Here is a 52,984-nt window from a genome sequence, read left to right on the forward strand (position 1 = left end):
CGCAGCAAGCGTTCTTCGCCGTCCTGCGCCTGCAGGGTGTATTCCTTGTGGCCAATGGTGAAGGTCACATCCATCTGTCAGCCCTCGCGTTGATCGAATGCCACGATATCGGCAGGTTCCGGGGATACATCTTCGGCATAGGGCGCATCAGAGGCACGCGGCGCACGGGCGATCAGCCCTTCCAGGCCGGTCATGATCTCATCCAGTGCCGCGATTTCGGCCTGCCGCGCGGCCTTGAGCGCATCGAGTTCTGCCCGCAACGCAGATTCGGTGTCTGCGCCGCCCTTTGTCAGGTCGGTATTTGCCTGCGCCAAAGCCTCATTCGCGCGGGCGAGGCGCGCGGCTTCTTCATGCGCTTCGGCAAGGCGGCGCTTCAGGGCCGCGATTTCTGCGCGCAGGGCGTCCAGTTGCTGGTTGTCGGCGGCTTCTGTGCTGTGCGCCTTTGCCTCAGATGCGGGCTGTTCAGCCGCGCGATCCAGTGCAGCGTCGATACGGCCGAAAGCTGCGATCAGGCGCTTCTCACTGTCCGCAAAGCTGGTCATGGGTGATCCCGATAAGAATTTGCATGAAGAATCTTCTTACAGGACCACGCCCGAAAAACAAGAACGGGCGAGGGAATCCCCGCCCGTCCGGTAACAATCGGCACGAGTCCGCAGTTATTTCAGTTCTTGCCGTTCGGCCATCAGGCCCTTCACGATGGCCCAGCAAGCACCAAGCAGAACGATCGTGAACGGGAAGCCCGTGGAAACGGCCATAGCCTGAAGCGCGTCCAGACCACCGGCCAGCAGCAGGGCGATGGCAACCAGACCTTCGACCGTGCACCAGAACACGCGCTGCGGCGCGGGCGAGTTCACCTTGCCGCCCGAGGAGATCGTATCAATCACCAGCGAGCCCGAATCGGACGAGGTGATGAAGAACACGATAACCAGCACGATACCGATGAAGCTGGTGATCTGCGTCCACGGCAGTTGCGACAGCATAACGAACAGCTTCAGTTCAAGCGCCGCATCTGAGATACCGGCAAAGCCTGCCTGCGTGATCGAGATGGCGGTGCCACCGAAGGTGGTCATCCACAGGACCGACACGATGGCCGGAACCAGCAGAACTGCCACCAGGAACTGACGGACCGTCCGGCCACGCGAAACACGCGCGATGAACATGCCGACGAACGGTGACCAGCTGATCCACCATGCCCAGTAGAAGGCCGTCCAGCCGTGGCGGAAGTTGTCATCATCGCGGCCGAAGGGGTTCGACAGCGGGATAAGTTCCTGCGCATAGGCCTTGAGATTGGCGAAGAAAGCGCTGAACACAGCCAGTTTCGGGCCGACAATGATGACGAACAAAAGCAGCAGGAAAGCCAGCACCATGTTCGTTTCGGACAGACGCTTGACGCCTTTTTCAACACCGGTGATGACCGAGATCATCGCCACGGCGGTGATCGCCACAATCAGCAGCACCATCGTGGTGTTTGATGCCGGGATGTCGAACAGGAAGTTCAGACCCGCCGTTGCCTGCTGCGCACCGAAACCGAGCGAGGTTGCCAGACCGAAAATCGTCGCGAAAACCGCGAGGATGTCGATGATGTGACCCGGCCAGCCCCAGATACGGTCGCCAAGGATCGGGTAGAAAACCGAACGCATGGTCAGCGGCAGGCCCTTGTTGAACGAGAACAGCGCCAGTGCCAGTGCAACAATCGCATAGATCGCCCAGGGGTGCAGACCCCAGTGGAAGATGGTCGCAGCCATGCCCAGACGGCGCGCTGCCATTTCGTCACCAGCGGCACCTTGCAGCGGTGCCCAGTCGGTGCGCACGCCATCCTCGACCACCGGACCGGCAAGCGAGGTGTCAAAATGGCTCATCGGTTCTGACACGCCGTAGAACATCAGACCGATGCCCATACCGGCGGCGAACAGCATGGCGAACCAGCTTGCCAGAGAGAAGTCCGGCGTCGCGTCGGGCCCGCCAAGGCGCACGTTGCCAAGCGGCGACACGATCAGCCCGATGCAGAGCAGAACGAAGACGTTCGCAGCGAGCAGGAAGAACCACGCAAGGTTGCCGGTCAGCCAGTCACGCATCCCCTGGAAGAAGGGGTCGAGCTGGTGCTGGAAGATCAGCGATGCCAGTGTGATTGCGATGATGCAAAGTGCCGAGATGGTGAAAACCGGCTTGTGGATATCGAACTCCAGCGTGAAGGAGTGAGCAAGGTTATCCTGTCCGATCTCATAATCGGTTTCGATAACCTCAGTCGCTCCTTCCGGGGCGGGCAGCGGTTCAGCCTCTGGCGTGTCTTCGGGACGCCCGTCCAGAATGGGTTCTTCATAGGCAGGATCACCCGGTCTTCCGGGATGATTCTGATGTGGGTCGGTGGGATCTGTCATTGATACCCTTTCAATTTTTTTCTTATTTCCGGTGCTGTTTTTGAGGGCGCTGCTTATGTCACGAACACGTTATGAATTCCACCCCATCGCAGGATTCTTCGGGAAACCGTGACATTTGCGGATGAATTCTCACCTGTTGACGGCCCGTGAAAGCGGTGCTCAAACCATCAGGAGCAACAGGAAGGCGGGCATCTCATGGGCAGAAAACGGCGCAGTTTTGTCGTCCTCGGGCTGGGCAGTTTCGGCAGCGTTGTCGCCAAGGCTTTGGCAGGCTTCGATAATCAGGTTCTTGGGATCGACATCAGCGAAAAGCGCGTCGGCGATCTGGCCGATATGCTGAGCAATGTCGCGATCCTTGATGCAACCGATGAAGCCGCCCTGCGCGAGGCCGGCGCGGCGAGTTATGACGTTGCGTTAGTTTCGATGGGTGACAATCTTGAGGCCAGCATTTTGACCGTGATGAACCTGCGCCTGATCGGAGTGGGAGAGATCTGGGTCAAGGCCGACAACCGCACCCATCACCGTATCCTGTCGAAGATGGGCGTTGACCGGGTTCTGCTGCCCGATATCGAGATGGGGCGGCATACGGCACAGATGCTGAACAACCCGGCGGTGCAGGATTATGTGGCGCTTGGAAATGGCTACAACGTGGTCAATCTGCGGGTGCCGGAAGGGCTGGCCGGTACGCAGATGGCGCAGCTGGATCTTGGCCCAGAGGTGCGCAATCTGGGCATGATGCGCGGCACGGAATACCATGAGGTGCGGCCCGATACTGTGCTGGACGCGGGGGACCGGCTGCTGCTGCTGGGTCAGAAGCCCGAACTGACGGCGTTCAGCGGCAAGCTGTGAGCAGCTCTTCCCCATCGCTGGGCCAGTTGATCGCACGGCGGGCAAGGCGGACCCCGCCGCCTGCTGTGCTGGCGGGGCTGTATCTGGCGCTTGTCCTTGTGGGCACGGCCCTGCTGTCGATGCCATTTGCCACGACGCAGCCTGTCAGTCTGATGGATGCGCTTTTCACCTCGACCTCTGCCGTGACGGTGACGGGCTTGTCAGTGGTGGATGTCGCGACGGGGCTGACCTTTTGGGGGCAGGTCGTGCTGATCGTGCTGGTCCAGCTTGGCGGGTTGGGGCTGATGAGCTTTGCGGTGCTGGTGCTGTCAGCGCTTGGCCTGCCGATCGGCATCCGCCAGCAGACCTATCTGCGAGAGGATCTGAACCAGACATCTTTCAGCAGCCTGACGAAGATGGTGGGTATCATCCTGCGCGTGGTGCTGCTGGCCGAGGGGATCGGGGCGATTGTGCTAACGGCGATATTCGTGCCCTATCACGGCTTCGCAGCGGGGTTGTGGCATGGCGTCTTCCATTCGGTTTCCGCCTTTAACAATGCTGGTTTTTCAACCTTTCCAGATGGGCTGGTGCCCTATGCAACCCATCCGGTCATCAACCTTGTCGTGCCGGCGTTGTTTATCACCGGGGGGCTTGGCTATGTCGTTCTGTCTGATATTCGACGCCGCAAGTTCTGGACGGGCTGGGGGCTGCATACACGGCTGATGGTCGTAGGCAGTCTTGCCCTGATCGCAATCAGCGTAAGTCTGGTCGCCATCATGGAATGGAACAACGCGGCGACGCTGGCGCAATATCCCTCTGCCGCCGAGCGGATGGCGGTTGCGTGGTTTCAGGGCGTGACCCCGCGGACGGCGGGCTTTGCGACTACGGATATGGCGGGCCTGCACGATTCCACGGCGCTGCTGTTCATGGCGCTGATGGTGATCGGGGGCGGGCCGACTTCTACCGCCGGGGGGATCAAGGTCACGACAGTGATGGTCATGTTCCTTGCGACACTGGCCTTTTTCCGGCGGCGGACAGAAATCTGGGCCTTTGGCCGGTCCATCGGGCTGGATGAGGTTTTGAAGGTCATGGCGCTGATTGCGATTGCCGCGGTACTGAATTTTGCTGGAATTTTTCTGCTGACCGCCACGCATGATGGGGACTTCCTGAACGCCAGCTTCGAAATCGCCAGTGCCTTCGGCAATGCCGGGCTGACGCGGGATTATACCGACGATCTCAGCGGTTTCGGGCGGATCACGGTCATGGTGATGATGTTCCTTGGCCGCGTCGGGCCGCTGACGCTTGGCTTTTTCCTTGCTACGCGTACCACGCCGCGCGTTCGCTACCCTGAAGGGCAGGTCCATCTTGGCTGATCCGAAAGCGCGGCCTATAAGCGGCTGGCAATGAAGGGATATGCGATGCGCAAGGCAGAGATCAGCCGCAAGACAGCCGAGACAGAGATAGAGGTCAGCGTGAACCTTGACGGGACGGGTGTCTATGACAACCAGACCGGCGTCGGCTTTTTCGATCATATGCTGGACCAGCTTTCGCGTCATTCGCTGATCGACCTGACGGTCAGGGCGAAGGGCGACCTGCATATCGACGATCACCACACGGTTGAAGATTGTGGCATTGCCATCGGGCAGGCTCTGGTGAAGGCGCTTGGCGACAAGAAGGGCATCCGGCGCTACGGGTCGTTCCTTCTGGCGATGGACGATGCGCTTGTGCGGTCGGCACTGGATCTGTCGGGGCGACCTTACCTGGTGTGGAATGTTGAATTTCCGACGCAGAAGATCGGCTCGTTTGATACCGAACTGGTGCGAGAGTTCTTCCAGGCGCTGTCCACGCATGGCGGCATCACACTGCATGTCGACGCGCTGCACGGGATCAACAGCCACCACATTGCAGAGGCCGCATTCAAATCCGTCGCCCGCGCGCTGCGTGAAGCGGTGGAGGCCGATCCGCGCAGTGACGCCCTGCCCTCGACCAAGGGTGCGCTGTGATGCGGGTTGCGCTTGTCGATTACGACAGCGGGAACCTTCATTCGGCTGAGAAAGCCTTTGCGGTGATGGGGCGGCAGATAGGGGCAGAGGTTGTCGTGACCTCGGACCCTGATCTGGTGTCGAACGCCGACCGGATCGTGCTGCCGGGTGATGGTGCCTTTCCGGCCTGCAAGGCGGCGCTTGAAGCCGTGCCGGGCATGGTCGAGGCGCTGCGCGAAGCGGTCGAGGTTCGCGCCGTCCCCTTCATGGGGATCTGCGTGGGGATGCAGATGCTGGCCGATATCGGGCATGAGTACCGCGATACAGCGGGGCTTGGCTGGATCGGCGGTCAGATTGATGCGATCCGGCCTGCAGATACCTCGCTGAAGGTGCCGCATATGGGCTGGAACGATCTGCGGCTGCGCGCGCCTCATCCGGTGCTGGAGGGGATTAGCGACGGCGATCACGCCTATTTCGTTCATAGCTGGCAGTTCCATCCGTCCGATCCCACGCATCTGTTGGCGGATGTCGATTATGGCGGGCCGGTCACGGCGATTGTGGGTCGCGACAATATCGTCGGCACCCAATTCCACCCCGAAAAATCGCAGGCGGTGGGGCTGCGCATCATCGCGAATTTCCTGAACTGGAAACCTTGAACCAAGAAGGACGGCCCAATGGGCCGCCCTTTTCGATTTATTTGCAAGTCAGCTTACTGCAGCCGCGCCCAGTTCTGCTTCTTGCAGATCAGGCCGCCGGCGACACAGCCCGACAGCGCCATCGAGTTGCCGCTGACGGTTGCCTTGCCGCTGTAGATCTTGTTGTCGGCGGGGCGCAGGACCTGGCCTTTGTAGCTGCCGCCACCCTGCGGGACCATGTCGATCACGATCTGCTTGCCCTTGTTGGGCGAATCGAATTCAGCCTTATCCTTGAAGGTGCGTGTGATGGTGCCGCAATAGGCGTTGCCGCAGGGACCGATCTGGACATAAGCGAAGGCGCCCTCATCCGGCTGTGTCTGCCAGAGTCCCTCGATCGGGTCGGCGGATGCTGCTGTGGCGATCAGGCCGAATGCGGCGGCGAGTGCGAATTTCTTCATGGTCTCCTCCCAAAAAGATCAATTGGCGGAATGAGAGGGCAGCGAGGTGATTCACGCAAGAATGACGTGGGGTCGCAAGCGCGCTTGACGCTGCTTCCGCTTTGCCAAACCCTCGCCGTCTTGCCCAAGGACCGCCCCTGTGGCAAAGCCGGTCAGAAGCCAGCCGGAGCAAGACATGATCCTTTATCCCGCCATCGACCTGAAGGACGGCAACTGCGTGCGCCTGCTGCGCGGCGATATGGATGCGGCGACGGTTTTCGGCTCTGACCCCGCAGCGCAGGCCAGGGCGTTTCAGGAAGCGGGCGCGGAATGGCTGCATCTGGTCGATCTGAACGGCGCATTCGCAGGCCAGCCGGTCAATGCAGAGGCGGTGGAAGCCATCCTTGCCGCGACAACCATACCTGCGCAGCTTGGCGGCGGTATCCGCGACATGGCCACGATTGAGATGTGGCTGTCCAAGGGGCTGAAACGGGTGATCCTCGGGACGGTCGCGGTCGAAAACCCCGATCTGGTCCGGCAGGCCGCAAAGGCATTTCCGGACCGCGTGGCGGTGGGTATCGACGCGCGCAAGGGTTATGTTGCAACCAAGGGCTGGGCCGAGGAAACAGAAGTTCAGGCCACCGAACTTGCCCGCAGCTTCGAAGATGCCGGCGTTGCGGCCATCATCTATACCGACATTGACCGCGACGGCGCGATGGGCGGCCCGAATATCGAGGCGACCGAGGCCCTGGCGCGGTCGGTTTCGATTCCCGTGATTGCATCGGGCGGGGTCTCGTCCATGGCGGACCTGACGGCGCTGCGCGATACCGGGGTGATCGCCGGTGCGATTTCTGGTCGGGCGCTTTATGATGGTGCGCTTGATCTGCAGGCGGCGCTTTATGCGCTGAAGGGCTGAGCGAGGGGGCATATGCTGGTCGATCCGAACCATCCGTTCTTTCGCAAGGCTTGGGTGCGTATCCTTTGCGTGGTCTTTCCCTTCGCTTGGGCCATTGTGGAGCTGATGGGCGACAATCTGTTATGGGCGCTGCTGTTCGCGGCGGCAGGCGCAGTCCTGCTTCACGCGCTGATCATACGCGGGCCCGACAAGCACTAGCCCTTCCCACCTGCCATGACCGAGGCTATCTGTAACTCATGCTGAAGACGCGCATCATTCCCTGTCTGGACGTTGCCGATGGCCGTGTGGTCAAGGGTGTGAACTTTGTCGACCTGATCGACGCAGGCGATCCGGTTGAGGCTGCAAAGGCCTATGACGCCGCTGGCGCGGATGAGATCTGCTTTCTGGATATTCACGCCACGCATGAAAATCGCGGCACGATGTTCGACGTTGTGACCCGAACGGCAGAGCAATGCTTTGTTCCGCTGACAGTCGGTGGCGGCGTCCGGACGCATCAGGATGTACGGGCGCTGCTGCTTGCGGGGGCGGACAAGGTGTCGTTCAACTCTGCCGCAGTGGCCAACCCGGATGTGATCGCAGAGGCGGCGGATCGTTTTGGTTCACAATGCATCGTCTGCGCGATTGACGCGAAGACCGTCGCGCCCGGCAAGTGGGAGATATTCACGCATGGCGGGCGGCGGGAAACCGGGATCGACGCCGTGGAATTTGCCCGAACGGTCGCAGCGAAGGGCGCGGGTGAAATCCTGCTGACATCGATGGATCGTGACGGAACGAAATCGGGATTTAACGTGGCCCTGACGCGCGCGGTGGCCGATGCGGTGGATGTACCCGTCATCGCCTCGGGCGGGGTCGGAAGGCTGGAACATCTGGTCGAAGGCGTGACAGAGGGCCATGCGAGCGCGTTGCTGGCTGCCTCTATCTTCCATTTCGGCACCTTCACCGTGGGAGAGGCGAAGGCGCATCTGTCGGCCGCCGGCATTCCAGTGAGGTTGACATGAGTTATGACGCATTCGCACGGCTGGATGAAACCATCGCCAGCCGCAAAGACGCCGATCCGCAGACAAGCTGGACGGCAAAGCTGCTGTCCAAGGGCCCAGAAAAATGCGCCGAAAAATTCGGTGAAGAAGCGGTTGAGGCGATTATCGAGGCCGTGAAGGGCGACCGCGATAAACTGACGTCCGAAGCGGCGGATGCCCTCTATCACCTTGCAGTCATGCTTGCGGCGCGTGGCCTTACGCTGGCCGATGTCGGCACAGAACTGGCCCGGCGAGAGCATCAGTCCGGCATTGATGAAAAGGCCAGCCGCGGCTGATTGCCTGTCCCTGCGCCCTAGCCTGACGCTTCAGCATTTATCCGCCGTACATACGCACCAGTGCCGCCGCCGCATCGCCTTTGCATTCCTCATATGTCCCCAACATGGAACTGGCGACATCACTCGCCGAGCCGACTGGATAAATATCGACTGTCCCGGCACCGTTACGGGCGTTGGGTTGATATTCCAGTGCAAGCAGTTCGAAATCCGGCACCGCGACATCGCTGATGCATGACACGGCAACCATTGAGGTCTGCACGCCTTCGCTGCCGCGCCCATACATATTCGGGCTGACGATGCTGTCGATCGAACAGGTGCCGGGATAGTTGAACAAAAACTCCCTGCGGCCCCGGTCGCCTGTCAGTATTATCGCATCGGGAAGGGCGCTGACGCTGTCTGAAACAGCCGCGTCACACACCCCCGCCGATCCGAAATAGCGGCTGTCGAGATAAGCAAGCTCATCCGCAAAGGCAGGAAGGGCTGCAAGTAAGACGGGCGAAGCGCAGGCGAAAAGTCGCAAAAACCTACTCATTAACACAACTCCTTGTATAAAGACGGCGTTTGCCGTCATATTGTTGAGATAAGCGGTGACGAAATCATCACGGAAATAACAGGCAAAGTGGCCAATTTACTTTTCCTTACCCTGCGTTCCTTGGTATAAGCCGCCCAAATCGCGCCGTGCGCAAGACGCGGGTTACACAAGGCAGAGGATTCTCATGACCGCATTCGGCAAATCCGGCAAGAACCACGAGAGCGACGTCGCTTTCATTGAGTCGCTGGCCGAACTTTTGAACAGCAGCGAACTGGCAGAACTGTCGGTAAAACGCGAATATGGCGAACATGACCGGCTGACAATCAGCCTGTCCAAACACGGCAAGCAGGTTGTGGCCGCCGCCCCCGCCCCCGCCTATACGGCGCAGCCGGCACCACAGGCTGCAGCAGCAGCCCCGCAAAGCCCGGCCACCCCGACCACGGCACCGGGTGCAACGGGCGGCGATCCGGCTGATCTGCCGGGTGCCATCACCTCACCCATGGTGGGCACGGCCTATCTGTCGGCGGAACCCGGCGCGGCACCCTTTGTCACGATCGGCCAGCAGGTCAGCGAGGGGGACACCCTGCTGATCGTCGAGGCAATGAAGACGATGAACCACATTCCCTCGCCGAAATCCGGCACGGTGAAGCGCATCCTCGTCGATGACGGAACGCCGGTCGAATATGGCGCGCCCCTCATGGTCGTGGAATGAGGCCGGGATGTTCGACAAGATCCTGATTGCCAATCGCGGCGAGATCGCGCTGCGCGTGATCCGCGCGGCGCGGGAGATGGGCATTCAGTCCGTCGCCGTCCACTCGGCCGCCGATACCAACGCAATGCATGTGCGCATGGCGGACGAATCGGTCTGTATCGGGCCGAACCAGTCATCGGAAAGCTATCTGAACCCGGCAGCGATTATTGCGGCATGCGAAATCACCGGGGCACAGGCGGTTCATCCCGGCTATGGTTTTCTGTCGGAAAACGCCGCTTTCGCGCAGATGCTGGACGATCACGACATCACCTTTATCGGCCCGAAGGCGGAACATATTCGCATCATGGGCGACAAGATCACCGCCAAGGAAACCGCGAAGGAGCTGGGCATCCCGGTCGTTCCCGGCTCTGAAGGTGGGGTGAACGACGTCGATGACGCCAAGCGGGTCGCGGCAGAAATCGGCTATCCGGTCATCATCAAGGCCACAGCCGGTGGCGGCGGTCGCGGCATGAAGGTTGCGTCTGACGAAAAGGGGCTGGAGGTCGCTTTCCGCACCGCCCGTTCCGAAGCCAAGGCCGCATTCGGCAACCCGGACGTCTATATCGAAAAGTATCTGCAAAAGCCGCGTCATATCGAGATTCAGGTCTTCGGCGACGGCAAGGGCAATGCGGTTTATCTGGGCGAGCGTGACTGTTCGCTGCAGCGGCGTCACCAGAAGGTGCTGGAAGAGGCGCCCGGCCCTTCGATCTCTGCCGAAGAGCGGGAGAGGATCGGCACGATCTGCGCGGATGCGATGAAGAAGCTGGGATATATCGGCGCGGGCACCATCGAGTTCCTCTATGAAGACGGTGAGTTCTATTTCATCGAGATGAACACACGCCTTCAGGTCGAGCATCCGGTAACAGAGGCGATTTACGGCGTTGACCTGGTCCGGGAACAGATCCGCGTCGCGGCAGGTGAACCGATGGAGCTGGTGCAGGACGATCTGGCCATCAACGGCCATTCGATCGAGGTTCGCATCAACGCCGAGAAGCTGCCGAATTTCAGCCCCTCGCCCGGCAAGATCACCCAGTTTCACGCGCCGGGCGGTCTGGGTGTGCGGATGGATAGTGCGATCTATGACGGCTATGTCATACCGCCCTATTACGACAGCCTGATCGGTAAGCTGATCGTGCATGGCCGCGACCGGCCAGAGGCGCTTGCGCGCCTGAACCGGGCGCTGTCGGAATTGATCATTGACGGTGTCGACAACACGACCCCGCTGTTCCACGCACTTTTGCAAGAGCCTGATATCCAGACCGGCAATTACTCGATCCACTGGCTGGAACGCTGGCTGAGCGAGAACGCGCCAGCTTGATCACGCCAAGCGACATGCTGTGGGGATATGCAAATGGCATCTTCCCCATGGCATCCTCGGCAGACGACCCTGCACTTCATTGGTGCGAACCGTCAGAGCGGGGCATATTGCCGATCGGGGGTGTGCATATCTCACGCTCCATGCGACGGCATCTGCGGCAGAGCGGGTGGCGGGCGAAGCTGAACGGCGAATTTTCTGCCGTGGTCAGCGCCTGCGCCAATCGCGACGAAACATGGATCAATGGCGAGTTGTTCAGACTTTACGGGGCACTGCACGATATGGGTCGTGCGCATTCCCTTGAAGTCCGGCTCGGTCGGGAACTTGTCGGTGGGGTTTTCGGCCTGACCATCGGCGGGGCATTTTTCGGCGAAAGCATGTTTTCCGCGCAGAAGAACGGCTCCAAGGCTGCGCTGATCTGGTTGTCAGCACATCTGGAGGCCTGCGGCTTTACCCTGTTCGACACCCAATACCCTACGCCGCACCTTACCAGCATGGGCGGCAAGGTCATTCCCCGTGTGGTCTATCTTCGGCGGCTATCCCGGGCGATCCGGGTGGACGCGGATATCAGGTCGCGCCCCCTTCCGCCTGCTCACGCGCTCTGGCAGCCCAGAACCCAAACGTCGTAGCGCGCATCGTCCAGCGATGACAAAGCCGGTGAGGATGCGACCATCCAGCCGTCAAACAGTGTCGCGCCGCTGTTGCGGTCGGTGATGACCATCTGCGCATAGGCGTCAGAGTTCGGGTCATCGGTCGGATAGCGGCATTCGCCAAGCCGCACGGTCAGCCTGCCAACCTCTGCCGCCTCTCCGGGTGCGAGTTGGAGGTCACGGATATCGCTTGAGACCTTATCAAGGGCGCGCAGAATCGCGCCATTCCCACGGGTCGTCTGGATACCGTCCTGCGACAGAGCAGGAAAGCTGATGCTGACAGCCATCAGTGCGGCCGCGATAGTCGGTTTCATTCTGTGTCACTCGCTTGCGAATCGACGAATTTCATCATCAGCGACAAAAGGCTGACAGCGCCCTGCACATCCTCGATCTCGTCGCCGGGCGCAAGGTTATCGGGGCTGCCGCCCGGCTGAAGTTCAAGATAAGCGCCTCCCAGCAGGCCATCCGATTGAATGATCGCGGCGGAATCAGCGGGCAGGACGACACCGTCACGAAGGCGAAGTTGCGCTTCTGCCAGATAGGTTTCCGGGTTCAGCGAAATCTCCGTGACCCGTCCGACCGGCACGCCAGCCATTCGGATCTCTGATCCCTTCTCGATCCCTTCGACATTGGGAAATGCGGCCATCAGATCATAGCCGCCGCCCGGCATCAGCCGCGGACCGGCTGCGAGGATCAGGAAACCTGCCGCAACCGCCAGCACCAGACCGCCGGCGATGAACTCTGCCCGGCTGTCATCGCTCATGTCAGGCTCATTGATCGGGTTGCCACGCGTCGTAATCGCTGCGCGGCGCAGGGTCGGCGCGGTAGACAGAAGATTGCGGCCGGTAAGCCTGCGGCGTGCCGGTCATGTTCATCTGGCTGGGCAATTCCCATGCGCGACGCTGGAACGGTTCCTTGGTTGGCGGTTCCTTGAAGGTGTGATGCAGCCAGCCATGCCATTCGACGGGCACGCGACTTGCTTCGGATTCGCCGTTATAGATCACCCAGCGGCGATTACCCTTCTTGGATTGGTAATAGACATTACCCTGATCGTCTTCCCCGACCTTCTCGCCATAAAGCGCAGTCCAGACCTGCGTGTTCAGGGTCTGCCCCCGCCACCAGGTCAGAATACGATCAACGATCCACATGGGCGAACTCCTTCGGGTCTCTTGCCTTGTCTATGCCGCAAACCGAGGGATTGGTCCAGTAGCGGCGGAACTGTGATAAGATTGATGCGTTGCGACTCGGGGGTTGACGATGCGTTATTATCAAGGCCGTCTGCTGGACCATATCCATTTGCGAGTGCGCAATTTCAATGCGTCGCGCGAATTCTATCAGGCCGTTCTGGATGCTCTGGGCCGCACCGACTGCACCGGCTTTGGCCGCGACTGGATGGAATGTGACGAGCTTTTTATCGAAGAAGTTACGCCCGGTGAGCAGGTAAGCCAGGTCCATTTGGCCTTTCAGGCGCCGGACAAAGCCAGCGTCGAACGCTTCCACGAAGCCGCCATTGCGGCTGGCGGGCGCGACAATGGTCCGCCCGGCGGACGCGACTATCACCCAGGCTATTTCGCCGCCTATGTGCTGGATCCAGATGGCAACAATATCGAGGCCAAGTTTGATGAGCGCGTTTCGCGCCGGTCAGCCCAAGGTATCGAAATTGACATAAATTAGTTCTAGCTCAGGTCGGCGCCCAGTCCGGTCATCAGTGCGACGAAATCCGGAAAAGAGGTGGCGATGGCGGATGCGTCATCAATCGTGACGGCCGACTCGGCTGCAAGACCGGCAATCAGGAACGACATGGCGATCCGGTGATCCAGATGGGTTTCCACCGCTGCACCGCCCCCCTGAATGCCGCCCGTGCCGTGCACGGTCATGCTGTCCGGGGTTTCAGACACGTCAACGCCATTGGCGCGCAGCCCCTTTGCCATCGCGTCGATACGGTCGGATTCCTTCACGCGCAGCTCTGCCACGCCATTCATCACCGTATCGCCCGTGGCCATTGCAGCGACCACCGACAGAATCGGGAACTCATCGATCATGGATGCCGCGCGTTCCGCAGGCACGCTTACCCCGGTCAGAGTGGAATGCCGCACGATCAGGTCAGCGACGGGCTCTCCACCCTCTTCACGGTCATTCTCCCATGTCAGATCGGCACCCATCTCTGCCAGCGTCACATACAACCCGTCGCGCGTCGGATTGCGGCTGATACCGTCCACCCGGATCTCCGAGCCCGGTACGATCAAGGCCGCTGCCACCGGGAAAGCGGCAGACGAGGGGTCACGCGGAACGGCGACCTGTTGCGCCTTCAACTCTGGCTGTCCGGTCAGGGTGATAACCCGGCCTTCCTGCGTGTTTTCGGTCGTGATCGTCGCGCCGAAACCCGCCAGCATCCGTTCAGAGTGATCGCGCGTTGGCTCCGCCTCGATCACAACGGTCTGTCCCGGTGCGTTCAGCCCGGCCAGCAGCACGGCCGATTTAATCTGCGCGGATGCAACAGGGGTGCGATAGGTGACAGGAACGGCGTCCTCTGCCCCCTTGATCGTCACGGGCAACAAGCCACCTTCACGCGCCGTGATCTCTGCCCCGAACAGGCTTATCGGATCGGTGATGCGCCCCATTGGCCGCTTCGAAAGGCTGGCATCGCCGGTAAATGTCGCGGTGATGGGTGTGGTGGCCATCGCGCCCATGATCAGCCGCACACCCGTACCGGAATTGCCGCAATCAATCACGCCCGCAGGCTCGGCAAAGCCGCCCACGCCGACGCCGTCAACGGTCCACTCACCCGGGCCGAGCCGCTCGACAGTCGCGCCGAAAGCCTGCATGGCTTTCGCCGTGTCCAGCACGTCCTGCCCTTCAAGCAAGCCCGTGATATGAGTTCGCCCGACGGCCAACGCACCAAGGATCAGCGCACGATGGCTGATCGACTTGTCACCCGGTATCGCCGCCGCGCCCCTCAACGGGTTTCCGGGACGCGAACTCATGGGCGTGGCGGGACCGTGGGACATTGTGGTTTCCTTCAGAAAAGCGACTTGCGCAGCATATTCAGGGCAACAAGCATCAGGAAGAAGGCAAAGAACTTCTTCAGCATCTTCGCATCCAGCCTGTGAGCAAGGCTCGCGCCGAGTGGTGCCGTAATGGTTGTCATCACAATGACAATCAGGAAGGCCGGAATATTAACGGCACCGATGGTGCCGGGCGGCGCATTCTCGGTTGGGGTCAGGAGGAACAGCAGGGCCGAGGGCAAGGCAATCAGCCCGCCAAACCCCGCCGCTGTCGCCACGGCACGGTGTATGGGCCGCCCGTGCAGCGTCATGATCGGCACCCCGATAGAGCCGCCGCCAATGCCCAGCAGAACCGAGACGAAACCGGTCAGCACAGCCATCACATATTTGACCGGGCCCTGCGGCATCTCATCAGCCAAGCGCCAGCTGGCGCGGCCAAACATCATATACACAGCGATCACAACGACCAGAACGCCGAAGATCACCTGCAAGGTCTGCGTTCGCAATGCAGAGACCATAAGCACGCCAATCGCGGCGCCGATGGCAATACCGGGCGCCCATGCTTTCAGGATGGGCCAGTCGACGGCGCCTTTGCGGTTATGGGCCATGACCGAGCGGGCCGATGTGACAATGATCGTCGCAAGTGACGTCGCCAGGCAGATCTGCATAAGATCGTCGGAACCATAGCCCGCCGCGCTGAACAGATAAAAAAAGGCGGGCACCAGCACGATGCCGCCACCGACACCCAGCAAACCCGCCAGAACTCCGGCGAACGCACCCACCAGGGCAAGGGTCAGTGCGGGTAGGATCAGATCGGTCATGCGGCCTCCATCGCGTTGCGGACCTGATCCAATGCCGCGTCGTAAAGTGCAAGTCCCTGCGCAGGGGTTGTTGCCTTCGATGCGCCCTCACTGAGGGCCCTGCGCCACAGTCTTGCGCCGGGACGGGCGTGGAACAGCCCCAACATGTGGCGGCTGATCTGATGGATCCGTGCACCCTCATCCAACCAGACAGCGACGCGCGCGCGCATCGCCAACGCAGCATCCACAGGATCGGCGAAAGGCGGGCGCTCGTTCCAGAACCTGTCGGCGGCACCAAGGGAATCCCAAGGCTGGTGATAGGCAGCACGACCGATCATGACACCATCCATGAGTTTCAGCTGCGCTTCGGCCGTGTCAGGCGTCACACCGCCGTTGATGGACAGGTGCATGTCCGGAAACTGCGCCTTCATCCGATGAACGAGTGGATAGTCCAGAGGCGGAATTTCGCGGTTATCCTTGGGGCTCAGCCCTTCAAGCCACGCCTTGCGGGCATGAATGGTCACACGGCGCACACCGGCATCCCGCATCCGGGCAAGAAAGTCGGGCAAGACAACTTCAGGGTCCTGATCGTCAACGCCGATACGGCATTTCACCGTTACCTCTACCGGGCTTTCAGCGATCATGGCGCGAACGCAATCCGCCACAAGGCCGGGTGTTTTCATCAGAATGGCACCAAAGCAGCCGGACTGCACCCGGTCCGATGGGCAGCCGACATTCAGGTTGATCTCGTCATAGCCGAACGGCGCGGCCAAAGCCGTGGCCTGCCGCAACTCCTCCGGGTCAGAGCCGCCGATCTGAAGTGCAACCGGATGTTCCGCACCATCCTTGCGCAACAGCCGCGCGCGCGGACCGTGAATGATCGCCGGTGCGGTGACCATCTCTGTATACAGTAGCGCCCGCCGCGTCAGGCAGCGGTGAAAGCCACGGCAATAACGATCCGTCCAATCCATCATCGGCGCCACACTTAGCATAGCATGTTGATTTATTTGCATTTTTAACGTATCATCAATTTGTTAGCAGACCTCGCTCTACGCCGGACTACGCCCTGATATCCCCTAATTCGCCCCTTTACGACGACTCATTGCACACAGAGCGCACACGAACATGGCCTCCATCACCAAACTTCCCTCTGGCGCATACCGGGTCCAGATCAGACGAAAGGGCCGCTACGCAAGCGAGACCTTTCTTCGCCGTGACGACGCCCATCGTTGGGCACGCCAAGCGGAGACCCGCGTCGATCAGGGACTGGCACCGAACACTTCCTCGATTGCTCGCGTACAGACCTTCGGTGACCTGATCAATCTGCATATAGCCGATATGTGCGAGGTAGGGAAATCTCCGCGCCGAAGCAAGGCTGCAACACTTGCGGCTCTCAAACGCGATCTGGGCAATGAGAAGATCGGTCGACTCGACCGGCAAATGCTGATCGAGTACGGTCGTAAGCGAGCAGATCAGGGTGCAGGGCCAGTCACGCTTGGGATCGACATCGGCGTCATCAAGATGATCCTGACCCATGCGGCGGCGGTTCATGGCCTCGAAACCTCGCCCGAGCCTGTCGACCTCGCGCGGGTCGCACTAAAACGCTTGGGGCTGATTGGAAAGGGAATCGAGCGGGATCGGCGCCCAAGTCATGCTGAGTTGAAGCGTCTCTTCGATTGCTTCGACGCAAATGAGCGCCTCACCTTGCCAATGACGCGATTGGTTCAATTCGCTATCGCCACGGCCATGCGGCTCGACGAAATCTGCCGGGTCGAATGGGCAGACCTCGATGTTGACCGGCATATGCTTTTTATCAAGGACCGAAAGGACCCGCGCAATAAGTCGGGCAACGACCAGCGGATTCCGCTCTTTGCAGCAACAGGGTTTGATGCCTGGGCTCTTGTGATGGCGCAGGCCAAGCAGTCAGGGCGAGTAAAGGGGCCGATCTTTCCTTATAATTCTCGCTCTGTCGGAACCGCGTTCCGTCGCGCCTGTACTGAAGCCGACATCAAGGACCTCCATTTCCACGACCTGCGGCATGAAGCAACAAGTCGGCTTTTCGAGATGGGTCTCGCCATCGAGCAGGTCGCGCTGGTGACCGGGCACAAAGACTGGAAGATGCTTCGCCGCTACACGCATATTCGTCCCGAAACTCTGCACCAAATCATCGCGGTACGTGCGCCCAACCCCTTGCGTAACTTCGCTGCAGAATAAATTCACTTGGACAAGACCATAACTGCATAAGCCGGGACTGGCCCGGATATTGAGTGCGGGGGCAGGATTTGAACCTGCGACCTTCAGGTTATGAGCCGATCAGAGGGAAAATTGCGAAATCTAGCGATTTCAGCGCCTTAGGTGACAACCGTTTGATTTATTGCGATTTCCATGTCGACGCTCAACTGCATTGAGCGACATCCGACGGAACAACCTGCACGAAAACTGCAGCCAAGGGTTGAGGTGGCGTTGAGGTAGATGATTTTTCCAGCATCGTAAGTCCGCCAACAAAAGTGCGACCCATGCGTTGCCAGCAAGAGAGGGCTCGCTGAGAAAAAACTCACATTGACAACGGTCGTCTTAATGTCGTCGCCCTGATGGAAAGCCGCGTCATCTGTTTTGGACTACCCTGATCGGGCTGAAACCGAAATTTCAAACCCACACGCCGCTTCCTCAACCCTATAGCTTCACCCGTTTCAGCCGCAGCGCATTGGCGATGACCGAGACCGAGGACAGCGACATGGCCGCCGCCGCGATCATCGGCGATAGCAGCAGGCCAAAGACCGGATAGAGCAGCCCGGCCGCCACCGGGATGCCCGCGGCGTTGTAGATGAAAGCAAAGAACAGGTTCTGTCGGATATTGCGCATGGTGGCCACGGCGAGCTTGCGGGCGCGGACGATGCCGGTCAGGTCGCCGCCCAAGAGGGTCAACCCGGCGCTTTCCACCGCCACATCCGCCCCGGTGCCCATGGCAATGCCCACATCCGCAGCCGCAAGCGCAGGGGCATCATTCACCCCGTCGCCGGCCATGGCGACCTTGCTCCCCTTGCTGCGCAGCCCATCGATCAGGTCCTTCTTGCCCTCAGGCAGCATTCCGGCGCGGACCTCGTCGATGCCCAACCGGTTGGCCACGGCCTGCGCCGTGCGTTCATTGTCGCCGGTTGCCATGATCACCTTGATGCCCAGATCGTGCAACTCGCGGATCGCCGCCTCGGCGGTGGGCTTGATCGGATCTGCCACGGCGACCAGACCCGCCAGCCTGCCATCCAGCGCGACGAACATCGCAGTCTTGCCCTCACCGCGCAGGCGGTCGGCAGTGTCCTCGCCCGTGTCGCAGTCGATGCCAAGCGACGTCATCAGCGCGTTATTGCCAAGCGCCACATCGCGTCCATCAACCTTGCCAATCACCCCCTTGCCGGTGATGGCCTCGAATTCCTCGCCATTGCCAAGCCTCAGCCCACGCGCCTTGGCACCCTCGACGATCGCCTCGGCCAGCGGGTGTTCGGATGCGCGTTCCAGCGCGGCGGCGGCGGCCAGCAACTCATCCTCGGGCACATCGCCGAAGCTGGTCACATCGGTCAGCGCGGGCTTGCCTTCGGTCAGCGTGCCGGTCTTGTCGACGATCAGGGTGTCGACCTCGGCCATCAGTTCCAGCGCCTCGGCATTCTTGACCAGCACGCCGGCCTGCGCACCGCGCCCCGCCGCCGTGGTGATGGAAATCGGCGTTGCCAGCCCAAGCGCACAGGGACAGGCGATGATCAGCACAGAAACCGCCGAGGCGATGGCGAAGACATAGGACGGGCTGGGGCCGAAGATCAGCCAGACGAAAAAGGCCGCGATGGCGATGACCACCACCACAGGCACGAAGATCGCCGAGACCCGGTCGGCCAGCCCCTGAATCGGCGCCTTGGACCGCCGCGCCCCGGCGACCATCTGGACGATCTGCGACAGCACCGTATCGGCGCCGACATCGGTGGCGCGGATCGCCAGCGTGCCGTTCTTGTTGATCGTGCCGCCGGTCACGCGGTCGCCCTGCACCTTTTCGACCGGGACCGGCTCGCCCGTGATCATGCTTTCATCGACGGAAGACCGCCCCTCGGCCACCTCGCCATCGACCGGCACGCTGTCGCCGGGGCGCACGCGCAAGAGGTCCCCCGCCACGATGTTTTCCAGCGGCGCATCGTATTCCGTGCCATCGGGCAGGATGCGCCGGGCGGTCTTGGGCGCGAGATCCATCAGCGCCCGGATCGCATCGCCGGTGCGTTCCCGCGCCCGCAATTCCAGCACCTGCCCGACAAAGACCAGGGCCACGATGACCACGGCGGCCTCGTAATAGGTGCCGACGGTTTCGCCAATGCGGTATTCCTCGGGGAAGATGCCGGGCAGAAAGGTCGCGAACAGCGAATAGGTATAGGCCGCCCCCACCCCCAGCGATATCAGCGTCCACATGTTCGGCGAGCGGTTTTTGAAGGAATCCAGCCCGCGCTGAAAGAAGGGCCGCGCCGCCCAGAGCACGATGGGCGTGGCCAGCAGGAATTCCAGCCAGACGGCGGTGCGGTGCCCGATCCAGTCGCGGACCGGAATGCCCACCATCTCGCCCATGGTCAGGATCAACAGCGGCACGGCGGCAGCCACGCTGACCCAGAGCCTGCGGGTGAAATCGGTCAGTTCGTGGCTGGGTTCGTCCGAGGGAATCATCGGCTCCAAGGCCATGCCGCAGATCGGGCAGGCGCCAGGTTCGTCTCGGACGATCTCGGGATGCATCGGGCAGGTCCACTGCGTGCCTGCCGGGGCGGATTTTTCGACCTTGACCGCCGCGCCCGAGGCGTAGAACCACGGATCGCCGTCGAACTTCGACTGGCAACCGTCCGAGCAGAAATAGAAGGTCTGTCCCTCATAGTCGCGCTGACGGGCCTCTGGCTTGATCGTCACCTGCATGCCGCAAACCGGGTCGATGGCCTTGCCGGGATCAGCCTGTGCCGGTGCGCCGCCGTGTGTCCCGTGATCGTGATGCCCGTGCGAATGATCGTGCTTGTGGTCCATGACTCTCTCCCGGTAGATACCTGTAGGGGGTATATCAGACTTGCTCTATACCCCTTGAGGGTATAGCACAAGCCGCAGTTGTTGAAGATCGGAGCCCTCCTTGGCGCATGACAAGCAGAACCGAGACGCGATCCTGAAGCGGCTTTCCCGCCTGAACGGTCAGGTGCAGGGCGTGTCGCGCATGGTCGAGGACGGGCGCTATTGCGTCGATATCCTGAACCAGACCGCCGCCATCCGATCCGCACTGCGCGGGGTCGAACGCCTGCTGATCGAGGATCACGCGCGCAGCTGCATGGAGGACGCGATCCAATCCGGCGATCAGGACCGACAGCGGGTGATGTTCCGCGAGGTCGTCGAGCTGATGGAAAAGGTGCGCGACTGATGCGGTTGCTGCTGTCGGCCCTGCTTGCCGTCATGCTGGCGGTGACGATGCCATTGGCGCTGACCGGCGCAGCCTCGGCGGAAGCATCGCCGACGACCTCGAAGGTCGAAACATCCCTCTCGCCAGCCGCGCATGAATGCTGCACCCCGCAGCCGGATTCTCCGCATGGCGACTGTGCGGCCTGTGCCGCCATCGGCCATTCCGAAGTCACGCCGAACGCGGCCCGCTTGCCACGCCGAATCCGGCACATTCCCCCGCTGCATGACATGAAGTCCGCCAGGCCGCGCTTGCCGCTGCCCCCTCCGCGATCCGCTGCTCTCTGACGCCACCTGGCCCGATGGGCCTGCAAGCTGATCAATTGCGCCAGGAGAGGGGCGAATGCCCCTACGGCGCGCAATATACTGAAGGACATCAGATATGAGCAATCCCAATTTCTCGCGTCGCGGGGCGATCCTGGCGGTCGCGGCGATGCTGTCGACAACCTCTACCCTTGCCTTTGCCGCCACCGGCTCGGACGAAAAGCCGAACCTGCTGAGCATCACCAAGGACCCCGGCTGCGGCTGCTGCGGCGCCTGGGCCGATCTGGCCATCGAGGCGGGGTTCGAGGTCGAGACGACCGAAACCAGCGATTATGTCGGCATGAAGCGTGACGCCGCTGTGCCCGAAAACCTGTGGTCCTGCCACACGACCCGGATTGGCGGCTATATCGTCGAGGGCCATGTGCCCTTCGCGGCCATCAGGCAGCTTCTGGAACAGCGCCCCGATATTACCGGTATCGCCGTGCCGGGGATGCCCGCCGGATCGCCGGGAATGGGCGGCGAGGTCGAGGCCACCGCCGAGGTCATCGCCTGGGGCGGCATTGCCGGCGATGGGCGCGCCTTTCCGCTGGACGGGTAGCAGATGACGCGCTACGCACTCATCCTCGTCGCAGCGGCCGGTCTGGCCGCTGCGATCCTGATACTATGGCGCGGCAGCGGGGCCACTGAACCATCCACGCATGATCAGGCCGTCATCGCGCTCGGCCAGCGGCTCTACGCCGACAACTGCGCCACATGCCACGGCGCCGATCTGGAGGGCCAGCCGGACTGGAAGATTCCGCTGGACAATGGCCGCTATCCGGCGCCACCGCATGACGAGACCGGCCACACATGGCATCATGCCGACGCGCTTCTGGAACGCATCATCCGCGACGGCACCGCCGCCGTGGTCGGCGATGGCTATGAAAGCGACATGCCCGGCTTTTCTGATTTCATGAGCGATGCCGAGATTACCGCCGTTCTGGCTTTTATCAAATCCACCTGGCCGGAACGCGAGCGCGCGATCCAGAGCCGCATCACCAACGACAGCGCGCCATGACCTCCCGGCGCGTCACCACCATAGCCGAGGAGTTTCCCAATGCAGATAAGAACCGCCGCAATCGCCCTGACGCTTCTCATCCTCGCCGGATGCGCAGCCCAGAGGCCCGATATCGCCGCCGAGGAAGCCTCGCCCTATCCGATCCCGAACGAGGTCGTCGCCATTGCCGGCCCTAACCAGGACCTGACCACGGCGCGCCTCGACCCGGCGGATGACTGCTATTGGTACTACCACGCAGGTCCGGTCGAAACGACGCTGGTGCCGCTGCGGGCCGCGAATGGCAACCAAATCTGCAACGCAAAACCGGTCTGACCCATCAGGATCGCCGGAGGGCAGCAGACTAGCTTATCGCTGTCACGCTGCCCTCCGGTGAATAGAGATAGGCGGTCGAACCGATCTGGACCCGCGGGTAGAGCCCGTTGATATGGGCCATGACCATGCGGACGCAGCCGGAACTGGCGCGGCTGCCGATCGAGGTCGGAAACGGCGTACCGTGAATGCGCAGATAGGTATCGCGGTCGCCGAGGTAGAGGTAAAGCGCGCGCGAACCCAGCGCGTTCTGGGGGCCGGGCTCGACGCCACCCTCAAATTGCGCATAGATCTCGGGCTCGCGCTCGATCATGTTCCGTGTCGGGGTCCAGTGCGGCCATTCGACCTTGCGCTTGATCGTATAGGTGCCCGGCTCATACAGATCGCCCCGGCCGATAGCGACGCCGTAGCGCATCGCCGTGCCACCCTCTTCGATGTGGTAAAGGTATCTTGCCACGGCATCGACATGAATATCGCCCGGCACCAGACCAGCATTCGCGACGATCCGCTGCGGCAGGAAGCGCGGATGCAGACCCCAGGGATTGGGGCCACCGGCTTCCACCTCGGCATCCCAGGCGGCCTTCTGCGTCGCGTCGGGCCAGGTCGATGCCATTAGCGGATTGGCAGCGGCAGCCGAGAACAGGGCGGTTGTCGTCCGAATGAAATGTCTGCGTGTCAGCATGTGATTGCTCCTGATTTATTTCTAACTTGAGAGAAAGTGGTAAATGAAGCGAGTTCAGCGCCCATCTACCTCTGGCGTCGCCGCAGGTCCGCCTTCCAGATCGGCGATCAGCGCCTTCATCTCGGCGATTTCCAGCGTCTGGGCCTCGATGATGCTGTCCGCCAGCGCCCGCACGCGAGGATCCGAGATATTGGCGCGGGTGGATGTCAGAATGGCGATCGAATGATGCGGGATCATTGCCTTCATCCACGCGGTGTCGTCGACCGTCGCCTGACTCCGGACCAGAAACAGGCCAAAGGCAAATGCCAGAATTGACAGGCCCGCGACGATCATGTTGGCGCGTTGGTTGCGATACATGCCCAGCATGAAGGCCAGCATGATCAGCGCCATGGCGCCGCCCATATACAGCGCCATCCACATCCGGGTCTGACTGAAAAAGACATGGTCCATCGCCCAGGTATTCAGATACATCAGCCCGAACATAATCACCGTGGAGGTGACGATCATCGCGGCAAAGCGGCCATAGCTTCCACCGCTCATGCTTCCGTGGCTCTTGTCTCGATCAGAATGATTCATCGCATTATCCTTTCGTGAAATTTGTCAGTTCCGGCGCGAGGCCGCGACCAGTTCGGCCAGATCCGACGATGAAATCGCTCCAAAGCGCGAATCTGATCCGGCTATAAAGGTTGGTGTGCCGGCCAAACCCATCGCCTCGGCCAGCCCATTGGACTGCTGGATATGCTGAGCAATCTCCGGGCTGTCCATGTCGCGCTGTAATTGCTGGGTGTTCAGCCCTATAGATCGCGCAACACGCAGGACACCGGCCTTTTCAGCCCGGGGTTTCTGCCCCATCAGGGCGCGATGAAAGTCGGCGTAGCGGTCCTGCTTGCGCGACGCCAGCGCCGCGCGGGCCGCGAAAACCGAACCATCGCCGAAGACCGGCCATTCCCGCATCACCATCCGCAAGCCGGAATCGGCTCCTAACACGGCATCCACCACCGGCATCATCGCTCGGCAGAATTGGCAGTTATAGTCGAAGAACTCGATCAGAGATGCGTCGCCGTCTGGATTACCGAAGATCGGTGCATTCGCGTCGTGCTCAAGCTGCCTGCGGAATTCGGGTGGAAGCGAATGACCAGCCCAAGATAGGCGCGGTGCGATGGCCATCGCCGGTGCGGTAAGGGCCAGGGTCAGGATCATGCGTCGCTGAAACATCATGTCACTCCCTTCACGCCGAGACCGCGAACGTCGTCATCATGCCGCTGGCAAGATGCGGCATGTGGTGACAATGCAGCATCCATTCCGCCGCCTCGCCCGCATTCAGCGCCACCGTGACCATCGACATGGGCGGCACATAGACCGTGTCGCGCAATGCACCGGAAAACCGCCTGCCATTGATCGCGACGACTTGGAAATGATGGCCATGCAGATGCATGGGATGACCCATCATCGACATGTTGTGGAACATGATCTCGACCCGCTGACCCGACTTAGCCGCGACGGGCACGCGTTCCTCGAACACGCGGTCATTGATGGTCCAGCGATAGGGCTGCATCTGCCCACCCAGCATCACCATGGGTGATGCATCGGCAACTCGTTCCGTCAGCGGAGCAACGGCCCGCAAGGCGGCTTCCTGCGCAAGGTCAATATCGAATGCAGGTGCCGCATCGTCGGCCATTCCGAGAATGACCGGCACGATGGCGCCAGCGGTCGCAAGGATCAGGCCGGTTCGTTCATGCGCCCCCTCGCGCAGCGCAAGGATTGGCCACGCGCCGCCGCCTGCGGGCAGGTCAATTTCGATATCCAGGCGCTGCCCCATGGCCAGACCAAAGCGCGTTCCTGGCAAGGGCTGCACCGGCTGGCCATCCACAGCGACAAGCCGACCCGAAACCTCGCCGCTATCGAGCCAGAACACCGTGGCAGCAGCCCCGTTGATGACCCGCAGCAGGACCCGGCCACCCTTTTCTACCCGCACAACTTCCGGGTCGCCCAAGGTGCGGTCATTCACCAGATAGGCATCGAAATCGAAGTCGTTCAGGTCCATCTGCATCCCGGCCATACCGGGCATGGACATGCCGCTCATTTCCGACATCCCATTCATGGCCATACCGCTCCCCATGTCATGACCGGCTGGTTGCGATATTTCGGCTTCGGCGGCCTCGTCATGCCCCTTTCCCGAGCGGATTTCGTCCAGCACCTCTTCCGGCGGGCGGAAGGAAAAATCATGCAGGAACATGGTGACCTCTTGCCGATCAACTCGCAGATCCTCAGGGCGGCGGACGATCAGGGGTGCGGCCAGCAACTGCATCTCCTGAATGGGCACATGGCTGTGCATCCAGTGCGTGCCTGCTGCGGCCTCAAAATCATAGGCACGCGTCTCTCCTGGCTTCAGCAGCGGCATCGGCATATCGGGAACGCCGTCCTGCGCGTTCGGCGGGATCTGTCCATGCCAATGAATGATCGTCGGCTCGGTCAGATCATTGGTCAGGTCCAGCAGGAAACGCTGGCCCGGATCCAGAATAAGCCCGGGTGTTCCGTTGCCGTTGATCAGCCCGAAAACCGTGGCGGCGCGGCCATCGATGTCAAGCGTGCGCGTAGTTGCCTGCAATGCCAGCGCGGCTGGCTGAGCAAAGCCCGCGCGCGGGATGGCAAAAGCTGCGGCCATGGCAGCGGATGCGGTCAGAAAGCCGCGGCGATTCAGTGTGCAAGTCATATGAATAATCCATCAGGCCCCGTAGGGCGAACCATGTTCGGCACCATGAAAGGTGCGGCAAGCAAGTGTTCAGATGGATTTCGGAGGGCGGTATCCGGGGCCGACCAGAAGGCCCTCACGTGTCACCGATATAGAGTGCCATTTCAGCGAATGCTCTGTCTCAACAGGCGCAAGTTGCGCGGCAGCAAGCCAGGGCGTAGGTGTGCCGACACATACAATCGCACAGGCATCGGTCATATCGTGCCGAGAGGTTTCCCCCGGAGAGCCGTGCTCATGCCCGCCTTTGTCACCGGGATGGCTGATCGAAGCGACAACGTGATCGGCCGACAGTCCGGCTGTGCCAGCACTTTGCCCATGCTGCGTCACGCCCGCGAACACGAGCAGGACAACAAGCAGAGAATATATCGCGCGGCACATCATGTGGTTGAGTTGGAACCGATGAAACTAGCTTGACAATAAGCAGGACAGGCTCTCGTTGCAATTCACGGTTTAATCAACAGAGGGTGTAGGTTTCTCCCTTCAAAGCCATTGACCGGCAGCCCTCCCCCGAGGTTCTGCCACCTTCCGCCTCCCTGCCGGTCCGACCGGCGATGTATGACTTGCCATGCGCGTGAGGCTGAGCCTCATGTGGGATGCAAGAAGGAGGCGCTGGGCATGGTGAAGCGATTGAGACTGAACGAAAAATCGGTGCGGGAGGCGGTGCCGGAACCGGGCCGGGACTACCAGATCTTCGACAGCGAGGTGCGGGGATTTGCCATCTGCATCTATCGCTCCGGCAACCGCGCCTTCACGCTGGATTATCGCCATGCAGGGCGACAGCGGCGGATGACGCTGGGGCGCTGGCCGGAATGGTCGACGGCAGCGGCGCGGGAACGGGCGAAGGATCTGCGGCGCGACATCGATGCCGGTGGCGATCCGCTGGGCGCGAAAGAGGACGGACGGGACGCGCCCCGGTTCAGGGATCTGGTCGACCGCTATGCCGAAGTGCATCTGCCCAATCTGGCGAAGACCAATGCCTCGGATCAGCGCTCCATGCTGTCAAAGCTGGTTGGACCCGAGTGGAACAACCGGCTGGTGACCGAGATCACACCCTATGACGTGGAAAAGCTGCTGAACCGCATCGCCGAGGGTCGTTCCCGACCGCACAAGGCCAAGCCCAACAACCGCGTCCGCAAGCTGCAGGGATCGAAGCCCACGCCGGTGCGCGCCAACCGCGTCGGCGAGGTGCTCCGCAAGATGTTCACCTATGCGCAAAGCTGGGGTTGGCGCGAGGATAACCCGGCCTCGGGATTTCGCCGCCGGATCGAGAACCCGCGCGAACGGTTTCTGAGCCAAGAGGAAATCCGAAAACTTGCCGCCGCGCTGGACGCGGCCGAGGATCGGCGGGCTGCCGATATCATCCGGCTCTGCATGCTGACAGGGGCGCGCGTCGGCGAAGTCCGGCAGGCAAGGTTCGAGCATTTCAATCTCGAACATCTCAGCTGGTCGAAGCCTGCCAGCATGACCAAGCAGCGGAAGATTCATCGTCTGCCGATCTCGGACGAGGCAGCCGCAATCGTCCGCCAGCGCCAGTTGCTGGTGCCGCGCGGCTGTCCGTTCCTGTTTCCCGGCGATGTGCCGGGCCAGCCTGTGAAGGAAATCCGCCGCTTCTGGCATCAGATCCAGAAGCAGGTGAACATTCCCGATGTCCGCATTCACGACTTGCGCCACACCTTCGCCTCGCTACTGGTCAGTGGCGGTGCGTCACTGGAAATGATCGGAAAGCTCTTGGGTCACAGCCAGACGCAGACCACTGCACGCTATGCCCATTTGATGGATTCACCCCTGCGTGCTGGCGTCGATGCCGTGGCCAGCGCCTTCCGGCCGAAGCCGGTGCTGGTGCATGATGCCGGGGCGCAAGATGATCAGGCGCGCAAAAGCGCCTGACCAATAGTCGGCTTCTCGCAAGGGGCGCTATCGGGTTTCCCGCAGCGCCCGCCAGATCGGGGTCAGTCGCCTTCGGATCGTACTCTCATCAGGTATCTCGCGACCCGGAGAGGTCTTTGCGAACCAGTCCTGAACTTCCGCAACCCATTCACCCTGCGTTGCTGGCAAACCATCTTCGTGCAAACGGACCATCTGGGAAATATACAGCCCTTCCCAGTCATAGCGCGATGGCGCTCCGCCGGGGTCTGTTGCGCGCTTGGCGAGACCATGGGCAATCTCGAATTCATAAACCTCGCTGACAAGGATCAGCAGGTCGGACAGTTCGACAGTAATGTAATCCTCGGGATCCGCGATCATTATCCAATCCTTCGTGCCAACCGGCCGAAACCGTCGGATCACGCGGCGTTGCGGCCCGCTGGCCCAGCGCCGGAACATGCTGAGGATATCGACCACGGGCACCACGACCAGCCCTGACAGGATCGTTCCGTTCTGCTGGATCGGCTCGATCGCCATGACGATTTCCGGCTTTCCTGCGACAGCCCACCCCGCCAGATCATCGAGGCTGCAATCCCATCTGATCGCGACCTCCTGAACCGTGAAAAACGTGCGTTGCGGCAATCCCATCTTCTTTCCTCTCCCTGCTCTTAGGCGCTGGGCTGTCCTTCTTCCGGCCGCAAAGCGCCTTGCCTCAGTCCTCTCGCGCGCAGACACAGCTTTCCCGAGCACGGGCCTTGAAAAGGCTCGCGTCGCTCGACCGCATCCGGCGTGATTGGCCGACTTCTTCACCACCAGAGCGAGACTTGTCCAGACGATTTCACTGGGGATAACCGAGTCTTTGTTCTTGACATGTTCCAGCCCCAACAAAGGCTGAATCTGTCACCGGCAACCGGCAGAACCGGTTCTGCCGGTCGCCGGATTTTGCCTCTTGACAGCCTGTCTCGCAATGCATCCGCATCGCCAAACCCAGCAAAACATGGGGTGGCATAACCTCCGGGAGGTTACGCCACCTTCCGCCTCCCTGCCGGGCCTTTTTATGTGATTGTTCTTCTCCCCGTCAGCGGCCCGGTCCGGGCGATGCAAGATGGAGGCAAGAGCATGACACAACCCATGAGTGCGGAACCGGCAATTGAACCGCGCCTGCTGCGCGGCTGGATCAGCCGATACGATCTTGCGCAGGAACTTGGCCTGACGGTCGATACGCTGGGGCGCTGGGAGCGCCGCCGGAAAGGCCCGGCCTGTGTCCGTGCCGGTCGCAAGATCTTTTACCGAATGAGCGTTGTGCAGGACTGGTTGCAGTCGCAGGAAATGCCGCGGGTCGCAGAGAAGTCCGCCAGCAAGGTGCGGGGGCGGAAATGAACGCTATGACCCAGATTCCCGATGCCGCTATCGATCATAGCTCTGCGACCGATACTGCCTGCCCGCCGGACTGGCCCGCCCAGCGCCTCTCTGAGGCCCGGGGCATTGTCGCCGATTTCGTCCATCACCCGGACAGCCTGATCATCCTGGCCTGCCGCGCCATCGCCGCGCACAGCCCCGAAGATCAGGAACGCCGCGAGGCCTTGGCCCTTGCCGGTCTGCTGATCGCCGTGTCGAACCGCAAAGCGAAACGTGGTGACGCATGACCCGCCGCACGCCAGAGGCCGATATCCAGCGCGCCATTGTCCACACATTGCGGATCGTCCTGCCCCGCGATGCCATCATCCACCATTCCGCCAATGAGGTCGGATCGGGCAGCAAACCCGCACGCCAGCGCCAGGCGATCCTGACCGGCATGGGCGTATTCCCGGGCTTCGCCGACCTGATCGTCCTGACCGGCGGTCAGGTGTTGTTTCTCGAAGTGAAGAGCCCCTCTGGCCGTCTTAGCCCCGCCCAGAAGGCGTTCCGCGACATGGCGAAGGCCCAAAGCTTCGGCTGGGCGCTTGTCCGCTCGGTCGAGGACGCGCTGGGCGCCTTGGCCGATCACGGCATCACAACCAGGGTGCAGGCGCTGAACAAACGTCAACGGCCGAGCGCCTCGGCGTCCCGGAGGGCCTGCGCATGAGCCATTTCGCGACCAACTGGGCGATCCTGCAGCGTGGCCTGAAGCCCGCCACCAAGATCGTGCTCTGGCATCTCTGCGACCGCCACAATCCCGATTTCGGCTGCTTCCCGACGCAAGTGCGATTGGCCGCAGACTGCGAGATGTCGGTGTCATCGCTGAACGATCATCTCCGGACGCTGGAAGAGGCGCGGCTGATCCACCGGGTTCGATGCCACGATCCACAGACGCATCGGCGTCAGGCAACCCGATACATCCTCGGCTTCGAGGACCGGTTTCCGGATCCTTCAGGCGATGGCGACAACAGCGATTCCGAGCCCGAGGATGGTGATGGCAGCGACGATCCATGTCCGGATTCCAGAGATGGAGCCATCTCCGAAAAATCGCCAAAGCCATCTCCGAATTTGGCCGGTTTCCATCTCCGAAATTCGGAGACTAACCCTGTAAGAGAACCTTTAAGGGAACCAGTAAAGGAGGAGGAGGACGCGCGGGCGCGCGATGATCGATTTGAAGAGCTTTTCGCAAACTTGCTCGACGCCCTCGGTTTCGACACCGATGCCGGCCTTCCGGGCTGGTGGCAGGGCTGGCCACCTCGCGAACATGTCCGCCGCTGGATCACCGATCTCGGGCTGACCGAGGATCGGATCGTCGCCGTGGCCCGGGACAGCCGCAGCGCCCATCCCAATCCGCCGGACGGGCCGAGGGCGCTGGACAGGGCGATGGAACGGGCGGCAAGGAGCGCCGAGGCCGGGAAGCTCGCTGACGGCGACAAGCGCCGGAAGCGCGGCGGCAAGCCAGCCGACGCACCTCGCGCCAGTATGGACGAGATCGCGGGTTTCTATGCCAGCATGGTCAACGGCGACGGCTACCTGCCCTCCAACGCAATCTCGAACACGGTGCGCAATGCCATGCTGGAGCGAGGGCTGGTCACGCCGGAACGGCTGAGAATGCGGGGTGTGCTTTGACGGTTCATCCCAGCTTCCCGACCAAAGGTGGTCAATCCACCCGCACCCGCCGCGCGCTGGGCGCCCAGCAGGCCTTGGAATGGGCTTTTCGCATCGAGAAAGCCCGGCTGGACCTGCCAGAGCCTCCCGACCCCGAACGCGGCGAAGGTCTGGGCTTCGGCCTCGAATACGTGCTGATGCAGCGCGCCGCACTGGGCTGTCGCATCGACGGCGGGCGGTACAAGCCGGACAGTTCGACGCACGAGGATGCCGAGGTCGTCGCGGCCTGTGTCGCAGGCTTGCCGACCTCGCTCGGTGGCTTGCGCATGGCGATCCGCATCGCCGAACTGGCCCGCGCCGGCTTGACCCCTGACTGGATGCCCGGCGCCGTTCCACGCTGTGTCCCGGTCGAGATGAAGCGCAACCAGCACGGCGAACGCTCGATCACCATCCCAGTCGGCACGACCCGGGTGCTGTCGCGCGGCAAATGGCGGACGGTCGAACTCCGCGCCTGCCCAGTTACCTTCTCGCCGCATCCGGACCAGATCGCCGCCGCGCGTCGCCACTACGCGCAGTGGTGGCGGGCCCTGCGCTGGGTGCGGGACGGGCTGATCGCGGGCGGCATGCTGCGCAATATCGAAGTAACGGATACCCTCCCAAAACGAGAGCCCTGGCAAGCCAGCGGCCGTGTATGATGACCCTGAACCATCACGGCGTTGGCGAAGGATCAGGTTTGAAGGCCCAGTATCGCGACAGGAAAAATGTGAACACCGCAGCGAGCAAGGTCGAGAAGAGCAGAGCCAGCTCCGCCGGTGTCGTTGCAAGCTTCAACAACAGCGCAAGGCCCGACTCATTGGCGATGAACCCAAGGACTGCAACAATAGCAAAGCGGGATAGCGAGTTTTGCGCATCCACACCATGCCCGGCGAAGGTGAACAGGTGATGCCCCCAGAAGCTGACCATGAATGCGGTAGCGAAGGCTGCAGAATTGCCGATCAGCGGTGCAACGCCAAGCCGGATCAGCATGATCGCGACGGCCAGATGCACCAGCGTCGCCGCCCCTCCGGTAAGGACGAAACGCGCGGCGGCGCCTAACATTCGGGCATCCCGGCAATGGTGACATCTTCGGCAATCAAATAGCCGGGGCGACCTTTGACTTCGCTGAAAACGCGCGCCAGATATTCGCCCAGCACACCGATGGACATCAGCTGGATGCCGCTGAAAAAGAAGATTGCCACCGCCAGTGTCGACCAGCCCGGCACGTCATGGCCCAGAAACAGGGTGCGACTGGCCAGGAATAGCCCATATAGGATCGACAGCGAGGCCAGGACCATGCCGATCCCGGTCCACATGCGCAGAGGCCAGTCGGTGAAGGCGGTCAGCCCGGTCATCCCAAGTTTCAGCAAACGGCGGAAGCCGAATTTGGTGCTGCCCCCACCGCGCGGCTGCAATTCGACCGGGATCGCAAGCGAGCGGAAGCCGACCCAGGCATAAAGCCCCTTCATGAAGCGGTTGCTCTCTGGCAGGGCACAAAGTGCATCGACGACCTTGCGGTCCATCAGCCGGAAATCGCGTGCACCGGCGGGCATGGGCACCTCGCTGCCGATGTTCAGGAAGCGGTAGAAGGCGGCGGTGCAGCGGCGTTTCAGCCAGCTTTCGTCGTCGCGATGGGCGCGGACCGCATAGACGATCTCATAGCCTTCGCGGTATTTTTCCAGCATCGTGTCGACATAGCGCAGGGGCTCTTGCAGGTCGGCATCGAGGATCACAACAGCCCTGCCCGCCGCATGCCGCAGCCCGGCCATGATCGCCTGCTCTTTTCCGAAATTGCGCGACAGGCGCAACACGCGGACCGGCACGCCCCAATGGCCAGACTGAACCAGTTCAAGGGTGGCATCGGTACTGCCATCATCGACCACCAGAATTTCAGACTGCGGAGCAAGCCTGCGCGCCTTGCGCGACACCCGGTTCAGTGTTTCCGCAATATTCTCCGCCTCGTTGAAGGCGGGTATGACGAAGGACAGATCCGGCGCCGTCGGTCCGAGGTCGATTGCCCGTGGCATGGTGTTTGCCGTTTCGCGGGTGATATTCTGCATGCGACTCATCATTTCACCTCGCCTGCGGCAGGGGTTACGAACAGGACGTGCCGTCCATATTCACCCAGGTTTTCAAGTCCCAATGCCGTGGCCTCTGGCGCCAAGCCCGGTGGTACAGAGAACGCGGCCGGTGTGCTGTCGGCGGACAGTCGGGCCAGGTCGTCGATCTCAATCGCCTGCGCCTTACCCTCCGAATAAAACTCGGCCGAGTAGCTGCGCCCGCCAACGGTATAAAGCGGTGCGCCGGACAACGCCGTATTGGCGGCGGCGACCAGTCCCCTGTCCGTTTTCAGCCGGATCTGTTGCGGTGCAAAAATGGCGGCCGAAGTCAGCAAGAGGAAAACCGCGAAGATCGCCGATGTCGCGATGGCAAACACTGCGCGCGCCACACGGCTCGGCTGAGGCCCGATTACTTTTGCGAACAGCGTGACCAGCAGAACGGCGGCGGCAGGCAGGCCCGGTAGAACATAGGCGGCAAGGATGTTGGATGCCGGTGTGAACAGCAAAAGCGGCGACACAGCCCAAAGCAGCAGATAGATCAGCCAGCCAGAGCGATCTTGTCGGACGGTCGTGAGGGTCTCGCCGGGACGGGTCAGCAACAAGGCCGGAACCAAGCTCCAAGGCAAAGCCGCCATCAGCCAGAACAGCCAGATCATTCCCTTTGCTTCCTTATGCCCGGACCCGTAAAGATCGCCTTGCCAGCCGGGGGTCAGGAAGCGCTGAATGTGCTCGCCAATCAGGAAATAGTGCAGGAAACCGGGCGTGGCAATTTCGGCGGCGACATACCAAGGCACCACCAGCACCATCAGCATCGTTATGCGCCGTTTCCACAGAAGCTGACGCAACAGGTGCCAGTTCCGCGTCAATGCCAGCCAAAGCGTCAGCGGGATGGCACAAAGGACCACGGCCACCGGACCCTTGGCAAGCATTCCGATCGCCAGCCCCAGGAAAACGGCATAGCCCCAGCGGCTGCCTGCCCCGCTGACCGCCTGCCAGAACCCGACCATGACCAGTGTCGTGCCAAGGACCATCGGCATGTCGGTCATCACAAAGGCGGATGCGCCAAAGAACATCGCCATCGTTGCCAGTACGACAGTCGCGACCAGTGCGGTGTTTCGCCCAACGTTATCGCGCACCCAGAGCCAGACGAGAAACAGCACAGCCAGCGCCGTCAGCAGGATTGGCAGGCGCGCGGCGGCTTCATTCACGCCAAACAACTGCATCCCGCTCGCCGACAGCCAGGTATGTAGCGGCGGCTTACCCCAAAAGGGCACGCCATAGTCGAATTGCGGCGTCAGCCAGTTTCCGGTCTCGACCATCTTGCGCGCGATTTCTGCATAGCGCGCTTCGGTCGTGTCGGTGAAAGGCACGGCAAACATCGCCCAAATGCGCAAAAGCCCGGATCCCGTCAGAACAGCGAGCAGGAACCGACGTGCGGTGTTGTCCAGCTGCATATCCTGCAGCGTCGGGCGCAGAATTTGCCGGGCGTGCGTCGCGGCCGGCCGCTGGGCCGAATAGGCCTCGGTTATTGTCATTATCTGGTCCTGCTTGATAGGCGGAGAGCTTGTGTTCGCCGCCATTTACCAAGCGAGACCTGTCCGCGCCGTTGCCGGAACTATAACAATCCGTAATGTCCCGCAGGCTTGACCAAGACACAGGGTGGGTTATCCCAGCGAAGGGAGCAACTGAAAGCAACACAAATGCGCGTTCTTGTGGTAGAGGATCATACCGAAACGGCGGAATATATCTCTTCCAGCCTGCGCGCGCAGGGGCATCTGGTCGATCACTGCGATAATGGCCGCGAAGGCTTCCTGTCAGCGCTGGACAACAATTACGATGTGATGATTTTCGACCGTATGCTGCCGGGACTGGACGGGCTGACACTGATCAAATCGGTGCGCGGCGCAGGGGTAGAGACACCGATCCTGATCCTGTCAGCGATGGACGGCATCGACGACCGGGTCGAGGGGCTTGAGGCCGGATCGGACGATTATCTGGTCAAGCCGTTCTCGTTTCAGGAATTGTCGGCGCGGCTGGCGGCCCTGACCCGCAGACCCCCCCTGAAGACCGAGGAAACCGTCCTGCAGGTGGCCGATCTGGAAATGAACCTGATCCGTCGCACGGTCACGCGGGCGGGCCTGTCGCTGGACCTCCAACCCCGCGAATTCAGCCTGCTGGAATATCTGATGCGCAACGCCGGACGTGTGTTAACCCGCACCATGTTGCTGGAATCGGTCTGGGACTTTCACTTCGACCCCAAGACCAATGTCGTCGAGACCCATATCAGCCGCTTGCGTAACAAGGTCGACAAACCTTTCGACACCGAATTGATCCACACCGTCCGCGGCGCGGGCTACAGCCTGCATGGCTAGGCACACTGGCATATCGCGCTTCCTGCGCTCGACCTCGGCGCGCCTGTCACTACGGTTCGCGGCGCTTTACGCAATCATTACCGCCTTGGTATTCGGGCTAAGCTATCATTTCGCGGATCGCGAGATCAGTGAATGGGTATCAGATCAACTGGCCGATGATGCGGCCGGTTTCGCAAGTCTCTATGAAAGCGATGGGCTGGAGGCGGTTCAGGCAAAGCTAGGAGGTTTTGCCGGGTTCAATTTCGAAGACTATCGGATCTACCTGCTTGAGGACGCCAATGGCACCGTTCTGGCCGGAAATGTCGATGCCATCGACGGACAGGGCAGCGGCTATGTCCCCATCGATGCAATTCACGCCGAAAAGCCACGCTATGAGGATGTTACCGGCTATCTGCTACATTCGGTGCAACTCGGCCCGAACCGGCTGACCTTGGGCACAAGCACCTATTTTCTTGAAGAGCTGCGCGAGGTTCTCGAGCGCGGTTTCGTTGCAGGCTTCATCCTCTTGCTGCTTGCTGGTTTGCTTGCGGGGATCATTGTAGGTCGCAGAACCGAACAGCGGCTGACCCAGATTTCAGCGACATTGAAGTCGGTGGCGATGGGCCAGTTGGAACGTCGCGTCCCCACGACTGGCTCCGACAGCGATGATCTTGTCCGCATGGCAGAAGAAATCAACCGGACCATCGCCCAGCTTCAGAAGATGGTCGACAGCCAGAAGCAGATATCAGCAGATATTGCCCATGATCTTCGCACCCCGATGCAGCGTCTGAGGCAGCGGTTGGATGTGCTGCTGAATGCGCCCGATCTGACGCGTGAGAACAGGGAGGTCGCGGAACAGGCCGTCGAGATTGCCGACGATCTGATCGAGATATTCCATGCTCTGCTGCGGATCGCGCAGATCGAGGCCGGTCAGCGTTCAGTTCGGTTCGCCGCGACCCCGCTTGCCCCGATCCTCGCCCGGATTGAGGATGCTTATGGTCCCGTTGCCGAAGAAAACGATCAGACGCTGGTGTTTGACATTGAGGATCAGGACGCGACGGTTCAAGGCGATCAGCAGCTGCTAACCCAGATGATTGCAAACCTCGTTGAAAACGCCCTGCGCCACAGTCCCTCGGGAACGCGGATCGAGGTGACACTGGCAAGGGCAGAAAACAACGTTCTGCTTCAGGTTTCAGACGATGGACCAGGCATCCCAGCGGAGGAGTGGGATAAGGTCTTCCGCCGCTTTTATCGCCTTGAGAAAAGCCGAACCACTCCTGGCAACGGCTTGGGCCTTAGCATGGTCAGAGCGATCGCGGAGCTACACACCGCAGCAGTGACAATGAACGATAACAATCCGGGCCTGAGCGTTCTGCTGCGTTTCAGCGAGGCAGCGCCGCGAGGAGCTTAACCTGGACAATACAGCGTGCGAGACCTTGAAAGCGCCACACGAACAAACCCGCAACAAAACAGTTTGACATTCGTGCCCGGGTTGACTCATAACCCAAGGATCGAAGACGAGCGCCCGGAGAACAGACGCCTCTCAGGTGCTCATCAGGTCAGACCCTCCACACCTCCCCCTTGCCATGGTTCCTCCCCGACGCGATCTGTATTCGGGGGGGCGCAGCGCAGAAGATTGCCAGCGTCAGGCGACTTCACCGGGGAATCCAGGCGGAATCCACCTGAGCCACAAAAGATCTTTTTCGATCAATAAAACAAGGCCTTAAGAATCTTCGCAGGGTGGATTCCTTGTGGATTCCGGGTGGATTCCGAGGATCCACTTGGCGGAAGCCAGCGACGGGATCCAGCGAGGCGGAAGCCACCGGGATCCACCCGCTGAGAAACCACCCAAAACCACAGGACGACCCTGCCCCATGGACCTCACCTTCGCGCCGCGCCAGATCGAGTTCTGGCCGATCGAGCGCCTGCGCCCCTATGCCCGAAACGCCAAGATGCATGGGCCCGATCAGGTCGCCCGGATCGCGGCGAGCATGGCCCGCTTCGGCTGGAACGTGCCCTGCATGGTCGGGGACGATGGCGAGCTGATCGCGGGTCATGGCCGCGTGCTGGCGGCAACGGAACTGGGGCTTCATGAGGTGCCGGTGATCCGGCTCAGCCATCTCGACGAGGCCGAACGCCGGGCCTACCGGATCGCCGACAACAAGCTGACGGAACTCGGCGACTGGGACGAGGAAATGCTGCGCGACGAGGTGGCCGGGCTGCTGGCCGACGATTTCGACCTCTCGCTGCTGGGCCTTGCCGAGGACGAGCTGGAGGCGCTGCTACAGGATCCGGATCTGGCAGATGACGGCGCGACCGAGGGCGAGGACGAGGTTCCAGAACCACCCGCCGATCCGGTCTCGGTGCCGGGCGATCTCTGGCAACTCGGGCCGCACCGGCTGATCTGCGGCGACAGCACCAGCGCCGATGTGGTCGCAAAGCTGCTGGGTGATGTCCGGCCGCTGAACCCGCTATTCGTCGAGGCTCTGATGGGCTGGCCCACCGGGTAGACAGGCTCCGCCTCTGTGGCAATGGCGTGGTCCCACTGGTTGCGGCGCATGCGCTTAGAACTCTGGCGTATCAGCTGCTGGAGGACGAGTGATCCGGTCGGCTAACAAGCTCAAAGGCAGCTTTGAGCCCAAAGTACCAGTTACTGCACTATGCGCGAATGTCGGCCATCAATGATACTACGCCTACACACGCGCAATCTCACGGATCAGATCATTTGTCTCTGGTCTCGTCGTTTGGTGCCGATAACGAAGAGCAGAAACAGTTCGCGAAATTTCAAGGCCGTCGATGGGTATCGAAACGAGGCCCCTGTCTGCTGGAATTGCCGTGGTTGGCAAAATCACCGCGCCTAATCCCTGCCGCGCGAGTTCGACTAACCAATCCACGCGATTTGACCGATAGGCCGCGTAGAGTTCGTGACCTTGGTCTGCACATGCCCGATGCAACGCATCGCGCATTTCGCAATTGGGTCGATCGAGCATGTCAGTTTCAGCGAGTGTCGAAAGAGAAATAGCGTTTCGTCCAGACAACGGGTGCGACTTGGACACCACAACCTTGTAGGCCTCGTCATAGAGCTGGTCTATTCGATAGAGGTCTTCACTGACCGTCGCCGCTGTGACAACGACGTCAAATTCACCCTCTCGCAATCCGGCCATAAGCTTGGAGGCAGACGCCACGATCAACTCTATTTCGGCTTGCGGCAATCGTGTACGGAAGCGTTCCACGGCGGCTGAAATCCGGTTGTGACCAATCGTTTCGCCAACACCGACAGAAACAGGAACCCGCTCTAGTCGCGTGTGGCGGACGGCTTCTGCCTTAGCTGCCTGCGTTTCGTCATGCGCTTTCTGTAGCCTTGGCTGCATGAGTTTTCCGAGTGCCGTCAACCTGCATCCCGCGCGGTCCCTGACAAACAGATCACCCCCGAGCTCGTGTTCAAGTTTCTTGATCGCGGTCGTCAAGGACGGTTGGGAAACATTTGAGGCGCTAGCTGCATGGGTGAAGTTGCGATGCTGGCAGACAGCCAAAAAATACCTGATCTGGTTCATCTCCACTGCCACAGTCTCCGTCACTTTCCGCCATGAGGTTCACCATAGCACATGTCTATCAAAGAATAGAAGTTCGGGATTGGTGCCTGAGGCATTCGGCATGAGAAAAGGGTGCATCGAAACCAAACACAACAACCTCTCAATCAGGAGGCGACCATGAAAGACCAAATTCTCAAGACACTCACCGCTTTGGCCTTGATCACGACATCTGCAGCCGCACAGGAAACCCCAATGGAAAATCACACTGCCAGCTACATCGCCATGTCCGCCGCTGAAGGCCAGACCGAAGCATTCGCCGAATTTCTGGCCGGAGCCGCCCCGATTGTCGCGGACACCGAACCAGGCACCGTGCTTTGGTTTGCCTTACAAGACGACGATACGCTCGCGATCTTTGATATCTTCGTGGATGAAGAAGCGCGCAATGCGCATTTCTCCGGCGCTGTGGCCGCGGCTTTGAACCAAAATGCCGACGCGCTGGTCGCCGGGGGCTGGGACGATGGTGTTGTCGCGAATATCAACAATTCCGATGTCCTGTCGGTGAGGGAACCGGTTGATCTCTACTCGGCCACGACAGCCACGTACATCACGCTCGAGGCAGCACCCGGCAGAGGGCCGGAATTGGCAGCCTTGCTGACCGCAGCTGGTCCCATCGTCGGAGAAACCGAACCCGGCACATTGTTCTGGGCGGCGCTGCAGATTGACGAAACATCCTTTGCAATCTTCGACATCTTCACTAACAATGCTGGCCGTGAAGCACACTTTGCCGGTCAAGTCGCCGGGCTGCTGAACGAACGGGCAGCGGAGTTGGTCGCTGGCGGGTGGGACGACGGTGTGGTCTCTAACGTCCAAAACTTCGACATCCTCGCCATCAAGTAACGCTATGTGACAGGAACAAGAGGCGCCTGGTGCAACGCATCAGGCGCTTTGCCGAACGAGTTTAGATTCACCGTGAAGCGGTCGTTCGAGTAACTGCAGCGAATTAGCGCTTTCTCCCGCTTTGCCGCCATTTGACGGGCTGGTCCTATCTGATCGAAGGGCCAACATGCCCGGCAAGTCGATAGACCCGGCCCCTCTCTGCGAGTTTTTCGGAGGTCACGGTCAGGCCCAGTTTCTTCTTCAGCGAACCGGAAATCGCACCACGAATCGAATGTGCCTGCCAGCCCGTTGCCTCGGCGATCTCTGCAATGGTCGCGCCCTCCGGCGCCTGCAGCATGGCAATCAGCTGCGCCTGTTTCGTGCCGGGGCGCTGGGCGGCGGCGATGGCCTCGGGCTTGGCACCGCGCAACCCCGCCATGGTCTTGACCACGACCGGATCGATGCCGATGGCGTCCAACCCGGCCCCGGTGGCGATCAGCGTGGTGCCATGACCATCGCCGGTCTCGCGCCAGAGCGGCTCGCCGCGCCGGAGATTGGCCTCGACCTCCTCGATGAAGCCGAGCTCGATCATCCGCCCAATAGCCATCTTCGCGGCGGCGCCAGGCAGCCCCTCGGGCAGCGGCAGGGCGAGATTGCCCGGCCGGGCGCTGGCGCGGGTCAGGATCAGGGTCTGGGTGTCGGTAAGTTTGGTCATCGTTAACTCCGTGTATCGCCGCCCCAGGCTGCGGTCGGCTTCTACGGAGCCGGGCCCCGCGTGGGGCGTGGCTCAGCGGTTGGCACGGGCCAGCCTGTCAGGCAGCGTGTTCGCCCTCGCCAAAGGCAAAATCGATGATCTGCTTCAGTAGATGGGCCTGATACTCGAGGCTGCCGAGGTCGCCCCAGTTCAGCCGCTCCGAGTCGGCACCGAAGTGGTCGTCGCTGAAGGACTGCAACCGGGCCAGCATCGCGTCGATTTCGGCTTTCTTCGCGATGAAGGCAGCAACGGCGGCGTCATTGGTTCGGGCGGGCTTGCGGGTCATGTCGATACTCAGGTTCATTTCGTGGCGGCGGCAAAGCCAGCGGCATGGGCCTCTACTAGCGCGCTGCGGATCGCCCAGACTGCGACATCGTGGAAATCCAGCGCGTCGCGTTTGAGGGTCTCCAGCGTCTTCAGCCTGTGGAAATGGCGCTGGGCGATGTCGGTCAGCAGGGTGTCTGTGGCGGGCTGGTTCGGTTTGGTCATGATATGGCCTTCGGTGGTGAGTTGCATCGCATTGGCACCGTCAGAATCGCTCTGATGCACGGCCGTATAAAGTAAATCACGAGCAATTTCATTTCTTTATGATCATGCTGAAGGGTGCCGATGTAGGACATTCGAGAATACCACGAACAACCTTATGACAGGCGGACCTTTAGCCTTGGGGCGCTGCGACCTGTGTCACGCGCCGGACAGAACCTGCTGCTCCCAATCCGCTTCAAGCACAGCTTCCGCACGTTTTCGGGCTCGCCTCGCTTCTTCCTGCGCGGCCGCGCGACCACCAAAATCCGCAACGGCGCGCAGGCAATCCTGCAGTGCCTCCTGCACCTCGATCACAGCGGCCCCGTCACGGGCGATGGGAAAGAAGAAGACCGAATAAAGGTTCGCCATGTCCAGCGGCGGCGCATAGACCGAACCGTAGGTTACTTCGGCCTCTGGATCAGGGTCCTCGTGCAGAACTTCCAGCACACGCGTTCCGGCGCGCAAGACTTCGATGGCCGTGCCGGGGTCGTTGATGCCGGGTGACAGCGCCTTGCTGGCAACCTCGCCAAGAACAATCAACCCATAGCCAAGATCCTGATCGAAGCTGCGCGCTTCGCCAAGCGAGAAAGCCTCGCGGAATGTCGCGAGAGCCTCATCCTCCACGGGACCGCTAAGGCGCAGCAATGGCTCTCCGCGGTGGACATATTTGCCGGGCATACGGCGGATTTCGACCTTCATCTTCAGATGGTCGGCAAGAGTTTGCAGTTTCTCGATATCGATATACTGAACATAACCGGACTGGTCAGCCATAACCATCGGTGCATCCTCAGACAGAATATCGGACCGCGGTACGGCGCCAAGCGCACGATAATCGCGATACAGGCGCGCGGCGGGTTTCGCCGCTGTTTCGATCCGGGCGATGATGTCGCTCATCCTGCCAAAATCGTTCAGGTGGTTGACCCAACGCACCAAAGCCCAGGCGATCAATGCGATATCGCCAAGTGTCGCCACGAACAGCAGCACGCGCGCATTGTCGCTGTAAAGCCCAGCCGACAAGCCGATGATCCCGACAATACTGAACAGGAAGGAGCCGATAAATATCGAAACCGCCGTCTGCGCGGTGCGATCCTCCTCCAGCAGCCTGGTCGCACGGGGCGTCGCGTTTGAGGTGGCCGAGCCATAGGCCCCGACCAGAATCGACATCGAAAAGGTTGTGACCGCCAGCATAGAGGACGCGATGATATTGAGCAGCGCGTCAACCGAACCTGAGGCGAGATCGATTTTCGGGACATAGGGCAGGATCGGCCCGATAAGTGGCGCGAGCAGCGCCAGCAGCACCCCGGCAAGACTGTAAAGGACAACCCGCACCCACATCTTGCGCAGTTGCACGCGCAGTCGCTGCACCCATCCCCTGTTGAACCTGCCTGTCATCGAGCGTCCGTTCCGTCGTCAGCTTCGCTTCCCGGCCTTGGTCCAGCCAACCGCGCGGGATTGCAACCCATTACCACTCAAGGTGGCTATCGCTTGCCACGACTTCGCGCCCTGCGATTGCGCCGCCGCAGCAGCACGCCGGCAACCACGGCGGCAGAGCCGTACATCACATGCCGTGATGTAATGCCGATGCGGGCTTGCGCGCTTTGACGATAGCGAGGATCGAACAGCCGGGTGTCGGACAGGAACTTGCCCAGCAGGGTTTCCTTGCGTGGCGTAATCGGGCGCAACCCGCGCCTTTCGCTGTCGTTTAGCGCGTCGATAGCCGCGATGATACTGCCTGTCCTGTCGATCGCCTCAGCGACCTGATCTGCCTCGACTCCGAGATGTTCTGCCAAAAGGTCATTGCGGATCGCGATGATACGCCGCCGATCCGTGTCCTTTTCCGCGATCAGCGCCACATCGCTTTCGGTATCGAACCCCATCGAGCGGCGGTCGATATTGCTTGAGCCAATGCGCAGGAACACATCGTCGATGATGCTGGTCTTGGAATGGACATAGATATCCTCACCCGCGTCATTGACCGGCGACAGGATCAGAAAGCGATTGTAAGGATCATTCTGCGCCAGGTCGCGGATCATGCGGCTGCGGGTGACATGCATCGCCTCATCCTCGACGTTCCCCTGCGCTGCGTGTGGATTGATGACGACGATCTCGGGTCCGTCTGGCTCTCGCAGGCGTGCCCGGACGGCATCGGTGATACTGTCGGCGGCGAAATATTGCGGCTCGAGGTAGAGGCAGTCCCGGGCGGCCCTGATGCTGTCGAGGTAAAGCGTCTCGATTTCCGTCACCGTGGGGCGATCGGCTTCGGGAGGCGCTGTGCGGGCAATTGCAACCTCGATATTCTCGAAATCCGGCGCTAGGTCTGATGGCCAGATATCCCCCCCCGTGTAAAATCTTCGCCGATCGGCTCGCCTGTCGCGCGTTCCCATCGGTTCCGGCACAACTCGCTGAAGGCAGCCGCGGCATCTCCTGAAATCAGCGTCGTTGTGTCATGCCATGGCTGCGCGATCTCGCCGTTCTTCAAGCGACGCAATGTTTCAAATGATGCATGCTCTCGATTGTCCCAGCGACCTTCGGTGACGTCGATACCGCCACAGAATACCGGCGCGTCATCGACAACAACGATTTTCTGATGATGGCAGGCGCCGATGGGATGGTGGCCGTCAAAGGCCAGATGGAGCTGCTTCGGCGAAAGCAGCTTGATCTGGAATGCCGGAAGGATGCGCCCGGGCGCAATCAGCGCACCCCCGCTCCATTTCAGCAGATAGATATCCAGTCCCTCGCGTCGCGCCGCAAGTGCATCCAGAAACGGACCGATGGCGTTCGGAAAACCGTCAGGCGCATCGCCGTTGTCATCAGATTGACCGGGCAGCATCTCGATCTCGAAGTCAAAATCCCAACCGACGAGAATGACCATACGCTCTGCTTTCAGCAGCACCTCGCGAAGGATGCGGAAATAGTCCTGCCCATCCACGATGACGGACAGCCGATCGGCCGCCGCAACACGCCAGCAGTTTCGACCCGGTTCGAAGGCAAGGCTTTGCATATCTTTTTGGCCCACAGGCTATTTCTGTCATGCAGTCCGAATAACTCATTCCGGTCGCCCAAAGTTGCCGGCAGTATCGACCCGCGCATTCATGATCGTCTTCAGCCTGCTGATCACCTGGCTTTCCTGCAACTTTGAGAGCGCGTGGCGCGTCATATCTCAGGAAGCCCCAATATGGAGAATGCCCGGTGCAGATTGCCATCCTCTATGCCTCGACCCTGATCATCTTTCTGGTCATCGACATCGTCGGTATCACGCAGATCATCCGGCCGATTTTCGAACGTCACGTCGGTGATCTTCTTGCCGATCCGTTCCGTATGATGCCCGCGGCCGCATTCTATGCGGCATATATTGTCGGCGTTCTGTATTTCGTCTCGGCTCCTGCACTGGCCGAGGGAAGACCGGGCAAAGCGCTGATAGGTGGGGCGCTGATCGGGCTGATGTGCTATGGCACCTATGAGTTCACCAATTACGCGACGCTGCGCGATTGGTCGATGCAGCAGGTCGTGACCGATACGATCTGGGGCGGGTTTCTGACCGGGTTTTCGGCTTGGGCCGGAGTGATGGCCACACGTTGGCTGACATAAAGGCGCTTGTCATTGGTGACAGTGGCGGGATCGGCGCGGCCATCGCTGACGTCCTGCGGCGTCGCGGCGTCGAAGTCACCGGCCTGTCGCGGCGCGACGGACTGGACCTGACCGATCAAGCCAGCGTGGCGCGGGCCGCCGATGCGATGGCTGATCAGCGCTTTGACCTCATCTTCAACGCCACGGGTGCACTGGTGATCGAGGGGCATCAGCCGGAAAAGACCATCCGCGCCATCGACGCCGAAGTCATGGCCGCGCAATTCGCGCTGAACGCCACCGGGGTCGCGCTTCTGCTACGCTATTTCAGCCCAATTCTGCGCGAAAATGCGCGCGCTGTATTTGCCTCGCTATCGGCACGCATCGGATCCATCGGCGATAATGGGCTTGGCGGCTGGATCAGCTATCGCGCGGCAAAGGCTGCGCACAACCAGATCATCCGCACCGCGTCGATAGAGATCGCGCAGAAGCAAAAGCAGCATATCGTCGTCGCCCTGCATCCCGGCACGGTCGAGACACCGCTGACGCAAGACTATGCCGCGCGCCATCCGACGATCAAACCGGCTGAATCCGCAATGTCCTTGCTGGCTGTGATCGACGGGCTGACGCCCGAAGACAACGGCAGTTTCTGGGACTGGAAGGGCGAGCGCGTCGAGTGGTAGGTCCGCGCCCCTGCCTCTTCAGCGGCCTCGTGCCCGCCAGCCGCGCGAAAGGTATAGTGCGGCCAGCGCCGCGATCCCCAGAGCGGTCAGCAGCGCGACATGGCGATATTCGGTGCTCCAATTGACGGCGACGATGCCGATCAGCGCCCAGCCGACAGCGATGGAATAGGTGAGCGCGGCAGGGCGGCGCGACTGCACCCACAGCGCGACCGCCAGCACGGCAAGGATCAGCAGGATCGCGGCCGGACCCGCCGACATGATGCCATAGCCGCTGAGAAGAACGGCAATCGCGACGCCCGTCGCTGCGGTCAGCCAACCGGCATAAAGGCCGACTGGACCGACCTGCCAGAACGGCTGCCTGTCGCCCGCGTGCAAAAAGGCGATGATTGCTGCGACCACCATGACGACGATCATCGCGGTCGCCAGAATAGGCGAGGCATTGGCGGCGGCGATCCAGAATGTGCCCACGGTCAGGCTGACCAAAAGCGGGCGACGCATTCTCTGCCATTCGGGATCATACGGCGCCTTCAGCAACCCCCAGACGCTGCCTGCGATCAGCCACAGATAGATCAGCCCCCAGATCGAAAAGGCCCATCCGGCGGGCTGCACTGGCCAGCGGTGCTGTACCACCGGAAACTGGTCGGGTGTGAAGCCGTTAAAACCGTCGCTGGCCAGCGGCGACAGCGCGAAAAGCACCGCAAAAAGCAGCGTCAGATGCGGCAGGTATCTGATCATCATCTTACAAGCCTCTTCGTCAGGCGCATTGCCAGCCCATAGGGCAGAGCACGCAGAAATTTCAGCGGCAGAGTCAGGCGTCGCGGGAAATGCACCTCGAATCCGCCTTTATCGAGGCCGTTCAGAATGGCTACAGCGGCGGCGGCGGGTTGCATCAGCGCGGGCATGTCGAAATCGTTCTTTTGAGTCAGCCGCGTATCGACAAAGCCCGGACTGATCAGGCGGACATCAACATCATTGGCAAGTTCGGCCCGCAGGCTTTCCGCCAGATTGATAACACCCGCTTTGGTTGCAGAATAGATCTGGCCCTGCGGAAGGCCAAAATAGCCCGCAACTGATCCGGTCAGGGCAAGCTGCCCGCCCTGACGCAGCAGCGGCACTGCAGCACGGGCGAAGTTGAAACTGCCGGTCAGGTTCACGTTGACGATCCGTGCCGCCTCATCAGGGTCCAGTTCCATCACCTTCCCGGGGTCATAAAGCGCGGCCAGCGTGATCGCCCGGTCCAACTTGCCGCCATCGATGATCGCTTTCGCGACCGTATCTAGGCTGTCGCGGTCGGTCACGTCGCAAGGCAGGACCTCTGCCCCGCCCAGTTCCTGCGCTAGATCGGCCATTCTGTCCTCGGATCTCGCCGACAGGATCAGACTTGCACCGCGCGCCGCCCACAGGCGAGCAAGCGCCGCGCCGATCCCGTCCGAGGCGCCCATGATCCAGATCCGTTCGCTCATATCTCGCCCTTTCTGTGCAGGAAGATCAAAGCCGTGACTGCGACCCCACGCAGAACCAGCGGCAGCGCGGCGTAAAGAAGCAGCAGCGCCTGCAAGGCATGCGTGTCGTTCACCTGTGCCGGACGAAAGCCCGCCAGTTGCAACAGCGGCAGCGCAACCGCGCCCGCCAGCGCCAGCGCGAGTTTCGTCAAAAAGCCAAGCGCGGCATACGCGCGGGTCGCGGCGGCTTGCGTCGATGTGGCCTGGATCCGGTCGGAAAGGATGGCGGGCGGCAGGACCAGATCGGCGCCGAAACAGAAGCCGGTGGCAAGACAGATGACGAAAAAGGCGGCGACATCGCCAGGCCCCAGCATCATTCCAAATGCGAAGCCCGCCATCGACAGGATCAGCGCCGCCGTCCAGACCGGCACCCCTCCTATACAACCGGCCAGCCAGCCTGCCACAGCCGCGCCGGGCAAGGCGGCGGCGAAATAGGTCAGCAGAAAGACACCCGCCAAAGCCTCGACCCCCAACAGGTCGCGCACCAGCATCAGGATCAGGGCGGCGGGGAAGGCCGCCGACAGCAGCACCAGCGCAGCCACGGCATAGAAGGGCATCAGGGCGTGCCAGTCCGGCCGCGCATCGGGCGGAACGGCGATCTGCAATCGGACCGAGGCCAGCCATCCGCGAAAGATCGGCAGCGCTATCAGCAACGCAACCGCCAGCACCGCGGCCAAGGCCAGCAACGCCGCCTGACGCCCGATCAGCTGCTGCAATGCCGAGGGCAGCACCACCGCAAGGATAAGGCCGACCAATCCGAACCCTTCTCGCGCGGCGCTGATCCGCGATTTCTGGTCCGGTTCGCGCCGCCACAGGCCGCCAAGCGTCATCAGGTTGACCGAGATCAGGCTGTGCCCAAGACTTGCCAGAGCCAGGGCCAGCGCGAACCAGATCAGCACCGGCAGCGCGGGCGGCGCGAACAGTGCTGCGGCCCCGCAGGCCAGCAGAACCGCGCCTGTGATGATCAGCCCGCCCCTTCTATTGGGCCAGCGGTCGCCAGCCCAGCCCGCCACCGGGTCCACCATCGCATCGAAAAGTCGCAGCCAGAACAGCGCCAGCCCAAGCGCGGCCAGCGGCACGCCCCTTTCGGTTGCGAAAAAGTCAGGCGCGTGGATGTAAAGCGGCAAGCCGCCGAAGGCCAGGGGCAAGGCCAGCACACCATAAGCCGCCACATCGCGACGGCTTGGAGCTATCTCAGGCATGGGCCAGCCGATACTGTAGCACATCGGTCCGGCCGACCGCGAAGGACGCAATGCAGGCGGCCAGATAAAAGCGCCAGACGCGGATGAAGGCGTCGTCAAAGCCCATCGCCTGCACCTCGGCCCGCTTTGCGTCGAACCGATCCAGCCAATGCGACAGCGTGCGGGCATAGTCGCGGCCAAATCCGAAGGTGTCGTCAACCCGCAACCCGGCGCGTTCGGCCTCTGCCCGGAAACGCGAAGGCGAAGGCAGCATGCCACCGGGAAAGATAAAGCTGCGGATCATGTCGCCGCCGCTGCGATAGCGCGGGAAATAGCGGTCGGCGACGGTGATGGTCTGGATCATCGCGCGGCCCTTTCGGGTCAATGCCTCGGCCAGCTTGCCGAAATAGACCGGCCAGAATTTTTCGCCCACGGCCTCGAACATCTCGATTGAGACGATATGGTCGAAGCGGCTTTTTTCGTCGCGATAGTCCTGAAGCGCGATCTCGGCCCCCTGCCCCAGACGCGCGCGGGCATATGCTGCCTGTTCGCTTGAAAGCGTCAGCCCCTTGGGCGCGAAATCGCCACGCTGCAGTGCGCGTTCGGCAAAGCCGCCCCAGCCGCAGCCGATTTCCAGCAGGCGGCCGGATCCGCCTGCCAGCCCTTCGATGATGCGGTCGTATTTGCGGCGCTGCGCCATCGCCAGATCGTCGCCTTCGGCAAAGATTGCCGAGGAATAGGTCATCGTTTCATCCAGCCACAGCGCATAGAAGTCATTCCCCAGATCGTAATGGGCCGCGATATTCCGCCGAGAGCCCGTCCGCGTGTTGCGGTTCAGCAGGTACAGCAGCCGCATCGCCAATGCCTGAAGGGGCTTGCCATAGATATAGCGGTCAAGCGCATCCTCATTCATCAGCCCCAGGGTCAGCAGCGCCGTCAGATCGGGCGTATCGCACCAGCCATCACGATATGCCTCGGTCAGGCCGATATCGCCCTTTGCCGCAAGCGAGGGAACCGTGCGCCAGTCTTCGATCGTCAGCGCAGCATCCGGTCCCGGCTGGTCGCCTGCGAAAACACGGGTCGCGCCGTCGGGCGTTGTCAGGCGCAACCGGCCAAAGCGAATGCCGTCCAGGCTGCGAAGGAACTCTGACCTTATGCGATCTTCAAACATCCGATCTCTCCGTCGTAGCCTCTGATTGGCGTCTCTCAAGCTGTAATGGTTTGGTGCGATAGCGCACACCGCGCGACAACAGCTTTGCTGCCTGCCAGTGGATCAGCGCGGTGACGCGCAGCGGCTGAAATGCATGGCGCAACGCGGCGCGGCGCAGGGCCTTGGTGGTCAGCGCGCGCGCCTTGCCAGTCATAGAGGTCTGAAGCCACAGTTTGCCATCCTTGCCGAACCAGTCCACCCAGGCCCCGAAGCGGCCCGGCGCGGCATCGAAGCGAAAGACATAATGTCCCTCGCGCGGCAGGAAGGGCGAGACGTGAAACAGCTTTTCGCCGGACAGCCGATCGCCCGGTTCGATCACGCGATTATTCGCATGACGGCAAAGATACAGATGGCTTTCGCCGAAGGTGTTCGTCACCTCGGCCAGCACCGCCCGCAAGCCGAGATCATCCCGCGCCAGCCAGAAGCTGACCGGGTTGAACCCGTGAAGCAAACCGCGCGGCATCGTGACCAAGGCGGTCCGGCAATGTGCCAGATCGACCGGCGCCAACTGCGACTGGATGAAGTCGGTCAGCGGGCTGCCATCGCGAGCACCGTGATCGAGCCGTCGCAACCGCCAGAGCCCCGGTCGGTCAGGTCGCAACGGCAGGCGACCGGCCTCCAGCGAGTCAACCGGCAGCGCCGCGTAAAGCGAGCGATAACGGAACTGCCGCGTCACATCACCCGCCCGCGCGTGCCAGATCGCGGCGTCGATCAACGCGCCATCCCACAGATCGGCCATCACGCGGCCACCGGCTTCGGCGCGGCCCATGGATCGGGGCCAAGCGGCCATTCGACAACCATCGATTGCGCCACGCGCAGCGCTGAGAGCAACCCGTCCTCGTGAAATCCATAGCGCGTCCATGCACCCGCATAGTGAATTCCGCCACGGCCCTGAATCTCGCTAAGACGAGCTTGGGCGGCTATCGCTGCCGCATCGAATTGCGGATGCGCAAAGCTGGCTTCGTTGTGCACATGATCCGGCTCGATTTCGGGGTTCAGGGTCACGATGAGCGGGCGCGGGGTTTTCAGGTTCTGCAACCGGTTCATCCAATAGGACAGGCTGATCGGCCGATCCGTCGCCGGACTCGCCCCCCGCGTGACATAGTTCCACGACGCCCAGACCGCGCGGCGTCGCGGCATCAGCCGGGGATCGGAATGCAGCACCATTCGGTTCGCCTGTGTGCGCAGCGCACCTAGAATAGCGATTTCATCCTTGTCGGCATCTTCCAGCATAGCCAAAGCCTGCGGCGCATGGGTCGCAAAAACAACTCTGTCGAAACGCTCTGCCCCGCGCGGGCTGAAGATCACGACCCCATCCGCCCCTCGCCGCACGGCGTAGACCGGGCAGGACATACGAATATCGCCCGCGATCTGTTCAAGGATTTTTTGCACATAGACCTGCGAGCCACCCGCCACCGTCAGCCATTGCGGCTGACCATTCACCGACAGCAGGCCGTGATTGTCGAAGAACCGCACCAGGGCGCTTGCCGGGAACTGCATCATACCGGCCGTTGGCGTCGACCAGATCGCGCCTGAGATCGGCAGCAGGAAGCGTTCGCGGAATTCATCGCCAAGACGCAGCGCGCCCAACAGGTCCCCGATGCTGCCCTCATGCGCAGAATGGGCAGGCGCCTGGCGGAAGAAGCGAAGGATATCGCGGATCAGGCGCCAATGCCCGGCATCCATCAGGCACATTGGCTGCGCGAACATCGCGCGGGTCGAGAACGTGCCGTATTCGTATCGCCCACCTTCGAAACTGGCCGAGAACGACATGTCGCTCGGCTCCAGCAGAACGCCAAGCTTTTCCATCAGCGGAATGAACAAGGGATAGGTGCGGCGATTGCAGACGATGAATCCGGTATCGACATCTACACCCATTGCCCGCACGGTGCGCGCATGGCCGCCCGGCCGCGGTTCTTTCTCGAACAGGGTGATGTCGTGATGCGGATAAAGCAACCACGCCGCCCCCAGACCCGATATTCCACTGCCAATGATCGCGATGCGCAGACGCTTCAATATAAACCTCAAAACAAATCAAGTGAAATCCGGGCAAAGCATGGCCGTCGCCCGTATCAGCCTTATCTGCCGCAGGATCACATCGCCGGCAGAAGAACGCCGTCGATGACGTGAACGACGCCGTTGCCGGCCTGCAGATCGGCAGCTGTGACGGTCCCGCTGTCGTTGATCTTCACCATATCGCCGTCCAGCGTGAGATTCAGGCTGCAGTTGCCCATTGTCGTCACAGGATGGGCGCCGCCATCATCGGCAATCATCTGTGCGACATCGGCGGCCACAGCCCGCGTCTCAACCACATGGCAGCCGAGGATCTGGACCAGTTTGTCCCGGTTTTCGGGCATCAAAGCATCCTCAAGTGCGCCATCCGGGAGTGCCGAAAAGGCAGCATCGGTCGGCGCAATGACGGTGAACGGGCCTTCGCCCATCAGAGCCTCGCCCATTTCGGCAGCGACAACGGCCTGTTCCAGGGTTGTGTGGTCCTCGGACGCCATCACGATATCCGCGACAGTCGCCGGCATATCCTGCGCGACGGTGGCCGTGGCTGCCAGAGCAAACGCCGTGGTCACAGCAAAATTCAAGAATTTCATTCCATCCTCCTGTGGTTGGTAGTGAAGAGACGAGGCTTAAATGTCTCTTGTTGCACAGCTCACGCTTTCGTGAAGATCGAGAACGACTTGCGGCGTTCAGTGCGCTGTTGCATCCTCAACGACAGCTAACCGGAGCCATCGATGACCTCAGATGCAGCAGAGCTTCAGGAACTGCTCGCTCGCGTCGCCCTGCGGGACCGGGCTGCGTTTCGGCAGCTTTACCACATCGCCTCACCGAAACTTTTCGGGATCTGTTTACGTATCTTGAAGGATCAGGTGGAGGCGGAAGATGTGTTGCAGGAGGTGTTCGTAAAGATCTGGCACAACGCCGATCGTTATGCCTCGCAGGTGGCAAGTCCGCAGGCATGGATGAACGCAGTCACGCGCAATCTGGCAATCGACAACCTGCGACGCCGCAGGCCAGGTGGCGGTGATCTGGACGCGGCAGAACGCCTAGCGGACGACAGGCCCGGCCCCGAGGATGCGGCTATGCTGCGATCCGAGGGCCGAAGGATCGAAGCCTGCCTTGCAGAGCTGGAGCCAAGCCGGGCCGAAGCAGTTCGCCTCGCCTATGTCGAAGGCGAAAGCTATCTGGAACTGGCCGAACGCTTCGGTGCGCCCCTTAACACCATCAGAAGCTGGCTTCGGCGCAGCCTGATCAGGCTGAGGGAGTGTCTGACCAGATGACCGACGACGCCCCGGAACTTGATCCCCGCGACATTGCCACGGCTGGCGAATATGTTCTTGGCATCCTACCGCTTGCCGAGCGCGAAGTGTTCCAGCGCCGCCTGCTAAGCGAACCGGCCCTTATGGCTGAGGTCGCAAGATGGCAGACGCATTTCGACCCCATCGCGGATGAGGTCCGGCCGGTCAGCCCGCCCGCCAAGGTGTGGAATGAGGTCGAACGGCGGCTGTTCCCTGAACTGTCCCCATCCGTGCGCCCCGTCAGGCTCTGGAAATGGCTGTCCACCGGTTCTGTTCTTGCATCAACTGCGCTGCTTGCCCTGCTGTGGCTCGGGCAGCCGGGTCCTGACGCCGAACCGCAGCTTTGGGTTTCGGATATGGTATCGGCCGACAACAGCATTCGCCTGACCGCGCTCTATGACGAAACCGATGGCGAGATGCGGGTATCGGTCGCGGGGCAGCCGCCCGCTGCAGGCCGCGATTTCGAGCTTTGG

At 61.3% G+C, this 52,984-nt stretch carries 66 protein-coding genes and 1 pseudogene (2 of these 67 cut by a window edge); 32 read left to right on the plus strand and 35 right to left on the minus strand.

What is annotated here, in order from left to right; all coding sequences use genetic code 11:
• The 3 genes from zapA to PAF20_RS12390 all read right to left on the minus strand — a co-directional run.
• Positions 1–74, minus strand: the 5' end (the start) of a protein-coding gene (gene zapA, locus PAF20_RS12380; RefSeq protein ID WP_271070937.1) for a cell division protein ZapA. Its footprint begins 280 nt before the window's first position; 74 of the gene's 354 nt are visible here — the first part of the coding sequence; the start codon lies at positions 72–74; its stop codon lies off the left edge, out of view.
• A gap of 3 nt (positions 75–77) precedes the next feature.
• The gene (locus PAF20_RS12385; RefSeq protein WP_271070938.1) at positions 78–542 is read right to left on the minus strand and encodes a hypothetical protein; all 465 of its coding nucleotides are present in this window, start codon (positions 540–542) and stop codon (positions 78–80) included.
• A 114-nt stretch (positions 543–656) separates the two neighbouring features.
• On the minus strand, positions 657–2,378 hold the full coding sequence (locus tag PAF20_RS12390) for a BCCT family transporter (RefSeq protein ID WP_271070939.1): 1,722 nt from the start codon (positions 2,376–2,378) through the stop codon (positions 657–659).
• Between the two features lie 195 nt (positions 2,379–2,573).
• On the opposite strand from PAF20_RS12390, the gene PAF20_RS12395 reads away from it, so the two are divergent.
• Genes PAF20_RS12395 through hisH form a run of 4 tightly spaced genes read left to right on the plus strand, consistent with a single transcriptional unit; the run spans position 2,574 to position 5,844 of the window.
• Complete coding sequence (locus tag PAF20_RS12395; RefSeq protein ID WP_271070940.1) at positions 2,574–3,227, plus strand: potassium channel family protein; 654 nt, start codon at positions 2,574–2,576, stop codon at positions 3,225–3,227.
• A complete protein-coding gene (locus PAF20_RS12400) occupies positions 3,224–4,579 on the plus strand; it encodes a TrkH family potassium uptake protein (protein WP_271070941.1) in 1,356 nt (451 codons plus the stop codon). Before PAF20_RS12395 ends, PAF20_RS12400 begins: the two co-directional genes overlap by 4 nt.
• A 45-nt stretch (positions 4,580–4,624) precedes the next feature.
• On the plus strand, positions 4,625–5,209 hold the full coding sequence (gene hisB / locus PAF20_RS12405; protein ID WP_271073326.1) for an imidazoleglycerol-phosphate dehydratase HisB: 585 nt from the start codon (positions 4,625–4,627) through the stop codon (positions 5,207–5,209).
• The gene (gene hisH, locus PAF20_RS12410) at positions 5,209–5,844 is read left to right on the plus strand and encodes an imidazole glycerol phosphate synthase subunit HisH (RefSeq protein WP_271070942.1); all 636 of its coding nucleotides are present in this window, start codon (positions 5,209–5,211) and stop codon (positions 5,842–5,844) included. Before hisB ends, hisH begins: the two co-directional genes overlap by 1 nt.
• Before the next feature lie 53 nt (positions 5,845–5,897).
• On the opposite strand, the gene PAF20_RS12415 is transcribed toward hisH, so the two are convergent.
• Positions 5,898–6,281 (minus strand): DUF2147 domain-containing protein, encoded by a 384-nt coding sequence (locus PAF20_RS12415; protein WP_271070943.1) that lies wholly within the window; start codon positions 6,279–6,281, stop codon positions 5,898–5,900.
• A 175-nt stretch (positions 6,282–6,456) separates the two neighbouring features.
• Between PAF20_RS12415 and hisA the strand changes: the two genes are divergently transcribed.
• From hisA to PAF20_RS12435, 4 genes are read left to right on the plus strand one after another with little or no spacing between them, the layout of a single operon-like run.
• On the plus strand, positions 6,457–7,176 hold the full coding sequence (hisA, locus tag PAF20_RS12420) for a 1-(5-phosphoribosyl)-5-[(5-phosphoribosylamino)methylideneamino]imidazole-4-carboxamide isomerase (RefSeq protein ID WP_271070944.1): 720 nt from the start codon (positions 6,457–6,459) through the stop codon (positions 7,174–7,176).
• A gap of 12 nt (positions 7,177–7,188) precedes the next feature.
• A complete protein-coding gene (locus PAF20_RS12425; protein WP_271070945.1) occupies positions 7,189–7,374 on the plus strand; it encodes a hypothetical protein in 186 nt (61 codons plus the stop codon).
• Positions 7,375–7,412: 38 nt separating this feature from the next.
• On the plus strand, positions 7,413–8,174 hold the full coding sequence (gene hisF / locus PAF20_RS12430) for an imidazole glycerol phosphate synthase subunit HisF (RefSeq protein WP_271070946.1): 762 nt from the start codon (positions 7,413–7,415) through the stop codon (positions 8,172–8,174).
• Positions 8,171–8,488 carry a phosphoribosyl-ATP diphosphatase gene (locus PAF20_RS12435; protein WP_271070947.1) on the plus strand — a complete coding sequence of 106 codons (318 nt, stop codon included), beginning with the start codon at positions 8,171–8,173 and terminating at the stop codon, positions 8,486–8,488. Before hisF ends, PAF20_RS12435 begins: the two co-directional genes overlap by 4 nt.
• Before the next feature lie 37 nt (positions 8,489–8,525).
• On the opposite strand, the gene PAF20_RS12440 is transcribed toward PAF20_RS12435, so the two are convergent.
• Entirely contained in the window at positions 8,526–9,020 is a 495-nt protein-coding gene (locus tag PAF20_RS12440; protein ID WP_271070948.1) for a hypothetical protein, read from the minus strand.
• 184 nt (positions 9,021–9,204) lie between these two features.
• Between PAF20_RS12440 and accB the strand changes: the two genes are divergently transcribed.
• The 3 genes from accB to aat are packed head-to-tail and all read left to right on the plus strand — an operon-like array spanning position 9,205 to position 11,715.
• The gene (gene accB / locus PAF20_RS12445; protein ID WP_271070949.1) at positions 9,205–9,732 is read left to right on the plus strand and encodes an acetyl-CoA carboxylase biotin carboxyl carrier protein; all 528 of its coding nucleotides are present in this window, start codon (positions 9,205–9,207) and stop codon (positions 9,730–9,732) included.
• Between the two features lie 7 nt (positions 9,733–9,739).
• Positions 9,740–11,089, plus strand: coding sequence for an acetyl-CoA carboxylase biotin carboxylase subunit (accC, locus tag PAF20_RS12450; protein WP_271073327.1), 1,350 nt, complete (start codon positions 9,740–9,742; stop codon positions 11,087–11,089).
• A complete protein-coding gene (aat, locus tag PAF20_RS12455; RefSeq protein WP_491899791.1) occupies positions 11,086–11,715 on the plus strand; it encodes a leucyl/phenylalanyl-tRNA--protein transferase in 630 nt (209 codons plus the stop codon). The genes accC and aat overlap by 4 nt, the downstream gene beginning before the upstream one ends.
• Here aat and PAF20_RS12460 read toward each other — a convergent pair.
• Genes PAF20_RS12460 through PAF20_RS12470 form a run of 3 tightly spaced genes read right to left on the minus strand, consistent with a single transcriptional unit; the run spans position 11,679 to position 12,884 of the window.
• Complete coding sequence (locus tag PAF20_RS12460; RefSeq protein ID WP_271070950.1) at positions 11,679–12,050, minus strand: DUF2155 domain-containing protein; 372 nt, start codon at positions 12,048–12,050, stop codon at positions 11,679–11,681. The genes aat and PAF20_RS12460 overlap by 37 nt on opposite strands.
• On the minus strand, positions 12,047–12,499 hold the full coding sequence (gene mlaD, locus PAF20_RS12465; RefSeq protein WP_271070951.1) for an outer membrane lipid asymmetry maintenance protein MlaD: 453 nt from the start codon (positions 12,497–12,499) through the stop codon (positions 12,047–12,049). Before mlaD ends, PAF20_RS12460 begins: the two co-directional genes overlap by 4 nt.
• A gap of 7 nt (positions 12,500–12,506) precedes the next feature.
• The gene (locus tag PAF20_RS12470) at positions 12,507–12,884 is read right to left on the minus strand and encodes an NADH:ubiquinone oxidoreductase subunit NDUFA12 (protein WP_271070952.1); all 378 of its coding nucleotides are present in this window, start codon (positions 12,882–12,884) and stop codon (positions 12,507–12,509) included.
• A gap of 109 nt (positions 12,885–12,993) precedes the next feature.
• Between PAF20_RS12470 and PAF20_RS12475 the strand changes: the two genes are divergently transcribed.
• On the plus strand, positions 12,994–13,410 hold the full coding sequence (locus tag PAF20_RS12475; protein WP_271070953.1) for a VOC family protein: 417 nt from the start codon (positions 12,994–12,996) through the stop codon (positions 13,408–13,410).
• Between the two features lie 2 nt (positions 13,411–13,412).
• Here PAF20_RS12475 and aroA read toward each other — a convergent pair whose 3' ends face one another.
• From aroA to dusA, 3 genes are read right to left on the minus strand one after another with little or no spacing between them, the layout of a single operon-like run.
• Entirely contained in the window at positions 13,413–14,744 is a 1,332-nt protein-coding gene (gene aroA / locus PAF20_RS12480; protein WP_271070954.1) for a 3-phosphoshikimate 1-carboxyvinyltransferase, read from the minus strand.
• Positions 14,745–14,755: 11 nt separating this feature from the next.
• Complete coding sequence (locus PAF20_RS12485; RefSeq protein ID WP_271070955.1) at positions 14,756–15,562, minus strand: sulfite exporter TauE/SafE family protein; 807 nt, start codon at positions 15,560–15,562, stop codon at positions 14,756–14,758.
• On the minus strand, positions 15,559–16,554 hold the full coding sequence (gene dusA, locus PAF20_RS12490; RefSeq protein ID WP_271070956.1) for a tRNA dihydrouridine(20/20a) synthase DusA: 996 nt from the start codon (positions 16,552–16,554) through the stop codon (positions 15,559–15,561). The genes PAF20_RS12485 and dusA overlap by 4 nt, the downstream gene beginning before the upstream one ends.
• Before the next feature lie 112 nt (positions 16,555–16,666).
• Between dusA and PAF20_RS12495 the strand changes: the two genes are divergently transcribed.
• The gene (locus PAF20_RS12495) at positions 16,667–17,755 is read left to right on the plus strand and encodes a site-specific integrase (RefSeq protein ID WP_271070957.1); all 1,089 of its coding nucleotides are present in this window, start codon (positions 16,667–16,669) and stop codon (positions 17,753–17,755) included.
• Positions 17,756–18,214: 459 nt separating this feature from the next.
• Here the strand turns inward: PAF20_RS12495 and PAF20_RS12500 are convergent, their stop codons facing one another.
• Entirely contained in the window at positions 18,215–20,578 is a 2,364-nt protein-coding gene (locus PAF20_RS12500) for a heavy metal translocating P-type ATPase (protein WP_271070958.1), read from the minus strand.
• Between the two features lie 100 nt (positions 20,579–20,678).
• Between PAF20_RS12500 and PAF20_RS12505 the strand changes: the two genes are divergently transcribed.
• The 5 genes from PAF20_RS12505 (at position 20,679) to PAF20_RS12525 (ending at position 22,628) form a co-directional block, all read left to right on the plus strand.
• Positions 20,679–20,960, plus strand: coding sequence for a metal-sensitive transcriptional regulator (locus PAF20_RS12505; protein WP_101459771.1), 282 nt, complete (start codon positions 20,679–20,681; stop codon positions 20,958–20,960).
• On the plus strand, positions 20,960–21,283 hold the full coding sequence (locus PAF20_RS12510; protein ID WP_271070959.1) for a hypothetical protein: 324 nt from the start codon (positions 20,960–20,962) through the stop codon (positions 21,281–21,283). The genes PAF20_RS12505 and PAF20_RS12510 overlap by 1 nt, the downstream gene beginning before the upstream one ends.
• Before the next feature lie 94 nt (positions 21,284–21,377).
• Complete coding sequence (locus PAF20_RS12515) at positions 21,378–21,857, plus strand: DUF411 domain-containing protein (protein WP_271070960.1); 480 nt, start codon at positions 21,378–21,380, stop codon at positions 21,855–21,857.
• 3 nt (positions 21,858–21,860) lie between these two features.
• Positions 21,861–22,316 (plus strand): c-type cytochrome, encoded by a 456-nt coding sequence (locus PAF20_RS12520; RefSeq protein ID WP_271070961.1) that lies wholly within the window; start codon positions 21,861–21,863, stop codon positions 22,314–22,316.
• Positions 22,317–22,355: 39 nt separating this feature from the next.
• The gene (locus PAF20_RS12525; RefSeq protein ID WP_271070962.1) at positions 22,356–22,628 is read left to right on the plus strand and encodes a hypothetical protein; all 273 of its coding nucleotides are present in this window, start codon (positions 22,356–22,358) and stop codon (positions 22,626–22,628) included.
• A gap of 28 nt (positions 22,629–22,656) precedes the next feature.
• On the opposite strand, the gene PAF20_RS12530 is transcribed toward PAF20_RS12525, so the two are convergent.
• The 5 genes from PAF20_RS12530 to PAF20_RS12550 form a co-directional block, all read right to left on the minus strand.
• Positions 22,657–23,307 carry a L,D-transpeptidase gene (locus tag PAF20_RS12530; protein ID WP_271070963.1) on the minus strand — a complete coding sequence of 217 codons (651 nt, stop codon included), beginning with the start codon at positions 23,305–23,307 and terminating at the stop codon, positions 22,657–22,659.
• A gap of 54 nt (positions 23,308–23,361) precedes the next feature.
• Positions 23,362–23,814, minus strand: coding sequence for a DUF305 domain-containing protein (locus PAF20_RS12535; RefSeq protein ID WP_271073329.1), 453 nt, complete (start codon positions 23,812–23,814; stop codon positions 23,362–23,364).
• A gap of 93 nt (positions 23,815–23,907) precedes the next feature.
• Complete coding sequence (locus PAF20_RS12540; RefSeq protein ID WP_271070964.1) at positions 23,908–24,522, minus strand: DsbA family protein; 615 nt, start codon at positions 24,520–24,522, stop codon at positions 23,908–23,910.
• A 13-nt stretch (positions 24,523–24,535) separates the two neighbouring features.
• Entirely contained in the window at positions 24,536–26,020 is a 1,485-nt protein-coding gene (locus PAF20_RS12545; protein WP_271070965.1) for a multicopper oxidase family protein, read from the minus strand.
• Positions 26,021–26,089: 69 nt separating this feature from the next.
• On the minus strand, positions 26,090–26,440 hold the full coding sequence (locus tag PAF20_RS12550) for a hypothetical protein (protein WP_271070966.1): 351 nt from the start codon (positions 26,438–26,440) through the stop codon (positions 26,090–26,092).
• Positions 26,441–26,674: 234 nt separating this feature from the next.
• Between PAF20_RS12550 and PAF20_RS12555 the strand changes: the two genes are divergently transcribed.
• Positions 26,675–27,946, plus strand: coding sequence for a tyrosine-type recombinase/integrase (locus PAF20_RS12555; RefSeq protein ID WP_271070967.1), 1,272 nt, complete (start codon positions 26,675–26,677; stop codon positions 27,944–27,946).
• Between the two features lie 27 nt (positions 27,947–27,973).
• Here PAF20_RS12555 and PAF20_RS12560 read toward each other — a convergent pair whose 3' ends face one another.
• Positions 27,974–28,570 (minus strand): hypothetical protein, encoded by a 597-nt coding sequence (locus tag PAF20_RS12560; protein WP_271070968.1) that lies wholly within the window; start codon positions 28,568–28,570, stop codon positions 27,974–27,976.
• Between the two features lie 471 nt (positions 28,571–29,041).
• Between PAF20_RS12560 and PAF20_RS12565 the strand changes: the two genes are divergently transcribed.
• Genes PAF20_RS12565 through PAF20_RS12585 form a run of 5 tightly spaced genes read left to right on the plus strand, consistent with a single transcriptional unit; the run spans position 29,042 to position 31,623 of the window.
• Positions 29,042–29,302: a helix-turn-helix transcriptional regulator gene (locus PAF20_RS12565; protein ID WP_271070969.1), complete on the plus strand. Its 261-nt coding sequence runs from the start codon at positions 29,042–29,044 to the stop codon at positions 29,300–29,302.
• Positions 29,303–29,307: 5 nt separating this feature from the next.
• On the plus strand, positions 29,308–29,568 hold the full coding sequence (locus PAF20_RS12570; RefSeq protein WP_271070970.1) for a hypothetical protein: 261 nt from the start codon (positions 29,308–29,310) through the stop codon (positions 29,566–29,568).
• Positions 29,565–29,987, plus strand: a complete 423-nt coding sequence (locus tag PAF20_RS12575; RefSeq protein WP_271070971.1) for a VRR-NUC domain-containing protein — start codon at positions 29,565–29,567, stop codon at positions 29,985–29,987. The genes PAF20_RS12570 and PAF20_RS12575 overlap by 4 nt, the downstream gene beginning before the upstream one ends.
• The gene (locus PAF20_RS12580; RefSeq protein ID WP_271070972.1) at positions 29,984–30,949 is read left to right on the plus strand and encodes a helix-turn-helix domain-containing protein; all 966 of its coding nucleotides are present in this window, start codon (positions 29,984–29,986) and stop codon (positions 30,947–30,949) included. The genes PAF20_RS12575 and PAF20_RS12580 overlap by 4 nt, the downstream gene beginning before the upstream one ends.
• Positions 30,946–31,623 carry a hypothetical protein gene (locus PAF20_RS12585; RefSeq protein ID WP_271070973.1) on the plus strand — a complete coding sequence of 226 codons (678 nt, stop codon included), beginning with the start codon at positions 30,946–30,948 and terminating at the stop codon, positions 31,621–31,623. Before PAF20_RS12580 ends, PAF20_RS12585 begins: the two co-directional genes overlap by 4 nt.
• A 13-nt stretch (positions 31,624–31,636) precedes the next feature.
• Here PAF20_RS12585 and PAF20_RS12590 read toward each other — a convergent pair whose 3' ends face one another.
• Genes PAF20_RS12590 through PAF20_RS12600 form a run of 3 tightly spaced genes read right to left on the minus strand, consistent with a single transcriptional unit; the run spans position 31,637 to position 34,559 of the window.
• Positions 31,637–32,026, minus strand: coding sequence for a GtrA family protein (locus PAF20_RS12590; protein WP_271070974.1), 390 nt, complete (start codon positions 32,024–32,026; stop codon positions 31,637–31,639).
• The gene (locus PAF20_RS12595) at positions 32,020–33,033 is read right to left on the minus strand and encodes a glycosyltransferase family 2 protein (RefSeq protein ID WP_271070975.1); all 1,014 of its coding nucleotides are present in this window, start codon (positions 33,031–33,033) and stop codon (positions 32,020–32,022) included. The genes PAF20_RS12590 and PAF20_RS12595 overlap by 7 nt, the downstream gene beginning before the upstream one ends.
• Complete coding sequence (locus tag PAF20_RS12600) at positions 33,033–34,559, minus strand: ArnT family glycosyltransferase (protein ID WP_271070976.1); 1,527 nt, start codon at positions 34,557–34,559, stop codon at positions 33,033–33,035. The genes PAF20_RS12595 and PAF20_RS12600 overlap by 1 nt, the downstream gene beginning before the upstream one ends.
• Positions 34,560–34,724: 165 nt before the next feature.
• Between PAF20_RS12600 and PAF20_RS12605 the strand changes: the two genes are divergently transcribed.
• The 3 genes and pseudogenes from PAF20_RS12605 to PAF20_RS12615 form a co-directional block, all read left to right on the plus strand.
• Positions 34,725–35,396 (plus strand): winged helix-turn-helix domain-containing protein, encoded by a 672-nt coding sequence (locus PAF20_RS12605; protein WP_271070977.1) that lies wholly within the window; start codon positions 34,725–34,727, stop codon positions 35,394–35,396.
• Positions 35,389–36,786 (plus strand): sensor histidine kinase, encoded by a 1,398-nt coding sequence (locus tag PAF20_RS12610; protein ID WP_271070978.1) that lies wholly within the window; start codon positions 35,389–35,391, stop codon positions 36,784–36,786. Before PAF20_RS12605 ends, PAF20_RS12610 begins: the two co-directional genes overlap by 8 nt.
• Before the next feature lie 463 nt (positions 36,787–37,249).
• Positions 37,250–37,840, plus strand: a pseudogene (locus PAF20_RS12615) (ParB/Srx family N-terminal domain-containing protein); the annotation flags it as partial.
• A 228-nt stretch (positions 37,841–38,068) separates the two neighbouring features.
• Here the strand turns inward: PAF20_RS12615 and PAF20_RS12620 are convergent.
• Positions 38,069–38,929, minus strand: coding sequence for a LysR family transcriptional regulator (locus PAF20_RS12620; protein ID WP_271070979.1), 861 nt, complete (start codon positions 38,927–38,929; stop codon positions 38,069–38,071).
• 156 nt (positions 38,930–39,085) lie between these two features.
• On the opposite strand from PAF20_RS12620, the gene PAF20_RS12625 reads away from it, so the two are divergent.
• Positions 39,086–39,805 (plus strand): putative quinol monooxygenase, encoded by a 720-nt coding sequence (locus tag PAF20_RS12625; protein ID WP_271070980.1) that lies wholly within the window; start codon positions 39,086–39,088, stop codon positions 39,803–39,805.
• A gap of 145 nt (positions 39,806–39,950) precedes the next feature.
• Here PAF20_RS12625 and PAF20_RS12630 read toward each other — a convergent pair whose 3' ends face one another.
• From PAF20_RS12630 to PAF20_RS12655, 6 genes are all read right to left on the minus strand, one after another.
• Positions 39,951–40,499: a DUF3489 domain-containing protein gene (locus PAF20_RS12630; RefSeq protein WP_271070981.1), complete on the minus strand. Its 549-nt coding sequence runs from the start codon at positions 40,497–40,499 to the stop codon at positions 39,951–39,953.
• A gap of 97 nt (positions 40,500–40,596) precedes the next feature.
• Complete coding sequence (locus tag PAF20_RS12635; RefSeq protein WP_271070982.1) at positions 40,597–40,824, minus strand: hypothetical protein; 228 nt, start codon at positions 40,822–40,824, stop codon at positions 40,597–40,599.
• Between the two features lie 14 nt (positions 40,825–40,838).
• On the minus strand, positions 40,839–41,087 hold the full coding sequence (locus PAF20_RS12640) for a DUF6900 domain-containing protein (protein ID WP_271070983.1): 249 nt from the start codon (positions 41,085–41,087) through the stop codon (positions 40,839–40,841).
• Between the two features lie 135 nt (positions 41,088–41,222).
• Positions 41,223–42,455, minus strand: a complete 1,233-nt coding sequence (locus PAF20_RS12645; RefSeq protein ID WP_271070984.1) for a DUF2254 domain-containing protein — start codon at positions 42,453–42,455, stop codon at positions 41,223–41,225.
• An 86-nt stretch (positions 42,456–42,541) separates the two neighbouring features.
• Positions 42,542–43,306, minus strand: a complete 765-nt coding sequence (locus PAF20_RS12650) for a phospholipase D-like domain-containing protein (RefSeq protein ID WP_271070985.1) — start codon at positions 43,304–43,306, stop codon at positions 42,542–42,544.
• Positions 43,307–43,374: 68 nt separating this feature from the next.
• Positions 43,375–44,064 carry a phospholipase D-like domain-containing protein gene (locus tag PAF20_RS12655; RefSeq protein ID WP_271070986.1) on the minus strand — a complete coding sequence of 230 codons (690 nt, stop codon included), beginning with the start codon at positions 44,062–44,064 and terminating at the stop codon, positions 43,375–43,377.
• A 188-nt stretch (positions 44,065–44,252) separates the two neighbouring features.
• On the opposite strand from PAF20_RS12655, the gene PAF20_RS12660 reads away from it, so the two are divergent.
• Together PAF20_RS12660 and PAF20_RS12665 are read left to right on the plus strand one after the other, a co-directional pair.
• Complete coding sequence (locus PAF20_RS12660) at positions 44,253–44,651, plus strand: DUF2177 family protein (RefSeq protein ID WP_114350770.1); 399 nt, start codon at positions 44,253–44,255, stop codon at positions 44,649–44,651.
• Entirely contained in the window at positions 44,639–45,310 is a 672-nt protein-coding gene (locus PAF20_RS12665) for an SDR family NAD(P)-dependent oxidoreductase (RefSeq protein WP_271070987.1), read from the plus strand. Before PAF20_RS12660 ends, PAF20_RS12665 begins: the two co-directional genes overlap by 13 nt.
• 18 nt (positions 45,311–45,328) lie before the next feature.
• On the opposite strand, the gene PAF20_RS12670 is transcribed toward PAF20_RS12665, so the two are convergent.
• The 7 genes from PAF20_RS12670 to PAF20_RS12700 all read right to left on the minus strand — a co-directional run bounded on the left by PAF20_RS12670 (position 45,329) and on the right by PAF20_RS12700 (position 51,806).
• On the minus strand, positions 45,329–46,048 hold the full coding sequence (locus PAF20_RS12670; protein ID WP_271070988.1) for a TspO-related membrane protein: 720 nt from the start codon (positions 46,046–46,048) through the stop codon (positions 45,329–45,331).
• On the minus strand, positions 46,045–46,773 hold the full coding sequence (locus tag PAF20_RS12675) for an SDR family NAD(P)-dependent oxidoreductase (protein ID WP_271070989.1): 729 nt from the start codon (positions 46,771–46,773) through the stop codon (positions 46,045–46,047). Before PAF20_RS12675 ends, PAF20_RS12670 begins: the two co-directional genes overlap by 4 nt.
• Positions 46,770–48,014 carry an MFS transporter gene (locus PAF20_RS12680; RefSeq protein WP_271070990.1) on the minus strand — a complete coding sequence of 415 codons (1,245 nt, stop codon included), beginning with the start codon at positions 48,012–48,014 and terminating at the stop codon, positions 46,770–46,772. The genes PAF20_RS12675 and PAF20_RS12680 overlap by 4 nt, the downstream gene beginning before the upstream one ends.
• On the minus strand, positions 48,007–49,164 hold the full coding sequence (locus PAF20_RS12685) for an SAM-dependent methyltransferase (RefSeq protein ID WP_271070991.1): 1,158 nt from the start codon (positions 49,162–49,164) through the stop codon (positions 48,007–48,009). The genes PAF20_RS12680 and PAF20_RS12685 overlap by 8 nt, the downstream gene beginning before the upstream one ends.
• The gene (locus PAF20_RS12690) at positions 49,157–49,972 is read right to left on the minus strand and encodes a DUF1365 domain-containing protein (RefSeq protein WP_271070992.1); all 816 of its coding nucleotides are present in this window, start codon (positions 49,970–49,972) and stop codon (positions 49,157–49,159) included. The genes PAF20_RS12685 and PAF20_RS12690 overlap by 8 nt, the downstream gene beginning before the upstream one ends.
• Complete coding sequence (locus PAF20_RS12695) at positions 49,942–51,219, minus strand: NAD(P)/FAD-dependent oxidoreductase (RefSeq protein ID WP_271070993.1); 1,278 nt, start codon at positions 51,217–51,219, stop codon at positions 49,942–49,944. The genes PAF20_RS12690 and PAF20_RS12695 overlap by 31 nt, the downstream gene beginning before the upstream one ends.
• Before the next feature lie 77 nt (positions 51,220–51,296).
• Complete coding sequence (locus PAF20_RS12700; protein ID WP_271070994.1) at positions 51,297–51,806, minus strand: fasciclin domain-containing protein; 510 nt, start codon at positions 51,804–51,806, stop codon at positions 51,297–51,299.
• A 141-nt stretch (positions 51,807–51,947) separates the two neighbouring features.
• Between PAF20_RS12700 and PAF20_RS12705 the strand changes: the two genes are divergently transcribed.
• Together PAF20_RS12705 and PAF20_RS12710 are read left to right on the plus strand one after the other, a co-directional pair.
• On the plus strand, positions 51,948–52,493 hold the full coding sequence (locus PAF20_RS12705) for a sigma-70 family RNA polymerase sigma factor (RefSeq protein ID WP_271070995.1): 546 nt from the start codon (positions 51,948–51,950) through the stop codon (positions 52,491–52,493).
• On the plus strand, positions 52,490–52,984 hold the 5' portion of the coding sequence (locus PAF20_RS12710) for an anti-sigma factor (RefSeq protein ID WP_271070996.1). The gene runs 198 nt beyond the window's last position; only the first 495 of its 693 coding nucleotides appear in the window; it begins with the start codon at positions 52,490–52,492; its stop codon lies beyond the right edge, outside the window. Before PAF20_RS12705 ends, PAF20_RS12710 begins: the two co-directional genes overlap by 4 nt.

Source organism: Paracoccus albus, from assembly GCF_027913035.1.
Taxonomy (GTDB): Bacteria; Pseudomonadota; Alphaproteobacteria; order Rhodobacterales; family Rhodobacteraceae; genus Paracoccus; species Paracoccus albus.

Bases quoted from the DNA above. Each gene is read 5' to 3' on its own strand.
- PAF20_RS12385 (WP_271070938.1), bottom strand. From the start codon at position 542: ATGACCAGCTTTGCGGACAGTGAGAAGCGCCTGATCGCAGCTTTCGGC.
- PAF20_RS12390 (WP_271070939.1), bottom strand. From the start codon at position 2,378: ATGACAGATCCCACCGACCCACATCAGAATCATCCCGGAAGACCGGGT.
- PAF20_RS12395 (WP_271070940.1), top strand. From the start codon at position 2,574: ATGGGCAGAAAACGGCGCAGTTTTGTCGTCCTCGGGCTGGGCAGTTTC.
- hisB (WP_271073326.1), top strand. From the start codon at position 4,625: ATGCGCAAGGCAGAGATCAGCCGCAAGACAGCCGAGACAGAGATAGAG.
- hisH (WP_271070942.1), top strand. From the start codon at position 5,209: ATGCGGGTTGCGCTTGTCGATTACGACAGCGGGAACCTTCATTCGGCT.
- PAF20_RS12415 (WP_271070943.1), bottom strand. From the start codon at position 6,281: ATGAAGAAATTCGCACTCGCCGCCGCATTCGGCCTGATCGCCACAGCA.
- hisA (WP_271070944.1), top strand. From the start codon at position 6,457: ATGATCCTTTATCCCGCCATCGACCTGAAGGACGGCAACTGCGTGCGC.
- PAF20_RS12425 (WP_271070945.1), top strand. From the start codon at position 7,189: ATGCTGGTCGATCCGAACCATCCGTTCTTTCGCAAGGCTTGGGTGCGT.
- hisF (WP_271070946.1), top strand. From the start codon at position 7,413: ATGCTGAAGACGCGCATCATTCCCTGTCTGGACGTTGCCGATGGCCGT.
- PAF20_RS12435 (WP_271070947.1), top strand. From the start codon at position 8,171: ATGAGTTATGACGCATTCGCACGGCTGGATGAAACCATCGCCAGCCGC.
- PAF20_RS12440 (WP_271070948.1), bottom strand. From the start codon at position 9,020: ATGAGTAGGTTTTTGCGACTTTTCGCCTGCGCTTCGCCCGTCTTACTT.
- accB (WP_271070949.1), top strand. From the start codon at position 9,205: ATGACCGCATTCGGCAAATCCGGCAAGAACCACGAGAGCGACGTCGCT.
- accC (WP_271073327.1), top strand. From the start codon at position 9,740: ATGTTCGACAAGATCCTGATTGCCAATCGCGGCGAGATCGCGCTGCGC.
- PAF20_RS12460 (WP_271070950.1), bottom strand. From the start codon at position 12,050: ATGAAACCGACTATCGCGGCCGCACTGATGGCTGTCAGCATCAGCTTT.
- mlaD (WP_271070951.1), bottom strand. From the start codon at position 12,499: ATGAGCGATGACAGCCGGGCAGAGTTCATCGCCGGCGGTCTGGTGCTG.
- PAF20_RS12470 (WP_271070952.1), bottom strand. From the start codon at position 12,884: ATGTGGATCGTTGATCGTATTCTGACCTGGTGGCGGGGGCAGACCCTG.
- PAF20_RS12475 (WP_271070953.1), top strand. From the start codon at position 12,994: ATGCGTTATTATCAAGGCCGTCTGCTGGACCATATCCATTTGCGAGTG.
- aroA (WP_271070954.1), bottom strand. From the start codon at position 14,744: ATGTCCCACGGTCCCGCCACGCCCATGAGTTCGCGTCCCGGAAACCCG.
- PAF20_RS12485 (WP_271070955.1), bottom strand. From the start codon at position 15,562: ATGACCGATCTGATCCTACCCGCACTGACCCTTGCCCTGGTGGGTGCG.
- dusA (WP_271070956.1), bottom strand. From the start codon at position 16,554: ATGCAAATAAATCAACATGCTATGCTAAGTGTGGCGCCGATGATGGAT.
- PAF20_RS12495 (WP_271070957.1), top strand. From the start codon at position 16,667: ATGGCCTCCATCACCAAACTTCCCTCTGGCGCATACCGGGTCCAGATC.
- PAF20_RS12500 (WP_271070958.1), bottom strand. From the start codon at position 20,578: ATGGACCACAAGCACGATCATTCGCACGGGCATCACGATCACGGGACA.
- PAF20_RS12510 (WP_271070959.1), top strand. From the start codon at position 20,960: ATGCGGTTGCTGCTGTCGGCCCTGCTTGCCGTCATGCTGGCGGTGACG.
- PAF20_RS12515 (WP_271070960.1), top strand. From the start codon at position 21,378: ATGAGCAATCCCAATTTCTCGCGTCGCGGGGCGATCCTGGCGGTCGCG.
- PAF20_RS12520 (WP_271070961.1), top strand. From the start codon at position 21,861: ATGACGCGCTACGCACTCATCCTCGTCGCAGCGGCCGGTCTGGCCGCT.
- PAF20_RS12525 (WP_271070962.1), top strand. From the start codon at position 22,356: ATGCAGATAAGAACCGCCGCAATCGCCCTGACGCTTCTCATCCTCGCC.
- PAF20_RS12530 (WP_271070963.1), bottom strand. From the start codon at position 23,307: ATGCTGACACGCAGACATTTCATTCGGACGACAACCGCCCTGTTCTCG.
- PAF20_RS12535 (WP_271073329.1), bottom strand. From the start codon at position 23,814: ATGATCGTCACCTCCACGGTGATTATGTTCGGGCTGATGTATCTGAAT.
- PAF20_RS12540 (WP_271070964.1), bottom strand. From the start codon at position 24,522: ATGTTTCAGCGACGCATGATCCTGACCCTGGCCCTTACCGCACCGGCG.
- PAF20_RS12545 (WP_271070965.1), bottom strand. From the start codon at position 26,020: ATGACTTGCACACTGAATCGCCGCGGCTTTCTGACCGCATCCGCTGCC.
- PAF20_RS12550 (WP_271070966.1), bottom strand. From the start codon at position 26,440: ATGATGTGCCGCGCGATATATTCTCTGCTTGTTGTCCTGCTCGTGTTC.
- PAF20_RS12555 (WP_271070967.1), top strand. From the start codon at position 26,675: ATGGTGAAGCGATTGAGACTGAACGAAAAATCGGTGCGGGAGGCGGTG.
- PAF20_RS12560 (WP_271070968.1), bottom strand. From the start codon at position 28,570: ATGGGATTGCCGCAACGCACGTTTTTCACGGTTCAGGAGGTCGCGATC.
- PAF20_RS12565 (WP_271070969.1), top strand. From the start codon at position 29,042: ATGACACAACCCATGAGTGCGGAACCGGCAATTGAACCGCGCCTGCTG.
- PAF20_RS12570 (WP_271070970.1), top strand. From the start codon at position 29,308: ATGACCCAGATTCCCGATGCCGCTATCGATCATAGCTCTGCGACCGAT.
- PAF20_RS12575 (WP_271070971.1), top strand. From the start codon at position 29,565: ATGACCCGCCGCACGCCAGAGGCCGATATCCAGCGCGCCATTGTCCAC.
- PAF20_RS12580 (WP_271070972.1), top strand. From the start codon at position 29,984: ATGAGCCATTTCGCGACCAACTGGGCGATCCTGCAGCGTGGCCTGAAG.
- PAF20_RS12590 (WP_271070974.1), bottom strand. From the start codon at position 32,026: ATGTTAGGCGCCGCCGCGCGTTTCGTCCTTACCGGAGGGGCGGCGACG.
- PAF20_RS12595 (WP_271070975.1), bottom strand. From the start codon at position 33,033: ATGAGTCGCATGCAGAATATCACCCGCGAAACGGCAAACACCATGCCA.
- PAF20_RS12600 (WP_271070976.1), bottom strand. From the start codon at position 34,559: ATGACAATAACCGAGGCCTATTCGGCCCAGCGGCCGGCCGCGACGCAC.
- PAF20_RS12605 (WP_271070977.1), top strand. From the start codon at position 34,725: ATGCGCGTTCTTGTGGTAGAGGATCATACCGAAACGGCGGAATATATC.
- PAF20_RS12610 (WP_271070978.1), top strand. From the start codon at position 35,389: ATGGCTAGGCACACTGGCATATCGCGCTTCCTGCGCTCGACCTCGGCG.
- PAF20_RS12620 (WP_271070979.1), bottom strand. From the start codon at position 38,929: ATGAACCAGATCAGGTATTTTTTGGCTGTCTGCCAGCATCGCAACTTC.
- PAF20_RS12625 (WP_271070980.1), top strand. From the start codon at position 39,086: ATGAAAGACCAAATTCTCAAGACACTCACCGCTTTGGCCTTGATCACG.
- PAF20_RS12630 (WP_271070981.1), bottom strand. From the start codon at position 40,499: ATGACCAAACTTACCGACACCCAGACCCTGATCCTGACCCGCGCCAGC.
- PAF20_RS12635 (WP_271070982.1), bottom strand. From the start codon at position 40,824: ATGACCCGCAAGCCCGCCCGAACCAATGACGCCGCCGTTGCTGCCTTC.
- PAF20_RS12645 (WP_271070984.1), bottom strand. From the start codon at position 42,455: ATGACAGGCAGGTTCAACAGGGGATGGGTGCAGCGACTGCGCGTGCAA.
- PAF20_RS12655 (WP_271070986.1), bottom strand. From the start codon at position 44,064: ATGCAAAGCCTTGCCTTCGAACCGGGTCGAAACTGCTGGCGTGTTGCG.
- PAF20_RS12670 (WP_271070988.1), bottom strand. From the start codon at position 46,048: ATGATGATCAGATACCTGCCGCATCTGACGCTGCTTTTTGCGGTGCTT.
- PAF20_RS12675 (WP_271070989.1), bottom strand. From the start codon at position 46,773: ATGAGCGAACGGATCTGGATCATGGGCGCCTCGGACGGGATCGGCGCG.
- PAF20_RS12680 (WP_271070990.1), bottom strand. From the start codon at position 48,014: ATGCCTGAGATAGCTCCAAGCCGTCGCGATGTGGCGGCTTATGGTGTG.
- PAF20_RS12685 (WP_271070991.1), bottom strand. From the start codon at position 49,164: ATGTTTGAAGATCGCATAAGGTCAGAGTTCCTTCGCAGCCTGGACGGC.
- PAF20_RS12690 (WP_271070992.1), bottom strand. From the start codon at position 49,972: ATGGGCCGCGCCGAAGCCGGTGGCCGCGTGATGGCCGATCTGTGGGAT.
- PAF20_RS12700 (WP_271070994.1), bottom strand. From the start codon at position 51,806: ATGAAATTCTTGAATTTTGCTGTGACCACGGCGTTTGCTCTGGCAGCC.
- PAF20_RS12705 (WP_271070995.1), top strand. From the start codon at position 51,948: ATGACCTCAGATGCAGCAGAGCTTCAGGAACTGCTCGCTCGCGTCGCC.